We start from the raw sequence: 54,155 nt of genomic DNA on the forward strand, positions 1-54,155 counted from the left end.
ACATTTGAATCTGGCTATAAGCGGACATTAGAATCTGGCGCCAACAGCGATGCTACGCATAATCGGTCTTATGTTAAGTCGTTGGTGCGGGGCTTTAACCCCAATGCGGCCAGACGAGCTACCGCACCGGCCGCCCGTCGGCAGTCATCGTGTTCACGGTGTTCGGCACGTTCTTGCCGGCTCCCCGCCTCTCTACTCCGCGTGAATGTCCGCGCGCGCCGCCACCGCTCGCATCTCCGGCAGTTCCTTCTCGACGCGGGCCTTGATCGCCGCGCCATTGCCATAGGCCGGGGTCAAGCCCAGTTCGACCATGCGGGCCTTGGTTGAGGGCGCGTTGGCCACTTCCGCCAGCGCTTTTTCCAGCTTCTGCTGTACCGGTGCCGGCAGGCCAGCCGGTGCTATCAACGCAAACCAGGTGCCCATCTGGAAGCCGGGATAACCGCTTTCGGCCACGGTAGGCACCTGCGGCAACGCGGGCAGGCGCTGCGCCGACAGCACTGCCAGCGGCTTGATCTTGCCGCCCTTGATCAGCGGCAGGCTGGCAACCACGGTGTCCACCGCGACCTGGACCTGCCCGCCGGCCAGCGCCGTCAGGCTTGGCGCACTGCCGTTGAACGGCACGTGAACCATGCGCGTACCAGTGGCCGCCTTCAGCATCTCGCCACCAAAATGCACGGACGATCCGGCGCCGAACGAGCCATAGGAAAATTTGTCCGGATTTGCCTTTGCCTGTACCACCAGGTCTTTGAGCGAATTCACCGGGAGATCGGGGTTGGCGACCAGCACCAGGCTCATGTCGGCGACGAGCCCCAGGGGCGTAAAGCTCTTGATCGGGTCGTACGACAGGTTTTGCCGGATGGCCGGATTCAGCGTCAACGTGGTACTGGCGGCAAGAAGCAGCGTATAGCCATCGGGGGCGGCCTTGGCGACCTGCGCGGCGCCGACTACCGTGCTGGCGCCGGGCTTGTTCTCCACCACGACGGGCTGGCCAAGCTTCTCGGTCAGGCCCACCGCCAGCAAGCGGCCCAGCACGTCGGTCGCACCACCGGCGGCGAAGGGCACCACCAGCCGGATTGGCCGGTTGGGATAGGCCGGGCCCTGCGCCGCGGCCGGCGCGGTAGCCAGCACCATCGCCAGGCCGGCGCATGCAAGGAAAGATTTCGTGGGCGTTGCGGTCATCGGTTCAACTCCTGCCTGCGGCTTTTGGGGAAACGAGGGGAAGACGAAGCCATTCGGACGGCGGCTTGCCGCGCGCGGATCAACTCGAAGGTCCGGCGCCTACGCCAGCCAGGGGCTGCGCATGCGCGAGAAGCCACCCGCCTGGTCATAGGCATGGCCGAGCTGCAGCACCGCGGCGTCGGCCTGGGCGGGGCCGATGATCTGGATGCCGGCCGGCAGCCCCTGGCGACCGAAGCCCGCCGGCGCGGCCAGCGCGGGCAGGCCCGACATCGTCGCCGGCACCACGGCCTGCATCCAGCGGTGATACGTGTCCATGTCGCGGCCGTCGATGGCGTGCGGCCAGTCCAGTTCGGCCTGGAACGGGAAGACCTGTGCCGCCGGCATGACCAGGTAGTCGAAGCGCTCGAACAGCGCGCGCAGCGCCTGGTACCACGCACTGCGTACAGTCATGGCTTCATATACGCGCGATCCTGACAGGGCCAGCCCGCGTTCGATTTCCCAGGCGGCTTCCGGCTTGAGCTGTGCGCGCTTGACAGGGTCGCGGTAGAGCGCGCCATTGGCACCCGCGACGGCAAAGCTGCGCAGGTCGATCCATGCCTGCCACAAGCGCTCCAGGTCGAAGTCCGGCAGCGCGGCGTCGATCGTGCAGCCGAGCGTGCGCAGATGACCGAGCGACATGACGCAGGTATCGAGCAGGCCGGGCTCGGTCGGCAAATGGCCACCGAGGTCGCCGAGCCACCCGATGCGCACGCCGCTCCAGTCGCGCTCGGACGGCAGCGCAAAGCTGCCCGGTGCCTCGGCACGGCGTGTCAGCGGCAGGCGCGGGTCAAACCCGGCCTGTACCGACAACAACAGCGCCAGGTCCGGCACATTGCGCGCCATTGGCCCGGCCACGCTGAACTGCTGGAAGAAGACCTCCTCGGTCGGCCCGTGCGGCACGCAGCCAAACGAGGTGCGCAGGCCATACACATGGTTGAACGCGGCCGGCGTGCGCAGGGATCCCATCATGTCTGAGCCGTCGGCCACCGGCAGCATGCGCAGCGCCACCGCCACGGCCGCCCCGCCGCTGCTGCCGCCGGCCGAGCGTGACGGGTCCCAGGCGTTGCGGGTGGTGCCATAGACCGGGTTGTAGGTGTGCCCGCCCAGGCCGAACTCGGGCGAGTTGGTGCGGCCGACGAACAGTGCGCCGCCGGCGCGCATGCGCTCGAAGATCACGGCATCGGTCTGGCTGACCTGCCCGGCGAAGATCGGCGAGCCCTTGGTGGTCACCATGCCAGCCGCCGGCATGATGTCCTTGGGCGCCTGCGGGAACCCATGCAGCACGCCGCGGCTCGCGCCCCGGGCGAGTTCGCCGTCGAGGCCGGCGGCGTCCCGGCGCAGACGGTCACGGTCCACCGGCGCCACGATGGCATTGACGCGCGGATTGTGGCGGTCGATCTGTGCCAGACAGGCGTCGAGCACCTCCACGCACGACACCTCGCGCGCATGGATGGCCCGTGACAAGGCGACGGCGTCGAGCTCGAGGATGGAATCGGTCGGGTTGGCGGCTGGGGTGGCGGGGTTGCCCGTTGGCGCGTTCATGGAAGCCTGTCTCCTCTGCGTCCTGTCGTTGTCAGGAAAGAGCATAGGGGCGGCGTGGGTTTCCCACAATCGATGATTTTTTCAAATACCCTTTCCTAAAACGCAAACCTAAACCCCAACCACACGGAGCCCGAACCGATGCTGTCGCACCGCCTGCAGGACACCTCGCTGCGCCATTTCCTGGAAGTCGTCCGGACCGGGTCGCTGACCGAGGCGGCGCAGCGGCTCAATGTCACGGTGTCCGCGGTCAGCCGCCAGGTGGCGGCGCTGGAGGCCTTGCTGGGCGTGCCGCTGTTCGACCGCCGGCCGCGCGGCATGGTGGCCAGCGCCGCGGGCGAGCTGCTGGCCGCCTACGCCCTGCGTAATGCGCTGGAGGCGGATCGCGTGGTGACGGAGATCGCCGCGCTGCAGGGGCTGCGGCGCGGGCGCGTGCGGGTGGCCAGTTCGGCCGGTTTTGCCATCGAGTTCCTGCCGCGCGCCATTGCCGAATTCCGCGAACGCTACCCGGGGCTTCACTTCCACTTGCGCGTGGCGCCGCCGGCCGAGGTCACGGGCATCGTGCTGCATGGCGACGCCGATATCGGCATTACGTACAGCCGGGCTGCCGAGCAAGGCATTCGCGTCGAACACCGCCAGGCGGCGCCCGTGATCGCCATCATGCGGCCCGATCATCCGCTGGCGCGGTTTCGCAGCATCACGCTGGCCCAGATGCAGCCGTATGCGCTGGCGCTGCCGGAGGGCGACAACACCGTGCGGCAGCTTTTCGACATTGCGTGCGGCGAACGCGGCATCGCGTTCGAGCCGGTGCTGGTCAGCAACCAGTTCGAGACCCTGACCAGCTTCGTGCTGCACGGCGGCGGGCTGTCGATCTCGGGCGCGGTCACGGTCGGCGACCGCCTGCGCCGCGGCGAGCTGCATGCCGCGACGATCCGCGAACGCGGCATGAAAAGCCGCGCCATCGAGCTGCAGACCCTTGCCGGACGTACCCTGCCCGACGGCGTGCGCACCTTCCTCAGCTTCTTGCGCGACCAGTTGGTGGCCGAAGCCGGGGTCGCGTCCTGAGGGCGTCCGCCCCGCTCCCCTACTTCGCGAACAGCGAGGACATGTCGGAAAACGCCTTCAGTTCCAGCGCATTGCCCGACGGGTCCAGGAAGAACATGGTGGCCTGCTCGCCCACCTCGCCCTTGAAGCGGATGTGCGGCTCGATGACGAATTCCACGCCGGCCGCGCGCAGCCGGTCGGCCGCGGCTTGCCAGGCCTCCATCGACAGCACCGCGCCGAAGTGGCGCACGGGCACGGCATGGCCGTCAACGGCGCTGGTGCCATGGTGGCCGCACTCATCGGGCGCCAGGTGCGCCACGATCTGGTGGCCGTAGAAGTTGAAATCGATCCATGCATCCGAACTGCGACCTTCGGGGCAGCCGAGCAGCTCGCCATAGAACTCGCGCGCGCTGGCAAGGTTATGGACCGGGAAGGCCAGGTGGAACGGGGGCAGGACGGCGGCGTGTGCGCTCATGGCTTGGGGCTCTCGAGAATTGGAGGGATGTCGGGCGGCGCAGGCAGTGCCTGGGACCAGCCTTCACACGGGCCAAGTCTATGCATGACGAATCATGATGAAAAGCGATATATTTTCAGGCTGAGCAACATGAAATTCGATCAATCGGCATGCTGCGAGAGCTACGCACCTTTATCGCCGTCGCCCGCCACGGCACTTTTGCAGGGGCTGGCGCGCGGATTGGCCTGACCCAGTCAGCGGTCAGCGCGCAGATCCACCGGCTCGAAGAGGAGCTGGGTTTTCCGCTGTTCGACCGCACCGGGCGCTCGGCCCGGCTCAACGCGGCTGGTCAGGACACGCTGGCGCTGGCCGAGGAGCTGGTCGCGCTGTATGAACGGATCGGCCACCAGGGTCCCGACGCACAAGGCGGCATGGTGCGCATTGGCGCCATCGCATCGGCGCAGGTCACTTTCCTGCCCGATGCCATTGCCCGCTTCCGCGCCGAACTGCCGGGCTGCCGCGTGCGCATGGTGCCGGGCGTATCGCTGAGCCTGCTGGGCCAGGTCGATGCCGGGGACATCGATATCGCGGTGCTGATCCGCCCGCCCTACGCGCTGCCTGCCGAACTGGACTGGCGCCCGCTGCTGCGCGAGCCGTTCGAATTGCTGGTGCCGGCCGCGATGGCAGGCTGCTGCCACTGGCGCGAGGCCATCGAGTCGGCGCCGTTCATCCGCTATGACCGCGGCTCGTTCGGTGGCCGGCTGGTCGACCAGTTCCTGCGCCAGCATCGCGTGGTGGTGCAGGAAGCGATCGAACTCGATGAACTGGAAGGTATCGTGCAGCTCGTGGCGCGCGGGCTGGGTGTCGGGCTGTCCCCGCGCACGTTTGCAGCGGGCAAATGCGGGAAAGGGCCGCCGGGCGTCGTGGCGCTGCCGCTGGGCGCGGACACGTTCTACCGCGAAGTCGGCCTGGTCGAGCGTGCGCCCCACAGCCGCCAGCCCGTTGCCAGCCGGCTGGCGGAGCGCATTGCCGAAGCCGCTACTGCGCTGGCCGGATAGCGCTACGGTGCCAGGGCAGCCCGCTGCTGCGCTTGAGCTGGAATGCCACTGACATGAGAGAAATCCCGACCCAAGCCTGTCCCGTCGGCCAACCTTGCGGAACATCGTTGCCCTCCAATGAAGGACAATGTGCAAACGCCCCGCGAGAGCCTGCTCCGCCGGGGCCAGGCAACGCAACAGAACGAAAAGGACCCAGCCATGACCACCCAATCCGAAATCGCAATCCTGGCCGGCGGCTGTTTCTGGGGCATGCAGGACCTGCTGCGGCGGTATCCGGGCGTGCTGACCACGCGCGTGGGCTACACGGGCGGCGATGTGCCCAACGCCACCTACCGCAACCACGGTACCCATGCGGAAGCGATCGAGATCGTCTTCGACCCACAGCAGATCAGCTATCGCCAGATCCTGGAGTTCTTCTTCCAGATCCACGACCCGACCACAAGAAACCGCCAGGGTAACGACGTCGGCACCAGCTACCGTTCGGCCATTTTCTATCGGGATGATGCCCAGAAGCAGGCAGCGGAAGACACAATTGCCGATGTCGAGCACTCAGGCCTGTGGCCCGGCAAGGTCGTGACGGAGGTCGTACCCGCGGGCCCGTTCTGGGAAGCCGAGCCGGAACACCAGGATTACCTGGAACGCTACCCTAACGGCTACACCTGCCATTTCATCCGGCCGGGCTGGAAACTGCCGAAGCGCGGTTGATGGCGCCACGATCGCGTTCTGCGGATGCGCAGCAGCGGGAACCCATCGGACACATCGAGCCGCCGGGCCACCTCGCCGCTGGCGGCAATGGCCGTGGATTCGCAAACCAGCTCCAATGGCATGACACATCTCCCGCCACGCGGCGCGAGATGTGCCGTGATCTCGATGGCTCGCGGCGCCAGCCACCTAATCAATCGCACGGAACTGCGCGCATAGCCCGAACACGTCTTCCGACAGCGCAATCTGCTTCGCCTTGGCGTAGCGGGTTGCGAGCTTCATCAGCTCCTTGATGTCGCGCGCGCTCGCCTTCGGGTAGGTAGCGGTCAGCGCATTGACCAACTCCCCGGACAGCGATGTACCGCACTGTTCGGCCTGGAGGCGCCAGAGACGCTCCACGTGGCGAATGCGCAAGACCGGCCACGGCAGCAACACGCCATCGCGACTGCGCTGGTACAGCCAGCCGTCAATGGCATCGCTCGACAGATAGGCGATCAGCCCCGCCACCAGCATCTCGAGGCCGGGGATGGTCCGTGCCTGCGGTGCGAGATAGGGTCATGTGGTGATATGTAATATATCACTATGTTCCGCGCATGGCGATCTCTGGCAGGTCAGGCCGCCGCGAGCCTCAATGCGTGAGGTCCTGCTGGTAGACGACGCGTTGCCCGTCGGCGTTGGCCGCAGCCACGGCCTCGATGGCCGCGCTTTCAGGGAGCGGCCCGGTCAGGCTCAGTTCGATTTGGTCGCCAGACATCGGGCGTGCGATCAGGAGTCGCTTGTCATGTTGGCAGTACAGCGCAAAGCTGATGCCACGCCGAACCGCATGGGTTGCACCCGCACAGAACCGGCTGATGCAGATCGGGCAATCCCAGTGCCAGGCCTCTGGGGCGGACTCCGGTGCATGGGCGTAGCACTGGATGAATTGTGATGGTGTCGCCATGAATACCCCGTGCTCTCGGGTCGGATCCCCACCAGCGTAGAACATCGGCGCCGGTGGCGTGGCGATTTTCTCGGGATCGTTTGACCGGACACCACCCCATGTCCGCCCGGGCGCCACACGGCTGGCGCGGGACCGCCTGCCACGTCACTGCGTTCGGCCAAGCCGGCATGCCCGGTCAAGGAAATCGCTGGCGTGGCCGGTGCTCCCCGACGCGGCATCCACCGGCTGATCCACGACCAGGAATCCGGACCGGCCGTCCTGGCGCGACACGTAGGTAACAAACACACCGCGGTCCGTGACCCGCCCCGTTTGCGGAAGACTTGTCCGGACGGCGTCGAACGCATTGAAGCGCAATGTGTCGTCGGAAGACGGGATCAGCACCGCGCGCACCGGCTTGCCCTGGAATCGGAACTCGGCCCAGCCCTCGCTTGCCTGGCCGGCGTGATCGGCAATGAACGCGCGCGCGGCCTCGCTGATGCAGTCGAGGTGGATATGAAGCTGGTCCTGGCTGCGCGATGCACGGGAGTTCACCGCCAGGCCGACCAGATTGTCGGGCACGCGCTTGCCGATGGCCTTGCTGACGATGTCGCGCGCCTCCCAGCCGAACGCCCACTGGTTCCCGGTTCCACTTTCCCACAGCGCAGGATCGTCTACGCCGGTCACTTTATGGTCGGGGATCACGAGGTAATGGCTGGGGCCGAGGGCGTCCTTGTACAGCACCAGGCCGCGTTCGCGGTCGACGACCGCACAATCCGCATGGCGCTCCCGTTCCGGGACCAGGCAGCGCTCCTGCACGTGCTGCCACAGGCTGTCGCGCGTCATGCCCGGCAGCCACAGATCGTCCTGGCGGCATTGCGCGGTCAGCGCCAGCGTCGAAAGCGCAAGCAGTGCAGCCCCCAGCATGCCGCGGCGCAGCCACGGGCGGCGGGATTCGGTCTTCCGGTCGGGAGGGAAGGCAGGCATGGCGGCAATGGTCGCATGGCAACGGCAAGCAACCTGAATAACACCATGCCGTGACGCCGCCATGACTGGCGAAGATGCACCCGCCATGCGAACTCGAAGTCATGGATCGCCGCGTGGCGCGCCAGGGTCGACGCCCGGCTTGAACCATTGTCCCCAGTAGGCTTCGACCTGTTCGACCAGCGCCGGCGGGAGCCCACGTAGTGTTCGACGGCCGCGTCGGCCTGCCCTTCGCGCCGGTCAGGCGCACCTGCCCCGCGCCAACGCCGTCGAGATTGACCACCGGCACCACGCCCCCCCACGACCAGCGGGAATTGCGCCAGGCCTGCGGCCTGCAATTAGAACCGCACGATATCGAACACACGGATACGGACCATGGCGGGACCTCCGCTTATTGTTCGTGTTTGAGCGTCCGCGGTCATGCCGTTGCAAAGGACACACCGACCGCACCGTCCCGCCTGCGGCCGGCTGGCAATGTTCCGGCGCAATGGGGGTGGGGATGCGTATTTGACTAGAAGATTGTATGCGCTGGATGCGCCGACGGACGTGCAATCCGCACGCGTGGCATGCGAAAGCGCGATGGTCTTGTGGCCATCGTCGTTCCGGATCGGTCTTCTGCGCACTGCAGCGGTGCGCAGCTGGCAATGCAGTGGACTAGTACCGACCGTACCGGCCGCCGTAGAAAGAGCCGCTGCGCGGATTGGAAATGATGAATGCGCGGCTTCGCGCCCAGGTTTGCGCCGCGAGGAAGACTTCGGGCTCGCGCTGGCTCCAGTCGCTCACCATCAGCGGGGCTGCCCCGTCTTCCGACGTTGGGTAAACAGCCGCCCTGTGAAGGGCGGCCCGTCCGGGAGTGCCCGGTACGGTGATCATACGAATCGTCACGCGCATCAGCGATTGCATAGAAGCCGGATTGAGGATGATTCTGGAAAGCGATTATGACGGTTGCGTGACGAAATTCAACTACGCGTTTTCCCCTTCCACGGCTCGCCGCAAGCGCTGCAATCGTCATCGTTCTGTCACGGGTTGCCGCGAGAATGCGTTCGTCATTCAAGCAAGGGAATCGAGATGATGCATGCCATCGAAGTGCGCGGCCTGACCAAGTCGTTCCGCGCAGACCGCAAGGCGCTTGACGATGTCACGCTGCACGTCGCGCCCGGTGAAATGGTTGCCCTGCTGGGCGCCTCGGGCTCCGGCAAGTCAACGCTGCTGCGCCACATTGCCGGCTTCGTTACCGGCGATGCCCACGCCGGCGAAATCCTCGTGAACGGCCGTGCCGTCCAGCGCAACGGACGCCTCGCGGGCGACGTGCGCAGCGTGCGCTCGGAGATCGGCTTCGTGTTCCAGCAGTTCAACCTGGTCGGGCGCTTGCCGGTCATGACCAACGTGCTGGCCGGCATGCTGTCGCGGCTGCCGAAATGGCGCAGCCTGTTGCGCCTGTTCCGGGCCGACGAGATCCAGGCAGGACTCGATGCCCTCGCCCAGGTTGGTATAGACGACTATGCGTTCCAGCGTGCCTCGACGCTGTCGGGCGGCCAGCAGCAGCGCGCCGCCATCGCCCGCACGCTGGTGCAGAACGCGCGCGTGATCCTGGCAGACGAGCCGATTGCCTCGCTGGACCCGGAATCGTCGCGCCGCGTGATGTCCTTGCTGGCGCAGATCAACCGCACGCGCCAGGTCGCCGTGGTGGTGTCGCTGCACCAGGTGGACGTGGCGATGCGTTACTGCCCGCGCGTGGTCGCGCTGCGCCATGGCAAGGTCGTCTACGACGGCCCGTCCGCGGCGCTCACGCCCGACATGCTCCGCGACCTGTACGGCACCGAGGCGGAAGAACTGCTGCACGACACGCTCGCCACTGAGCCGCAAGGCGTGCCCGTTCCCGCCCTGGCAACCATGAAGCTTGCGACGGCCTGACGGCTGTCGCGCCACGCGTTCCGTTCTTTTTCCAGACGTTCCCCAACTCGAATTCCAACCGGAGTCACCCATGCTTCGCAGAACCTTTCTCGCCGTGGTTGCATCGGGCGTAGTCGCCCTGCCCGCTTTTGCGCAGGACGCCAAGAGCCTGAACATCGGCTTCATCTCGACGGAATCGTCGTCGAACCTGAAATCGGCCTGGCAGCCGGTGATCGATGACCTCAGCAAAACGCTCGGCGTTACCGTCAAGCCGTTCTTTGCGTCGGACTACGCTGGCATCATCGAAGGCATGCGCTTCAACAAGGTCCAGATCGCCTGGTTCGGCAACAAGTCGGCCATGGAAGCCGTGGACCGCGCCAACGGCGAGGTGTTCGCCTCCGTGATCGACAAGGACGGCAACCCGGGCTACTGGTCGCTGCTGATCGTCAGCAAGGACAGCGACATCAAGAGCGTGGAAGACGTCATCAAGCACGGCAAGGAACTGAGCTATGGTGCCGGCGACCCGAACTCCACCTCCGGCACCGCTGTGCCGGGCTATTACCTGTGGGCCGCCCACAAGGTCGAGCCGAAGACCCTGTTCAAGGCCGTGCGTATCAGCAACCACGAGACCAACCTGCTCTCCGTGCTGAACAAGCAGGTGGACGTGGCCGTGAACAACACCGAGAACTTCGAGCGCTATCGTATCAACACGGGCAAGAACCCGTATGACATGGTCCGCGTGCTGTGGAAGTCCCCGCTGATCCCGGCAGACCCGCTGGTCTACCGCAAGGACCTGCCGGCCGACCTGAAAAAGAAGATCCAGACCTTCTTCGTCAACTACGGCAAAGGCGCCGACGCCGCGCGCGAGAAGCAGGTGCTGGCCACGCTGACCTACCAGGGCTTCCGTCCGTCCACCGACGCGCAGCTCGTCCCGATCCGCCAGATTGAACTGGCCAAGGAAAAGGCGCGCATCGAAACCGATACCACGCTGGCCGCAGCGGACAAGCAGAAGCAGCTTGCCGACGTGTCGCGCCGCCTGGCCGAGCTCGACAAGGCTGTCAGCACCCAGTAACCGCGCTCAACCTCCCGCTTGCGGCTGGCGCACGCCTGTGCTGCCAGCCGCCGCCATGCCTCCCGCCTTTTCTCGCCTTTTCTCGCCACACCGGATTGTCCCCCATGACCGTCACCACCAGGCACGCCCTGCCGCTCTCCCCGAACAGCCAGGCCCGGCCGCCGCGCACTCCGCTTTCCGTGATGCTGGTCTGGGCAATCGTGCTGGCCATGCTTGCCCTGTCGTGGAACGGCGCCGACATGCGCCCGCTGGACCTGCTGCGCGACTCCGGCAACATGGCGCGGTTTGCCGCGGACTTCTTCCCGCCCGATTTCCGCGACTGGCGCCACTATCTCGAAGAAATGGTCGTGACCGTGCAGATCGCGGTATGGGGTACGGCCATGGCCGTCTTCATGGCGGTGCCGCTCGGCCTGCTGTGCTCGGCCAATATCGTGCCGGCGTGGGTCTACCAGCCGGCGCGCCGCGTCATGGATGCATGCCGCGCCATCAACGAGATGGTCTTCGCCATGCTGTTCATCGTGGCGGTCGGGCTGGGTCCCTTTGCCGGCGTGCTGGCCCTTTGGATCCACACCACGGGCGTGCTGGCCAAGCTCTTCGCCGAGGCCGTCGAAGCCATCGACCCGGGTCCCGTCGAAGGCGTGCGCGCCACCGGTGCGGGCCCGCTGGAAGAGATCGTCTACGGCGTCATTCCGCAGGTGCTGCCGCTGTGGCTGTCGTTCGCGCTGTACCGCTTCGAGTCGAATGTGCGCTCGGCTTCGGTGGTGGGGATCGTCGGCGCGGGCGGTATCGGCACCGTGCTGTGGGAGATCATCCGCAGCTTCCAGTACGGCCAGACCTGCGCCGTGATGATCATCATCATCGTGTTTGTGACGGCGATTGACGTCGTATCGGCACAGATCCGCAAGGTACTGGTCTGACCGACACTAACCCCAAGCGCACCCATTGCAGAATTCCATGCTGACCCTGCCCCGCATCGAATCCCTGTTCACCAGCCACGGCACCGCCTACTACGGCGGCGAGGCGATCAGCCAGACCGCGCATGCGCTCCAGTGCGCGCAACTGGCCGAGCAGGCCAGCGAACCCGAGCCGCTGATCATTGCAGCGTTGCTGCATGATGTCGGCCACCTGATGCTGGCCGAAAGCAGCACCACCGACATGCGCCACCAGGAAGCCGCCGCGGATGCACTGGCGGCGCTCTTCGGCCCGGACGTGACTGAGCCCGTCCGCCTGCACGTGGCCGCCAAGCGCTACCTGTGCGCGGTGGATGCCGGCTATTTCGGCACGCTGTCCGAGGCCTCGGTCCACAGCCTTGCGCTGCAGGGCGGACCCTACGATGCCTCCCAGGCGAGCGCATTCGCGGCGGCCCCGTACGCCGACGCCGCCGTACGCCTGCGCCGCTACGATGACCTGGCGAAAGTCGTGGATCTGCCCACGCCGCCGCTCGCGCACTACCTGGACATGGCCGCGCGCTGCGCGCGTCCCGCGGCATGAGCGATCCGGTGCCGAGCTTGCGCGAGGTGCAAGGCAGCGACGAGGAGCTTCGGCAGCTCGCCGCCCTGCTCGCGACCATGGACGACGAGCCGGAGCTTGCGCTGGCCACCATGCGCGAACGCTATGCGACGATGCAGCGCTTCCCGTTCTACCGCTGCTACCTGATGGTCGATGCGGAGGATCGCCCGCTTGGCACGTTCAGCCTGATGCTGTTCCCGACCATGGTCCACGACGGACGCCCGGAAGCGATTGTCGAAGGCGTTGTGGTCGCGCCCGCCGCGCGCGGCACGGGCGTCGGCAAGGCCATGATGCACGAAGCCATGCGGATCGCGCGCGAGGCCGGCGCGTGCAAGCTGGCCCTTTCTTCCAACGCGCGGCGCCTGCGCACGCACGATTTCTATCGGAGCCTGGGGTTCACCGAGCACGGCATCAGCTTCAGCACGGCGCTGTAGGCGCCGGGCCGGCTGCTCGTCGCTGCCCTGCCAAGCGCCTGTGTGCGGAGTGCGAGCGGCGTGCGTGCGGCTACTCCAGCACCACGCCGCTGGCCTTGATCACCGTCGCCCACTTGCGCACTTCCGCGTCGATGAAGCCCGCGAAGCCAGCGCTGTCCACCGGCTCGGGCTGCAATCCCAGCGCCGCCAGCTTGTTGCGCAGATCCGCGCCGGACAGCACGGCGCTGGCATCCTGGTTGATCTGTCGCACGATGGCGGCGGGCGTGCCGGCCGGCGCCATCAGGCCGAACCAGCCGTAGCCGATCACGCCGGGATAGCCCTGCTCGACGAAGGTGGGCGCATCGGGATAGACCGGCGTGCGCTGCTCCGAAGCGACCGCCAGCACCCGCAGCTTGCCTGCCTTGATAAATGGCAGCGCCGTCGTGATGGCGGTCAGCGTGGCATCCACGCGGCCGGCCAGCAGTTCGGTGTAGGCGGTGGCATCGCCGCGGTAGTGCACGTTCAGCACCTTGAACTTCGCCTGCGCGCCAAGCAGTTCCGCCGTCAGGTGCGGCCCGGACCCGGCGCCGGGCGACGCAAAGGTGACGCCTTGCGCCCTGGCACGGGCCAGCTTCACGAAATCCGCGACCGAGCGCGCCGGCGAGTCTGCCTTGACGATCAGGAACACCGGGCCGACCACGCGCGGCCCGACCGCGACGAAATCCCTGTGGATGTCGTATTGCTGTGGCAGCCCGGCCGCCGTATTGATGGCAAACGGCGCGGCGGCCCACAGCAGCGTGTAGCCGTCGGGAGTGGCGCGCGCCAGCGTTTCGTTGGCCACCCGGGTGCCGGCGCCGGGCTTGTTCTCGACCACGAACTGCTGCCCGTACTTGCGGCTCAGCGCTTCGGCCAGCAGCCGTGCCGAGGTGTCGTTGGACCCGCCGGGACCATAGGGGGAAATCAGCCGCACCGTGCGCGCCGGATACGCTTGCGCCCGTGCTGCCAGCGGCGCCAGCGCGGGCGCCGCACCCAGCAGCATCAGGCCACGCAGGCGTGCCAGCATGGCCCTGCGCGATATCGTGTCAGCAGTCATCGTCATGCCTCCGTGGCCTGGATGCCCGGATACGGGAAGGTCTTGCCGAGGTGCGCCTCGCCCGGCACGTAGAGCCGCAGGGCCACGTAGAAGGGCCCCGCCGGCGCCGGCAGCCAGTTGCCGTGGCGTGCCGCGTCGCGCGGCGCGGCGGCACCCAGGTGCAAGCGCAGGCTGCCGTCCGGCTCATAGCGCAGGCTGGGCGAGCGGTCGCCCAGTGAATAGCGGCCGATCGGGTTTTCCACCAGCATGCAGTCGCCCTTGTCGTACATGGTCAGCGACCAGAACGCGCCCACCTGCGGCAGCTGGCCAGCGCGAAACACCAGCTCGTGCGCTTCGTTGCCGTCGAGCGGGCGGCCGTGTGCGTCGCAGTCAGCGATGATGTACATGGCCTCGTCCATGCCCAGCGCGCCGATGTAGTTGCGCGCCACCTGGGCGCGCTCGGCATAGCGCGTGCCGAACGACTCGCCGATCTCGACCGGCAGGCTCCAGCCGCCGCCAAGCGCGGATGGCACCGGCCGGGCCAGCTCGTCCAGCACCTGCTCCATGGCAGCGGCCAGCAGCGCCACCTGTTTATCGTCCAGCGGCATGCCCTCGCAGGCGGTACCGAGGCCAACCGCCGCGAAGGATTTCACGGTCGTCGCCTCGTCCGCTGGCGGCGGGTTCTCGCGCAGCGCGCGGTTCACCACTTCGGCATAGCGCCGCACCTGTTGCGCCGACGCGCCGAGGTGTTCGCTGGGCAGCATGCCGACGTCGTACGCGCGCACCGCGTCGCCGCCGTCCGGCAGCGTCAGCCGGAAGCGGTCCTGCAGCGCATGCACCGCGGGCAGGTCGTCAGGGCCGTCCACCAGCAGCCTGCCCAGCAGCCACAACGCATCGGTCGGACAGGCGATGGCGGTGGCGCCAGCCGGCGCTTCGCCCTGCCAGCCGGGACCGTGCAGCAGGAAGCGCCCGGCCTGCGTGCCGGTGGTGCGGCTGCCGATGTAGGCAAACGGGTTGGTATAGAAATCGAGCAGCCCGAGCACGTAGTAGCGTCCGGCGCTGTCCGGCACTTCCAGCAGCAGCGGCCCCTGCGACAGGTCGAGCCAGGCGTTGCTGTACAGCGTGTCGTTGTTGGGCGTGACCACCTGCCGGTGCTGCGGGCCCAGCAGCTGGCGCGTGTGGAAGAACTGGTTGACCCAGCGCAGCGTGCCGTCGGGGCGCTCGTCGGCAAAGGCGCCTTCACGGCGGCGGCGCGGGCAGGTGGCGGCGCGCATGCGCGCCATTTCGTAGAGCGGCAGCGTGTACAGCACGGCCTCGCGGACCAGCGCGGGCGTATGGAAATCGGCGGATGGCATCATGGAATCTCGCTCCTCAGGCAATCCGGCGCACCGGCGGAATGCGGTACTCGCCCGCGATAAAGGCCGGCGCGGGATGGTACAGGCGCAGGATCAGGTAGAACGGGCCCGCGGGAGCGGGCAGCCAGTTGCCGGCCTGTTCGGCCTGTTCGGGGCGCCGGTGCGAGATCGGGATGACCAGGCTGCCGTCTGCCTCCATGCGCAGGCCCGGCGTGCGGTCGCCCAGGGCATAGCGGCCGATCTCGTTGGCGCTGAAGAAACGGTCCTCGCCGTATAAGGACACCGACCAGAACGCCTGCGCCGGCGGCAGCATGCCGGGCGGGAAGCGCAGTTCATACGCGTGCGCGCCATGCAGCGGCTCGCTGTCGGCATCGAAATCGGCCATCGCATAGATGGCCTCGTCGGCGCGCAGCGCACCGAGGCCCTTCATCGCGGTGCAGGCGCGCTGCAGCCAGTCATCGCCATAGACGCCCAGCTTCAGGCTGTAGCCCCAGCTCTTGCGGCCCTGGCTGCGCGTATGCGCCTCGATCAGCTGCATGGCCTGGCGATACGCATTCTCCAGGCCGGCGCGGACCTCCGCGCGCAATGCCGTGACGTCGATCTCGCCCTCCAGCTTGAGGCCGGCCTTGCGCAGCAGCGTGAACGCGCCCAGTTCGCGCTCGCTGGGCGGATACTCCCGCAGTGCGTTGAACAGGTTCTGGAAGAAGTCGAGCGCCTCGTTGCCGGTATCGCACCATGCGCGTACGCATTGCGGCATCGTCTTGTCCGGCGCGTCGAGCGCAAAGCCGCTTTCGAACGCATGGGCCGCGGCCAGGTCGTCGGCGCCCTGTACCAGCACGCGCCCCAGCAGCCACACCAGCGAGGTCGGGCAGGCCACGACATGCTCGCCTTCGGCGTGCTGGCCGGGACCGACCAGCGTCACGGTTCCACCTTCGGCCGGCACGTTGCGCGGACCCAGGTTCTCGAAGTTGTTGGTCCAGGCATCCAGCAGCTCCACCACGTAGTACCGGTCGCGCTGTGGGTCACACTTCGGCAGCGGCGGCACGCGCAGCGTGACCGGTCCGTCGGCCAGGTTGGCCCAACCGCAGAAGTACAACAGGTCATTGGCAGGCGTGACGACATCGCGGTCTTCATGCGTCCACTGGCGCTCGCTCGCCGACAGCGTGTTGACCGGGGCGCGGCCATAGGCGGTGGCCTGGCTGACCGCGGTCTGCACCTTGCAAGTACGGATCGTTTCGACCAGCGGATAGCCATAAATCACCAGCGGTATGGCGGCGGCGGCCGCCAGCGCTTCCTGGCTGGAGCTGTAGACGGGTGCGGCGAACAACTGTGGTGCGGGATGGTTCATGAGGGCTCCGAAAATGGGCGGACAAAGTGGGGACCGTGGCAGCTCATTCCTGGGCCGCACCGCTTGACTTGACCAGCGCGGCCCAGGCGGACACATCGCTGCGCATCTGCGCAGCGAAGGCGCTGCGTGGCTGGGGGGCGTAGCGCATGCCGAGCGTGTCGGCCTGCGCTTTGACGGCAGGATCTTGCATGACCGCGACCGTGGCGCGTTCGAGCTTGTCGACGATCTCGACCGGCGTGCGCGCGGGGGCGAACAGCGCGAACCAGCTGTCGACGCCGAACGCCACGCCCGCTTCGGTAAAGGTCGGCACATGGGGCAGCGCGGGCGAGCGCTCGGAGCCAGTGACCGCCAGCGCCCTCACCTTGCCGCTGCGGATCAGCGGCAGCGTGCCAGCGAGGTCCGACATGGCCACGGGCAGCGTGCCGCCCATTACGTCGGTCAGCATCGGGCTCACGCCCTTGTAGGGGATATGGCGCAGGTGGATGCCGCCTAGCACGTTGAGGCTTTCGCCCGCAAGATGGCCGCCGGAGCCGTTGCCCCATGAACCGTAGGTCAGGTCGGCACCGGGGCGCCTGGCCGTGGCGATCAGCTCGGGCAGGTCGCGGCCGGTAAAGCCGGGGCCGGCGATCAGCACGTTGCCGCCATAGAAAAGCCGGCTGACGGGCACGAAGTCGCGCAGCGGATCATAGGTCAGCCTGGGGAAGATCGCTGGCGCGATCGCATGCGTGGCGGAGATGCCCAGCACCAGCGTGTAGCCGTCAGGCGCGGCGCGCGCGACCTGGGCCGAGCCAATGGTGCCGGTGGCACCCGCCACGTTCTCCACCACCACGGTCTTGCCGAGTTCCCTGGACAGTCCCGCCGCGAGCAGCCGGCCGACCACGTCGGTGCCGCCGCCCGGCGGGAACGGTACGACCAGCCGGATCGGCTTGTCGGGATAGGCGCCGGCGTGCGCAGGGGAAGCTACCCCGCACAGTGCCACGGCGAGCGCGCCCAGTCCGTGCAGCGCCATGCGCCGCGCCGGCAAGTGCGTGTGCATCTGCATGATTGTCTCCTGTCTTGTTTGAGGTACTGCGTCTTGTCGCGACAGCGGCGCCCGTCTGCGCGGGCATCCTGTCCATCGCGTTGCGCGCCGTCGCTATGAAGCGCTGCGACTGTCCGGGCGAAGCGTGACCACCGCGTCAGCGGCGACCAGCCCCTGCGCGGTAACGATAAAAGGATTGATCTCGAGCGTGTCCAGGCGCTCGCCCAGCTCGGCGGCCAGTTGCGACACCGTGGCCAGCACCTGCGCGGCGGCATCGAGATCCACTGCGGGGTTGCCGCGATGCCCTTCGCACAACGCGGCGGCGCGGCAGTCGCGCAGCATCGCGCGCGCTTGTGCGCGTGACAGCGGCGCCAGCCCGCAGGCAGTCTGGCGGAAGATCTCGACGGCAGTGCCGCCGATGCCCGCCAGCGCCACCAGCCCGAACACCGGGTCGCGCCGCACGCCGACCATCACCTCGCCCCAGCCTCGCACCATGCGCGCTACCAGCACGCCTTCGAATGGCACCGGCGCGCCGCTTTCGGTGCGCACCAGGGCGACCGCTTGCGCCATGCGGTCGAAGGCATCGCGCACCGCCTGCGCATCGGCGAGGTTGAGTGCCACGCCGCCGACATCGCTCTTGTGCAGGATTTCGCGCGAGCACAGCTTCACCACCACGGGATACCCAAGGCCCTCGGCAATGCGCACCGCCTCGTCCGCATCGTGCGCAAGCCCGTGCGGAGCTACCGGCACGCCGGCGTCGGCGAGCAGGCGCATGGCCTCGTGCTCGGACAGCGCCGTGGCTCCACGCGGCAGCTCGCGCAGTCGCGCACCGGTCCGCGGCCCGGTCTCTGACGACGTACCCCGGGCGGACTCCAGCTCCGCCGCCTGCGCCAGCGTGGCGACGGCTTCCACGGCGTGACCAGGTTCGCGAAACACCAGGCAGCCGCGTGCTTCCAGCCATTCGCGCTTGTCGTCGTCGACGATGCCGGCCAGCAGCAGCGGTGCGGCATCTGCGTCTTCGCTTAACGCACCGATGGTCTGCTGCAGCGCTGGCCACAGCCGCGGCGCATTGGCGCCACCGGCGAGAAAGGCCGCCACGCAGCCGTAGGCGCCGCTGCGCGCCACGCCTGTGATGGCGTCCATGAACACGCGCGGTTGCGCCACCACCTGCCCCGTCACGTCGATCGGATTGGCGGTGCTGGCGAACGGGATCGCGGTGCGCAGCGCCTCGGCCGCGTCGTCCGGCATCGGCGGCAGCGGCAATCCCAGCTGTTCGGCACGATCGGCCATCATGATGCCCACGCCGCCCGACACGGTGACGATCGCCAGCGGCGTGGCGGCGCCGGTGCGCCCCGCTTCCCGGCGCTGCCAGGCCGCCGGCCGCCGGCCGCGGGACAGCACATAGCCGAGCCGGAAGAACTCTTCGAGCGTATGGGCCCGGTGCACGCCGTAGGCATCGAACACCGCCTGGTACACCGCATCCTCACCAGTCAGGCTGGCCGTGTGCGACTGCGCCGAGCGCGCGCCTGCCGCCGTGGTGCCGACCTTGGTGACCACCACCGGCTTGCCCGCCGCACGCGCCGCGGCCAGCGCCTGGCGCAGGCGCGCGCCGTCGCGGCAGCCTTCGATGTAGGCAAGGATCACGCGGGTGTTCGGGTCGTTGGCCAGCCACGCGATCACGTCGGCAACCTGCAGCCCGGCCTCGTTGCCGGTGGTGACCCAGTGGCTCAGGCCCAGCCCCGCTTCGCGCGCCAGCGCGTACGCATAGGCGCCGAAGGCTCCGCTCTGGCTGACCAGCCCGACTTCACCGACCAGCGGCACGCCGCCAAGCGGGATCGGCGAGAAGGTGGCGAACATGCGCTCGCGCAGGTTCATCGCGCCCAGGCAGTTGGGGCCCAGCAGCGTCACGCCGGCATCGCGTGCGCCGCGGGCCAGCATGTCCTGCATGCGCACGCCGCCCTCCCCGGCTTCCGCGAAGCCTGAGGTGAAGACCACCGCGGCCCGCGTGCCGTTGCCGGCCAGCTGCGCCATCACGTCCTGGCTGGCGCTGGCCGGCACCGCCACGATCGCCAGGTCGACGGGTTCGCCGATCTCCGCCAGCGAGCCATAGGCACGCAGGCCCTGCACCTCGGCAGCGGACGGGTTGACCGGATAGAGGCGCCCCGCATAGCCCAGTTCGCGCAGCAGCCGGATCGGCATGCCCCCCACCTTGTCCGGCTGGGTGGAAGCACCGACCACCGCGATCGAACGCGGGTACAGCAGGGAATTCAGGTCAACCATGTGGCTGTCTCCAGGTCTTGTTTTATGGTTAGTTTCGGCCGGGCCTGGCCGGCTAATAGCGCAGGCCGGTGGCGGCCTCTATGGAGCGCACCATCTCCATCAGCAGCGGCGCCACCTTCTTTTCCATCATCCCGCGCTTCACCTGCGAGCCAGGCACGGCGCAGTTGAACAGCAGCGGGCGGTTCAGGTACTTGATGCGCGAATAAACGCCCACGCCGTACACGCCGACCCCGGCGTCACCCTCGTTGAGCGCGAAGCCGCGCTTGGGGTAGTGCGCGACGTTGTGGCACAGCGTGTCGTAGAACGCGGCGTACTCCTCGGGTCGCTCCTCGCGGGCGGCCACCATCAGGCTTTCGAACTGCGCCTTCGACAAGGTGCACAGGTAGGCCCGGCCCATGGCCGTGCTCAACACCGAGCGCACGGCGCCGGTTCCCGGCCGGGCCGGAGTGCCCTCGTTGTGGGTGCAGGACTGCAAGTAGGTCACGTCGAGCCGGTGCGCCACGCCCATCGACGCGGCACCCTCGATGCGGTCCGCCAGCGCCTGCATCAGTGGCCGGGCCACGTGGCGCACCTGCAGCCCGGCCAGGTACGGGTAGCCCAGCGCCAGCACCTGAGCGCTGACGAAGTACTTGTCGAGCTTGGGATCCCAGTCGAGGTAGCCCAGCTCGAACAGCGTGCGGCAAATGCGCGAGACGGTGGCGCGCGGCAGTTGCAACCGCTGCGACAGCTCGCCGTTGCCGAGCGGGCGCGGCTCGTCGATAAAGCAGCGCAGCAGGGCGAAGCCCTTGGCCAGCAGGCCGCCGAAGGATGGATCGTCGCGGCGGCGTTCGGCAATGAATTGTTCGACTGGCAGGTTCATGGCGTTTTCCTCTTTACCCAGTCTGGACAGCGAGCCATCCAGTGTCAAAAAGCGGAATCAATTTCCAAATATTGGAAATATAGGCTGTCTTATTGACCCATGAGGCGTGCCGCCCATAAGGTTCTCCGGCATCGGGCACAGATTCGAAAAGGAGACAAGAACATGAATAACCGCACCCTGGCACGCCGGCGGCGAGCCTTGCTGATCACAGCCGCGGCCTTGTGCCTGCTGCCGCCTGGCGCAGGCGCCGAGGATGCCTACCCGACCAGGCCGGTGCGGCTGGTGGTGGCGTACCCGGCAGGCGGACTGACCGACACGCTGGCGCGCGCGCTTGCGGATGGCCTCGGCAAGCGGCTTGGCCAGACCATCGTGGTTGAAAACAAGGGCGGTGCGGGCGGCATCATCGGCACAGACCAGGCGGCCAAGGCAGCGCCCGACGGCTACACCCTGCTGCTGACCATCCCTGGCCCGATCACGTCGAACCTGGCGCTATACAAGAAGCTGCCCTACGATCCGCGCACCGACCTGCGCCCGATTTCCGACATCGCCACCGCGCGCACCGTGCTGGCGGTCAATGCCGCCGTGCCGGTCAAGACCGTGGCCGAACTGATCGACTACGCCAAAAAGGAACCGGGCAAGCTGCGCATGGGTTCCTGGGGGCCGGGCACCCAGCCGCATACCATCCAGACCTACATGGCCAGGAAGTACGGCGTCGACATCCTGCACGTGCCCTACCGCGGCGAGGGGCCGATGGTGACCGACCTGCTCGCCGGCCAGGTCAATGTGACCGTCGGCTCGGTCACCGCGTTGCAGCAACACTTCGCCGGCGGCAAGTTGCGGCCGATCGCAGTGACCGGACCGCGGCGCGCCAGGTCTCTGCCCGACGTGCCCACCTTTGCAGAGGCAGGCTTTCCCGACGACGCCTACCGGCTGACCGGCCCGATCACGCTGATGGCCCCGGCCAATACGCCCCAGCCTGTCGTCGACCGCCTCGGCCGCGAGGTCAGCGCGCTGGTGAAAAGCCCGGCCTTCGCCAAGCGTGTCGAAGACATGGGGGCAGAACCGATCGGCAACACCCCGTCCGAGGCAGCCAGTGCCTACACGGCTTACCTGCCGGTGGTGCTGAAGCTGACGGCCGATACCGGGGTCACGCTGGACTGACGCCCAGCCGGAGCGCCTGCCGCAACGAGCGCGTCCGGCCGCCGGTCAGAGGCCGACCAGCCGGGCGAATGCCTGGGTCGAATCTTCCAGCGCGCCGCTGTTGTCGATCTCGACCACGCGGCATTGCGCCGGCACGGCAAAGGACGCATCCGCGCGCGCGAGACGCTGCACGATCGCCTCTTCGGATTCACGGCCGCGCTGGCGCAGGCGCGCGCCCAGCACTTCCGGCTTCACGCGGACATGCACGGCGCAAAGCTTCGGGTAGCGTGCCACCGCATGCGGCAGGTGCTCGCGCGAGCCATTGACGATGACCTTCAGGCCGCGCGCCAGCCACGGCTCGATCTCCAGGCCGATGCCATAGTGCAGGCCATGGCTGCGCCAGTGCAAGGCCATGCAGCCAAGCGCGGCGCGGCGCTCGAACTCGCCAGCGGAAAGGGAGACGGAAGCCTCGTTGGCATCCGCGTCCCGCGTGATGTAGCGATGGGCCACAACCACGCGGTCGCGCGGCCCCAGGCGCGAATGCAGCGCGCGCAGCAGCGAGTCCTTGCCACTGCCCGATGGCCCCATGACATAGAACAGGCCGGTGCCGTCGATATTCATGGGCTGGCTCATGCTTCCAGATAGGCGGTGCCGGCTCCGTCCACCACGCTGCCGTCGAAGCGGTAGTGCCTGCCGACGACGAAATCTTCACCGGCCTCCGGCTGGACGAATACGCTGATGCCGTCCACATGCAGCGGCGTTTGCAGCAGCTCCTGGCAATCGGCGGATAGTCTTGCCAGCGCGGCAACGGCATCCACGGCCGCAAGCATGCCCGTCAGCGTGATATGGAACTTGAAGGTGTCGAAGACATAGGGATAGCCCCAGGCTTCCAGCATCTGGCGCTGCGCGGCCGTGAGCTGATGCGGACGGCGGCGGGCGACTTCCTCGGCGGTCGCGGGCGCGCGGAACGGCTCGAATGCCTGCACGCAGGCATCGGCCAGTGCGTGTGTTGCGCGTGCACCGGCCGTGTTCTCGTCCAGGCACCAGGCCACGAAGCCACGCAGCTCACGCAGGACCAGCGGTGCATCGATCGCGTTGTGTTCCCTGGCAAACGACCGGGCAGCCGCGTCGAGCATGGGCGCGCTGGCGCCCGTCGCCAGCCTGAACGGCGGCTTCAGGGTGGCATGCAGGCCATAGTGCGCGGGCGCGTCGATCCATGCCCGCGGCCGGTCCGGATGAGGCAGCGCGGCGCCGGTGTCGGCGTCGCGGCCGAGCCACTGGCTGCCGAACGTACGGAACGGCTCTCCGGGGGCGAGGTAGATGGCGTAGCGATGGGCTTGCATGATCACGCTGCCTTGCTGTCGTTGCCGGCCAGGCCCGCGCCGGAAATATCGGTCATGGGCAGCGGCATGGCGGCATGCTTCAGATGGCCGCCAACGATCGTCGCGACCACGCGCGGCAGGCCGGGCTGGCGGTCATCGACCACGATCGCGTCGGCGCGCAGGCCGGGGACCAGGGTGCCGCGGTCACGCAGGCCCGCGGCGCGCGCCGGATTGCGCGATACCAGCTTCCAGGCTCCGGGAAGGTCCACCACGCCAAGCTGCACCAGCTTGAACGCGGCCTGTAGCGGGGCCGGATAGTAGTAGTCGGACGCCAGCACCGTGCACAGCCCCGCCGATACCATTTCGGTGGCATTGGGCGCACCGGTATGGCTGGTGCCGCGTACCACATTGGGCGCGCCGAACACGACGTCATCGCCGAGCTGGCGGGCCAGGCGCGCGGTCTCGACCGACAGCGGAAATTCCGCGATGCTGCAACCCTGCCCGTGGTAGCGCTGCCGCGTGGCAAGGTCCGGGTCGTCGTGCGATGCCACGGGCAGGCCCGCGCCGCACGCCGCGGCAATCAGGCGGGACATGGCGGCCGGTACGTCTTGTTCGTGGCGGCTGGCCGCGCGCAGACGGTTGCGGAAGGTTTCCATGTCGCACTCGGCGCGCTCCGCGTATTGCAGGACCTTGCGGTCGTCGCCGATGCGGCGGACCATGGTCGGCAGGTGGTCGTTGATGGCCAGCAGCCCGACGCGCCCGGCTTCCATCCAGGCAAGTGCCGTCTCCACGCCGTCGAGATGGTAGGCCTCGAAGCGCAGGTGGACCTTGTGCGAGGCGCCGAGCACCGATCCGAGCTGGGCCAGTGCTTCAAACATGCGCAGTGCGTAGGCCTCGCCGCGCAGCCCGCCTTCCCATGACAGCGTCACGCCGTGGAACTCGGTGGTGATGCCATGCGCGAGCAGCTGGCGGTCCACATCGAGCAGCGCGCCCGCGTACGGGAAGCTCACGCCGGGGCGCGGCATCACGGCGCGCTCGAAGGCATCGCCATGGAGATCGACGATGCCCGGCAGCACGAGCAGGTCGCCGGCGTCGAGACACGGCCCCGCCTGCGGCATCTGCTGCGCCACGCAGCCGTCATGGAACCCCAGCGTGGCCGGGACGATGGCGCCCGTGCCCAGCACGCGGCGGCCTGTGATCCCCGCGAGCGGGGCCGTGGTAGCTTGGCTAGTGATATGCATAGGCGATACGTTAGTTCTGGTACATGACAGCCGGATGTCTAGACCAATGCGACAAGGCGCCGTCGTTCCCGGCGGTCACGGAATGCTTCAGGATCGCCGGCATGCTACTCGCTGTCGGAAACCGTGAGCTGCACCCAGTCTCCGGCAAAGCGGGTCATGCTGTACTGCAGCGGCGCACCGTCGATATCGACGTTCAGCGCCTCCACCTGCAGCACCGGGCGTGTCTTGGGCTGGTTCAGCAGCCGCGCGACCGGCTCGCTCGGCATCGACGCCGTGATGCGCGACCATTTGCGCGTGTAGTCGGCAATGCCAAAGTGTGCGAGCGCGCGCGAAATCGACAGCTTTTCGCGCAGCTGCTCGGCCAGGCCGGGAAAGCGCTTGTTGTCGAAATAGTGCTCGGCGACGTCGATGGTGCGGTCTTCGGCCTTGCCGATCATCTGCACGTGCAGGATGTCCGCGGTGCGCGGCAGGCCCAGGTGCCTGGCGATGTCGGGCGCGCGCAATACCCGGCTGTCCAGCATCTCGACGTGCCCGCGCATGCCCTGCGCGGCGAGGTTCTGCGAAAAGCGCGTGCGGCGCCCGATCGCATAGTCGATCGCGTGTTCCTGCACGAAGGTGCCACGGCCCTGCTCGATCCGCACGAGGCCGCTCAGTTCCAGCTCGCCCATGGCGCGGCGGATGGTGTGGCGGTTGACGGCGAAGCGGCTGGCCAGCTCCGGTTCCGGCGGCAGTTGTTCACCGGGGCCATAGAGCTTGTTGCGGATGTCCGCTGCCAGCGCCTCGCCAATCTGGCGCCATACCGCGACGCCGGAACCCCGTTCCACTTCTCGATCAGACATTGTCTTGCCTTGCCCTTTGTCATCAAGCATTCATCGGAGCGGATTTCACTACCGGCTCCGGTCCGTACCCGTGATTGTGCCTCAGCCCCGCCTTCGCACGGTCGAGTCCGAGCATCGGCCGGGTCCGTCACGAAAGCTTCATACCAGTATGTTCTAGTGTCGCCGTGCTGATACTGCTAACATCTAAACGTATAGACGTATAGGGGTGACGATGCAAGACGATACCACGGCGGACGCCAACGCAGCCCGTGCTGCGTGGCTGCGCATCCTGGCGCTGGCGCCGCCGGATGCGCTCGATGCGGCCTACGCGCAACTTTCCGGTCCAGGCGGCCTGCCCGCCCACCGCCTGCTGCGCAAGCCGGAAGCCGGCATGGCCATGGTGCGCGGCCGTGCCGGCGGCACTGGCGCCCAGTTCAACCTTGGCGAAGTCACGGTGACGCGCTGCGCCGTCGTGCTCGAAGGCGGAACCGCGGGCGGCACGGCGGGCGTCGCCTACGTTCAGGGCCGCGGCACGCGCCACGCCGAGCAGGCGGCCGTGCTGGACGCCCTCCTTCAGCGCGCCGACTGGCACCAGCGCGTGCAGGAAACGGTGCTCGGGCCGCTCGCACGGGCCCAGGCCGAACGGGCCGCAAGCCGCGCGGGCGCTGCCGCACAGACGCGCGTGGAGTTTTTCACCATGGTTCGCGGAGAAGACTGACATGCAACCGCTCCAACCCACCACCGCCGCGGCGAGCGCCTCGCTGTTGCCCGGCTTCGGCAATCCGGTCGAAGATGCCCAGCAGGTGTTTCGCGCCACGCTCGATGCCATGGCCCGGCCCGGCACCGTGCAGCCGCTGCCCGCGACAAGCGGCGTGCCGGAAGGCCTCTCGCCGGCCCAGGCCGCGCTGCTCCTGACGCTGGCCGACGCCGATACCCCGGTCTGGCTGCCGGCAGGCGTGCCCGCTGCGGTGCGGGCCTTCCTGCGCTTTCACTGCGGCTGCCCGCTGGTGGACGACGTCGGCGCTGCCACCTTTGTCTGCGTTCCCGCCGACCATGCGCAGCCACCCCTGGCCGCTTGTGCGCAGGGCGAGCCAGCCTACCCGGACCGGTCGGCGACGCTCATCGCGGAAGTCGCGTCTCTTGCCGACGGCGAATCGCTGACACTGCGCGGCCCCGGCATCGAGACCACGCAGCGTCTGCATGTCAACGGCCTGCCCGACGGCTTCCGCGCAAGCTGGCGCGCCAACCACGCCGCGTTCCCGCTAGGCGTGGACCTGCTGCTGACCAGCGGCGACCAATTCTGCGCGCTTGCGCGCACCACGCAACTGGAGGACTGACATGTACGTAGCCGTCAAGGGAGGCGAGCGTGCCATCCTCAATTCCTACCAGAGGCTCGATGCCTACCGCCGCGGCGATACCGCGGTGCCCGAGCTGACGCTGGCGCAGATACGCGAACAGATGCCGCTGGCGGTCTCGCGCGTGATGGCCGAGGGCTCGCTGTACGACCCGCACCTGGCGGCGCTGGCGCTCAAGCAGGCCGCGGGTGACCAGATCGAAGCCATCTTCCTGCTGCGCGCCTACCGCACCACGCTGCCGCGCTTTGGCTACACCCAGCCGGTCGACACGGGCAAGATGCGGCTTGAGCGCCGGATCTCGTCGACCTTCAAGGATGTCCCCGGCGGACAGGTGCTCGGCCCGACCTACGACTACACGCAGCGCCTGCTGGACTTCTCGCTCGAAGCCGGGCGCGACCCGGAGCCGCTGGCACCGTCGCCCGAGCCGCTGGCGTCCGACATGCCGCGCGTGACCGCACTGCTGGAGGCCGACGAGCTGGTCGAGGCCGATGCCATCCCTCCGGGCGACCCCGCCCCGCCCGACTTGACCCGCGAACCGCTGACGCTGCCCGCCGGCCGCGCCGCGCGCCTGCAGAACCTGGCGCGCGCGGACGAGGGCTTCCTGCTGTCGATGGGCTACTCGACGCAGCGCGGCTACGGCAACTCGCACCCGTTCGCAGCCGAGATCCGCTACGGCACGGCCGAAGTCGAGCTGTTCGTCGAAGAGCTGGGCTTTGCCGTGACCATCGGCCAGGTCGATCTGACCGAATGCCAGATGGTCAGCCAGTTCACGGGCAACGCCAGCGAGGCGCCGCGCTTCACGCGCGGCTACGGCCTGGTGTTCGGCTACGGCGAACGCAAGGCCATGTCGATGGCGCTGGCCGACCGTGCCATGCGCGCCGCCGAGCTTGGCGAAGCCGCCGATGCGCCGGCCAATGACGTGGAATTCATGCTCTACCACAGCGACAACGTCGAGGCCTCCGGCTTCGTGCAGCACCTGAAGCTGCCCCATTACGTGGACTTCCAGGCCAACCTGGAACTGCTGCGCCGCCTGCGCGCGGAGCAGGAATCGGCGCGGCCCGACGCCGCGCCGTCAGTTGCCGCACCCGCTACCCAGCCCCAGGAGGAGACGCTGGCATGAGTCAGACCCACGCTACCGCCGCGCCGGCCGCCGTGGCCCGCGACGACCACTACAACTTCGGCTACCTCGACGAGTCGACCAAGCGCATGCTGCGCCGCGCGCTGCTCAAGGCCGTGGCGATCCCCGGCTACCAGGTGCCGTTCGGCAGCCGCGAAATGCCGCTGCCCTATGGCTGGGGCACGGGCGGCATCCAGGTCACGGCCGCCATCATCGGCACGCAGGACGTGCTGAAGGTCATCGATCAGGGTTCGGACGACACCTCCAACGCCATCAATATCCGCCGCTTCTTCGGCCGCGTGACGGGCGTGAAGACGACCGAACGCACGGCCGAGGCCAGCATCATCCAGACCCGCCACCGCATCCCCGAATCGCCGCTGCGCGCGGGCCAGGTGATGGTGTTCCAGGTGCCGATTCCCGAGCCGCTGCGCTGGCTGGAGCCGAGCGAACGCGAGACCCGCACCATGCATGCGCTCGCCGAGTATGGCTCGATGCACGTCAAGCTCTACGAGGACATCGCCCATCACGGGCATATCGCCACCACCTACGACTATCCCGTGATCGTCAACCAGCGCTACATGATGCGGCCCTCGCCGATCCCGAAGTTCGACAACCCGAAGCTCGACCGCAGCCCCGCGCTGATGCTGTTCGGCGCCGGGCGCGAGAAGCGCGTCTATGCGGTGCCACCGTACACCTCGGTCAAGAGCCTGGATTTCGCCGACCACCCGTTCACCGTCGAGAAATGGAGCCACCGCTGCGCCCAGTGCGGCGCGACCGACAGCTTCCTCGACGAGATCATTACCGACGACGCCGGCGCGCGCATGTTCGTGTGCTCGGACACGGAGTACTGCAGCGACCGCGTCGCCGCGCAGCAGGCCGAAGGAGCCGCACAATGAGCGCCACCCCGCTGCTTTCCGTCCGCCATCTCACGCGCACCTGGGACGGCGTGCACGGCTGCCATGACGTGAGCTTCGACCTCTACCCCGGCGAAGTGCTGTGCGTGGTGGGCGAATCGGGCTCGGGCAAGAGCACGCTGTTGCAGGCCTTGTCGATGCAGGCACCGCCGCAGCGCGGCAGCGTCAGCTACGACATGCGCGAGAGCGGCTTGACCGACCTGTCCACGCTTTCAAGCGCGCGCATGCGCCTGCTGGCGCGCACCGACTGGGGCTTCGTGCGCCAGCACGCCCGCGACGGCCTGCGCATGCAGGTCAGCGCCGGCGCCAATATCGCCGAACGGCTGATGGCTGTCGGCGAGCGCCACTACGGCGACTTGCGCGAGATCGCGGGCGCCTGGCTCGAAAAGATGGAAATCGACCTGGCGCGCCTTGATGACGTGCCCACCACGTTCTCGGGCGGCATGCAGCAGCGCCTGCAGATCGCGCGCAACCTGGTCACCCACCCCCGCCTGGTCTTCATGGACGAGCCGACCGCGTCGCTCGATGTCTCGGTGCAGGCGCGCCTGCTTGACCTGCTGCGCCGCCTGGTGACCGACCTCGACCTGGCCGCCATCCTCGTCACGCACGACCTGGCCGTGGCGCGCCTGCTGGCGCACCGCACGCTGGTCATGCAAGGCGGCCGCGTGGTGGAGCAAGGCCTGACCGACCAGATCCTCGACGACCCGCAGCATCCGTACACGCAGCTGCTGGTTTCGTCCATCCTGCAAGGCTGACCATGACGCACGCCGAACCCAAGCAAACCATGATCGAGGTCCGCGGCCTCGGCAAGATGTTCACGCTCCACAACCAGGGCGGCATCCGCCTGCCTGTGCTGCGCGCCATCGATTTCGACGCGGCTGCCGGCGAGTGCCTGGTGCTGTCGGGCCCGTCGGGCACCGGCAAGAGCACGCTGCTGCGCTGCCTGTATGGCAACTACCTGGCCACCGAAGGCACCATCCGCCTGCGCGATGCCGCCGCGCCGGACGCGCCGTGGGCCACGCTCAGCCACGCGCCCGAGCAAGTCATCCTGAGGCTGCGCCGCGACGTGATCGGCTATGTCAGCCAGTTCCTGCGCGCGATCCCGCGCGTGGCCGCGCTCGACGTGGTGGCCGATCCGCTGCAGCAGCGTGGCACCGGCCGCGACGAGGCCCGTGCCCGCGCCGCCGCGCTGCTGGAGCGCCTGAACCTGCCGCGCCGGTTGTGGGACCTGCCGCCGGCCACGTTCTCGGGCGGCGAGCAGCAGCGCGTGAACATTGCGCGCGGGCTGATCGGCGGACACCCGATCCTGCTGCTCGATGAGCCGACTGCCTCGCTGGATGCCGACAATCGCGCCGTGGTGGTGGAGCTGATCCGCGAGGCGCTGGCCGAAGGCCGCTGCCTGATCGGCATCTTCCATGACGACGCCGTGCGCGAAGCCGTCGCCACGCGCCTGCTGCCGCTGCAGCCGGCCGCCGCCATCGCCTGATTACCCTGCCAACCGATACAGGAACCGGACATGTCTTCCACCTACCTGACGCACGCCACCCTGGTACTGCCCGACCGCGTGCTGCCCGACAGCGCCCTGCTGATCGAGCATGGCCGCATTGCCGCGATCGAACCGGCAGCGCATGCCGTGCCGGCCTCCGCACAGGTCTTCGACCTGCGCGGACACACCGTGATGCCCGGCCTGATCGATGTCCATTCCGATGCCATCGAAAAGGAAGCCGAGCCGCGCGCGGGCGTGATGTTCCCGCTCGATTTCGCCGTGGCCCAGGTGGACCGCCGCAACGCCGCCGCCGGCATCACGACGCCGTACCACGCGCTGTCGTTCGCGAGCAACCAGTTCGGCGTGCGCAACAACGACACGGCTGCCACGCTCGTGCGCACCGTGGCCGCTTACCGCAGCCACAGCCTGGTCGACAACCGCATCCATTGCCGCTATGAAGTGACCGACGCCAGCGCCGTGCCGGTGCTCGAAGCACTGATGGCCGAAGGCGTGGTCGACCTGCTCTCGGTCATGGACCATTCGCCCGGGCAAGGCCAGTTCAAGACGCTGGACGCCTACCTGTCGTACATGATGGGCAACCATGGCATGAGCCGCGAGGAAGCCGCCGACGCCGCGCACAAGAAAACCGCAGAGCTCGAAGGCGCGAACGAGCGCGTGCAGCGCCTGCTGGCGGCGGCACAGGGCCTGCGGATCCCGACGGCCAGCCACGATGACGATTCCCCGCAGCGCATTGCCGCCATGCACGCGCTCGGCGTGCGCATGAGCGAGTTCCCGATCAATGTCGAAACGGCTCAGGCCGCCGCCGAGCGGGCGTTGCCGACCATCCTAGGGGCGCCCAACGTGCTGCGCGGCAAGAGCCAGAGCGGCTCGATGCGCGCGATCGACGCCATCCATGCGGGCGTCGGCCATATCCTGTGCTCGGACTACCAGCCGTCGACGCTGATCGCCGCCGCCTTCGCCGCCGCGCAACAGGCGGGGCTGCCGCTGAACCAGGCCCTGGCGCTGGTCACGGCCAATCCGGCCGATGCCTGCATGCTGGCCGACCGTGGCCGGCTGGTGCCCGGTGCGCGCGCCGACGTGATTGCGGTGGCGGGCGTAGCGGGCCAGCCGCTGGTGACGCATACCTGGTGCGCGGGCCGGCTGGTGTTCTCGGCCGGCTATCCGGCGGTGCAGCACGCGCGCGTCCACGCGCCGGTGGCGGTGCCGCAGGCGGCAGAGCGCGAGTTAGCCTGACAGGCCGGCGCCCGGCGTCGTTGCCGTCAGCCGCAGCGCCTCGCACGCGTTGTGGGCCACGACGCCATCCGGCTGCTGCCAGGCGAGGATCCGGGCGGCCTTCCGGGCCGTACTGCGGTACCAATACCGCCGGACTAGAAGCGCTCCGGCACGCGCCGGTACGGATAATCCGGCTCTTTGTAGCCTTCCGTTTTCTGCCGGGCCGGCAGTTTCGGCTTTTTACGGGGGACCGCTTCATACGGAATACGGTCCAGCATATGGCTGATGATGTTCAGCCGGGCGCGCCGCTTGTCGTCGGAGCGGGTCACGAACCAGGGCGATTCGTCAGTGTCCGTCGCCGCGAACATGGCATCGCGCGCGCGCGAATAGTCATACCAGCGCGAGTACGACTTCAGGTCCATGTCGGTCAGCTTCCAGGTCTTGCGCTGGTCGTTAATGCGATCCTGCAGCCTGCGCGTCTGCTCTGCCTCGCTGACTTCCAGCCAGTATTTCAGCAGCACCACGCCCGACTGGATGATGGCCTGCTCGACCAGTGGCACAGCACGCAGGAAGTCGTCCACCTGCTCGTCGCTGCAAAATCCCATGACCCGTTCCACGCCGGCCCGGTTGTACCAGCTGCGGTCGAAGATCACGATTTCTCCGGCGGCGGGCAGGTGGGGGATATAGCGCTGTATATACATCTGACTCTTTTCGCGCTCGGTTGGCGCCGGCAGCGCCACCACGCGGAACACGCGCGGACTCACGCGCTCGGTCATGGCCTTGATCACGCCGCCCTTGCCGGCGCCGTCGCGGCCTTCGAACAGGATGCAGACCTTGGCGCCGGTAGCCTTGACCCAGTCCTGCAGCTTGACCAGCTCGACATGCAGCCGGTACAGCTCCTCGTCGTACTGCTTGCCCGTCATTTTCCCGCCGGCAACGCCGGCATCGTGTGCTTCGCGCTCTCCCTGCTTCTTCTTGCCCATGCGCAGTCTCCGGTGGATGACCGGCCCGATCGGCCTTCTATTACTTTGGTGCGTCGAACGCCATAGGGCAAGTCTTCGTTGCGCGGGCGGGCGTCCAGGGCGGAAATCCCGCCTGCTGGTATAGCGCTACGGCGGTACGTCGCGCAGTCCGGCTTCGCTGACGGCCACGTCGACCGGTGGACGCCTTGGCGTCATGGCGGCGCCGGTTCCCTGCCGCCCTGCTCCGTGGCGGGCGCCTTGACGCTCTCCCTGGCAGCGGCGCTGCTGGATGCGAGCAGCTTGCCGTCTGCCAGCACCAGTACATCGTCCGCCACCATCGCGGCATGGGGCATGGCACGCTCGGCCATCAGCACTGTCACCGCGTCGGTACGCAGGCCGCGGATCGTGGCTGCCATGCGTGCCGCCTCCGCGGCATTGAGGCCCGCCATGATCTCGTCGAGCAGCAGCAAATGCGCGCGCGCTGCGATGGCGCATGCGAGCGCCAGGCGCTTGCTGAGTGCCGGCCGCAGACTGGCAGCGGCCTTGTCCAACTGGAACTCCAGGCCCAGCCGTCGCGCCACTTCGTCCGCCTGCGCGCGTGCGACATGGTGGCCCCGTACATGCGCTTGCGCGCCGAGCGCAATGCAATCGCGCACCGTCCGGGCGCCTGCCGCCCGTCCGGGGGGACCGACATAGCGCACCCCCAGCCGGGCCAATGCATGAGGGGACATGCCGGCAACGCTTTGCCCGTCTATCTCCACGGTGCCGCTGTACGGCGACAGCTTGCCCGCCAGGATGCCCAACAGCGCCGACTTTCCCGCGCCGGCCGGGCCCACCAGTGCCGTGACGCGTCCGCGGCCGACGGCCAGCCGGACGTTGTCCAGCACGGCACGGCCGTCAAGCCAAAGGCTCAGCGCGTCGGCGGCAATGATGACGTCCCGCTTCATGCGCGAGGCTCCGCGGCCGCGCACGGCATGGGCACCACGCACCGGACGGGCCCGCAAGGACCATGCAGCGCGGGACTCCGCAGGAACTGCGTGTAAAAGACGCCGGCCGCTGGCGCCGAAGCGGCAAGCGCGGCAATGACTGCCAGACGGCCGCGCATCCGCTCGATGCGCGGCGCCCCGGCTCCACCCCGGTTGTCGCGTCCCGCCACGCGGCGGGCCCCGTAGCGCGACAAGTACCGCCGCCACGCGCGGGGCAGTCCCGCGGCAGCAGACACAAGGATGCAGCACTGGCAGCCAGCCTTGCCGGCAAACAGGAATTCGGGAAAGCGGGAAGGCGCACGCGGCGCGTCCCCCGGGCGCCGGGCCGGATCATGAATGTTCATGCCTGCCCCGCTTGCGCCGCCACCGGCTCACCGCACACTGGCCGTGATATCGCCGGCCAGCCAGACCCACGCGGTGGCCTCGCCCACGCGCGTGAGCGCCATGCGGTAGGCATGGCAATGCGGCCGGTACAGGCCCCGAAGCCACTGGACCGGATAACCGTCAATGTCCCGCACGACCCGCACCACGGACAGCAGTGCCGCGCCCACCGGCTCTTCCAGCAGCGGCGCCGAGACCGCGTCTGCCGCGCAACTCGACAACAATTGCTCGGCGTCGCCGATGCGTATGCCGCCTTGCTCAAGCAGCGAGAGCATGGGCTGTTGTTGATCGAGGTCATGCGGCGTCAGCAACGGCGCCATATGGGCAGGCAGGTAGGTTGTGATCAGCGATGCCGGCTTGCCCTGATGGCAGCGCAGCCCCATGACCCGCAGGGCTTTCTGTCCCTCCGCCAGCGACAGGCCGGCGGCGGCATCGGCCGGGCATGGCTCCAGCCCGTACGCCAGCATGCGCACGGTGGTCTGCGCCGCCGAGGCAATCAGGCTGTCCAGCGGCCCCTGAATCGACGGCTCCATTTCCGCGCGGCTCGGGTGGTCAAGCTTGACGAAGGTGCCTTGCCCGGGCCGCCGATAGACCATGCCTTCCCTGACCAGCTCAATGATGGCGCGGCGCACCGTCACCCGCGCCACCTGGTATTGCTCCATCAGCCTGAGTTCAGGGGGCAAGCCGCATCTGTCATAGAGCCCGCTCACGATCTGGTGGCGCAGCGCCACGTAGATCTGGTGGTAGCGGGGCATCGGCGAACGGGGTGAGCTGTCCATCATCATTTTTTGGGTTATCCGGGAGCGTTGCTGCGGTCGTTATCTCGCGACGGCAATACCCGGCCACGACAGACCCGGCTTCTGGCTGCCATGCATTTCAAAGACCGGTGAATCGTCGGAATGACGATAAAGGTATATCAGTCGCTATTCCCGTCTCAATAGGACATGAAGTAGGACATCCTAGTCATTTACCCCAATGCACCCAGTTGACTACAAAATTTCGTGCTGTCAGTCTTTCCGCCACGTTATTTCATTTATCACCGAATCTACGCAACAAGATGCATGCGTCTCAGGCGCTTTGACCTGGTATCGACAAGAGCTTTTTCAAATGTCGATTTGTGAAGGGTAGATATTGTTTCAGGCCATTTTGACGGGTTTTTGATACCGAACCCTGTCGATAGGCTGTGAGTTTCCGTGCGAATGGCCAGCCACGGCGATCGGATTATCGCGTAGCGATGAAGTCATTTATTTGGGGAGATATGGCCCGGGAATACAGAACAGAAATTGCACACAATTTCTGCTGGGCGTTTTCCAGTCCGCATTTCTCCCTGGGCTTGTCGTCGCGATGGCTGCAGCGACCTCCTATACTGAAAATGCTGCAGTACAGCATTTTCAGTATCCAGGGAACCACCATTTCGGAGTCAGCTATGTCCCTATGCGCGCTCTGCCAGGCGCTGGTCGACCGCCCCGGCCATTTTCCACCCCACCCCCGACTGGTCAAGTGCGGCCAGGTGCGTACGGCCACGGGGCAGAATGCATTCGCGTACCGGTGCGAAGACTGCGGCCAGGCCATTCTGCTCACGGCTGCCCATGAGGACGCGCCCGACCGCTGGGTGCTGGCGGATGACGAATCCGGCAACGCCTGAGCGCTGCCGGTGCCCCTACTTTCCGCTGTCGCGCGCGTCGCCGCCAAGCGGATCCACGATGATCATGGTGCGGTCCAGCACGCCCCGATCGTCGAAATAGGCGCTGAAGTGAGCCGGCTGGTAGCCGGCGACGTACAGGCGGTACGACCACGCTTCCCGCTTCATCAGCGGGTAATACTGCACCGGTTCACGCGGCATGCCGAAGCGCTCGGCCACATCGCGCTTGGTCCAGACACCGGGGCGCGCGGTGTAGATCTCCTCCTCCGTCAGCATCTGGCGAAAGTTCGTCAGCTTGCCGCCCGCATCGAAATCCGCGGCGTAGACCATGAAGCCCAGCGGCTGCTTTGAGTAGATCCAGCGGCTGGTGCCGTCGCTGAGCGGGTAGGTCTCCGTGGGCTTGCCAAAGGCGCCGCGCACGCTGGCCTCGGAACTGCCGATCATCTTCTGGCCGGTCTCGACCGGCTGCAGCGTTGCGCAGGCGCTCAGCACGAGAGCGGCGGCTGCCAGCCAGCTGCCATTTCGGAATTGCATAACCTTTCTCCAGTGCGGGCCCGCGCCGTGGCACCCGCGGCCCACGAACTCAGCATAGTCGCCCGCCGCACAATCTGCCCGGCGGCTCCAGGGGTAAACGCTTGGCGATGCCAAAATAATTCCGGCCGGGCGGCGTGACATCGGGAATTTGGCCTCGCCTGCCAAATGTGACCGGTTTGACACCCGATTTTCGCACCAAATTTGGGCGTGCCGGCAATTTCCGCGCAAGAAATGCGGTGGAAGTCAGCCGCCTGAAAGCAAAGTCAGGCAAAATTCTGTGTTTGCCGGGGGCCGAATGGTCCGGTCCCCGGCGCGTGGTTCTATTCTTTGACATCCCCCCGATCCAGAGGCAAGCAATGAGTACGCAGCAACCCACCATCATCTACACCCTGACTGACGAAGCCCCCCTGCTGGCGACCAGTGCTTTCCTACCCATCATCCGCACGTTCACCAAGCCGGCCGGTGTTGAAGTCGCGACCAGCGACATCTCGGTAGCCGCCCGTATCCTCGGCGAGTTTCCCGAGTTCCTGGCCGAAGAACAGCGCGTTCCGGACAACCTGGCCGAACTGGGCCGCCTGACCCAGCTGGAAGACACCAACATCATCAAGCTGCCGAACATCAGCGCATCGGTGTTCCAGCTGGTCAACGCCATCAAGGAACTGCAGTCCAAGGGCTACAAGGTTCCCGACTACCCCGAGGACCCGAAGACCGAGGAAGAGAAGGCCATCCAGAAGCGCTACTCCAAGTGCCTGGGCAGCGCCGTGAACCCGGTCCTGCGCGAGGGCAACTCCGATCGCCGCGCTCCGGCCGCCGTCAAGAACTACGCGCGCAAGCACCCGCATAGCATGGGCGAGTGGAGCATGGCCTCGCGCACGCACGTGGCCCACATGAAGCACGGCGACTTCTATCACGGCGAGAAGTCGATCACGCTGGACAAGGCGCGCGAAGTCCGCATGGAGCTCCTGACCAAGAGCGGCAAGACCATCGTGCTGAAGCCGAAGGTCGCGCTGCTGGCCGGCGAGGTCATCGATAGCATGTTCATGAGCAAGAAGGCCCTCCTGGCCTTCTATGAAGACCAGATGGAAGACGCGCGCAAGACCGGCGTCATGCTGAGCCTGCACGTCAAGGCCACGATGATGAAGGTGTCGCACCCGATCGTGTTCGGCCACGCGGTCAAGGTCTTCTACAAGGACGCCTTTGCCAAGCACCAGAAGCTGTTCGACGAACTGGGCGTGAACGTCAACAACGGCCTGGTCGACCTGTACACCAAGATCGAGGCGCTGCCGGAATCGAAGCGCGAAGAAGTCATCCGCGACATGCACGCCTGCCATGAGCATCGCCCGGAACTGGCGATGGTGGACTCTGCCAAGGGCATCTCGAACCTGCACGCACCGAACGACGTGATCGTCGACGCCTCGATGCCGGCCATGATCCGTATCGGCGGCAAGATGTGGGGCGCCGATGGCCGCACCAAGGACACCAAGTGCCTGATCCCGGAATCGACCTTCGCCCGCATCTATCAGGAAATCATCAACTTCTGCAAGACCAACGGCGCCTTTGATCCGGTGACGATGGGTACCGTGCCGAACGTGGGCCTGATGGCGCAAAAGGCCGAAGAGTACGGCTCGCACGACAAGACCTTCGAGATCCCCGAAGACGGCGAAGCCCGCATCGTCGACAACGCCACCGGTGAAGTGCTGACGGCCCTGACGCAGAAGGTCGAGACGGGCGACATCTGGCGCATGTGCCAGGTCAAGGACGCGCCGATCCGCGACTGGGTCAAGCTTGCCGTCACGCGCGCGCGCAACTCGGGCATGCCGGCCGTGTTCTGGCTGGACCCGTACCGTCCGCACGAGGCCGAGCTGATCAAGAAGGTGGAAACCTACCTGAAGGATTACGACACCAAGGGCCTCGAGATCCATATCATGTCGCAGGTCCGCGCCATGCGTTACACGCTCGAGCGCGTGATCCGCGGCCTGGACACCATCTCGGTGACCGGCAACATCCTGCGCGACTACCTGACCGACCTGTTCCCGATCATGGAACTGGGCACCAGCGCCAAGATGCTGTCGATCGTCCCGCTGATGGCCGGTGGCGGCATGTACGAAACCGGTGCTGGCGGTTCGGCGCCGAAGCACGTGGCGCAGCTCGTGGAAGAAAACCACCTGCGCTGGGACTCGCTGGGTGAATTCCTGGCGCTGGCCGTGTCGCTGGAAGAGCTTGGCATCAAGTCGGGCAACGACAAGGCGAAGATCCTGGCCAAGACGCTGGACGCCGCCACCGGCAAGCTGCTGGACAACGCCAAGAGCCCGTCGCCCAAGACCGGCCAGCTCGACAACCGCGGCAGCCAGTTCTACCTGGCCATGTACTGGGCCCAGGAACTCGCCGCGCAAACCGAAGACGCCGGCCTGGCAGCGACGTTCGCGCCGCTGGCCAAGCAGCTCACCGACAACGAGAAGACCATTGTCGGCGAACTGTCCGACGTGCAGGGCAAGCCCGTGGACATCGGCGGCTACTACATGCCGGACGCTGAAAAGCTGTCCGCCGTGATGCGCCCGAGCAAGACGCTGAACGCAGCCCTGGCATCGGTCCAGGCCTGATCGGCACATCCGACCCGCGGGCACCGACGGTGCCTGCCAGGAGCCGGAGGTTGGCATTTCCTGATGCCGCCTCCGGCTTTTTTTGTTTCTTTTCGCCGCCGTGTCGACGTTCGCAGAAATTCAAAATATTTGAATAAGACATCCTGAGCAGACCCCGGAAGCATCGGGATCTCTGGCCTATAGTTGCTTACACGAACGACACACCTGAAACAGGAAGCGTTCTGAAAAATTCAACCAAGCCGGAGATCATCATGTCGAGCACTACCGTTGTCCGTACCGTTGCTTCCGCCCTTCTGCTGTCGCTCGCCGCGGCAGTCGGCGTTGCCCATGCCGCCCCGTCGACGAGCACGCACGCCGGGGATCGCTATGGCTACGAGTTCCGCGTGCGCAATGCGGATCCGTATAGCGACGGCGCCCGCTTCGTCGCCGATGCCCATGCCGGCGACCGCTACGGTTACCAGTTCCGGACAGCAGACCCCTACACCGACGGCGCCCGCACGGTAGCCGGCCTGGAGCGCAGCGGCGTTTCGGCCAGCCCGGCGCGCAGCTTCGACCCCTACAGCGACGGCGCGCACGCCTGACGCAGGCGCCCATCGCGAAACGAGCGAAACGAGACAGGAGATCCCCATGACCGTTCGTGACAACGCACTGATCCTGGCCGGGTGGGTGGTGCTTTGCCTGGGCAGCGGCGTGCTGACGAAGCTGGCGGCCCAGGTGCTCTCCTTCTGAGCCGCTTGCAGCATTCAGGCTGAACGCTTCGTTCGGTGGCGATCCTCGCGACTTGATTTACGGCAAACGAGGCACGGCATCGGCGCGCCATACTGATTGCCACATTCTCGTTACATCGGCACAGGGTCGCGTGCCTGTCACCATGGCAAAGAAATTCCCGCTGCATCCGAGCCATCCCGAGCGCATCTGCTGGGGCTGCGACAAGTATTGTCCGGTGGACGCCATGGGCTGCGGCAATGGCTCGAGCCGCACCCAGCATCCTGCGGAGTTGCTCGGCGACGACTGGCTGGAGTTTGGCGACTGGGGCATCGAGCCCGATCGTCCGAAGGCCAATTGATGCGGCCCCTGGCGTGCTGTATCGGGCCTTGAGACCATTGTCGTGCCGCAGAGCCGCCTAGCCTTCCAGGCCCGGTCACAACGCAGCTTGCCGCGTCAGGCTGGCGTGTTCCGTGCTTGAAGCCAGACACCTGACATCTTATCGGCGGGATTCCAGCCGTCGCCGGACAGTGGTGGCCCGCAAGCACCACACCGGGCTGACCCGCCAGGCTGCGCGGTGCCGATTACAATGCTTTGATCGCGCCATCCCCTACCGGCAGTCTTTTCAACGGACGAACGATCATGCTGAAGCTCCAAGACCCCACCCTGCTGCGCCAGCAGTGCTATATCGACGGACGCTGGACCGACGGCGAACGCCACATCGACGTTACCAACCCGGCCACGGGCGAGCGCGTGGCGCAAGTGCCGCAGTTCGGCGCCGCGGAGGCCCGCCAGGCGGTCGAGGCCGCCAACCGCGCGCTGCCGGCGTGGCGCGCGCGCCTGGCCAAGGAACGTTCGGCGCTGCTGCGCAAGTGGTTCGAACTGATCCTGGCCAACCAGGATGACCTGGCGCGCATCATGACCGCCGAGCAAGGCAAGCCGTTTGCCGAGGCCAAGGGCGAGATCGCCTACGCGGCGTCGTTCATCGAATGGTTTGCCGAGGAAGGCAAGCGCGTTTACGGCGAAACGATTCCCGCGCCGGTCAGCAACCAGCGCATCGTCGTGACCAAGGAGCCTGTGGGCGTCTGCGCGGCGATTACCCCCTGGAACTTCCCGGCAGCCATGATCACGCGCAAGGCCGGCCCGGCGCTGGCCGCCGGCTGCACCATGGTAGTCAAGCCAGCGTCGCAAACCCCGCTGACGGCGCTGGCACTGGCGGCGCTGGCGGAGCGGGCCGGTATCCCGGCCGGTGTCCTGTCGGTGATCACGGGCTCGGCGGGAGCCATCGGCGGCGAACTGAGCAGCAACCCGCTGGTGCGCAAGCTGACGTTCACGGGTTCCACCGAGGTAGGCCGCGTGCTGATGGCGCAGACCGCATCCACCATCAAGAAAGTGTCGATGGAACTCGGCGGCAATGCGCCCTTTATCGTGTTCGACGATGCCGACCTGGATGCCGCGGTCGAGGGCGCCATCATCTCCAAGTACCGGAACGCCGGCCAGACCTGCGTCTGCGCGAACCGGATCTATGTGCAGGACAAGGTCTACGACGCATTCGCGCAGAAGCTGGTGGCAGCAGTCGCCGCGCTGAAGGTCGGCAATGGCATGGACGAAGGCGTGCGCATCGGCCCGCTGATCGATGAGAAGGCCGTGGCCAAGGTCGAAGAGCATATCGCGGATGCGCTTGGCAAGGGCGCGCGCGTGTTGCAGGGCGGTCATCGGCACGGGCTTGGCCATACGTTCTTCGAGCCGACCATCCTGGCCGACGTCGCGCCCGGCATGCTGGTCGCGCGCGAAGAAACCTTTGGTCCGCTGGCGCCGCTGTTCCGCTTCACGACCGAGGACGATGTCGTGGCCATGGCCAATGACACGGAGTTCGGCCTGGCCAGCTACTTCTATGCGCGCGACCTCGGCCGCGTCTGGCGCGTCTCGGAGCGGCTCGAATACGGCATGGTCGGCGTGAACACGGGGCTGATCTCCAACGAGGTCGCGCCGTTTGGCGGCGTGAAGCAGTCCGGTGTCGGCCGAGAGGGCTCACACTACGGCATCGAGGACTACCTGGTGATCAAGTACACCTGCATGGCCGGCATCTGACCGGCGCCCGCCGCGCGGCGGTTAGCGCTTGGCATTGGCGCGGGCCGCGCGGCGGGCCAGGTTCGGCCACTCGCCGGCATCCGGCCGGCAGGTCTCGCGGAATCGTTCGAGCTGTTCGTGGAAGCGCCGCATCAGCTCGAACTGGTAGGCTGCGTGCTCGAAGCTGAAACGGGTACCGAACTCATAGAGCGCGCTCTCGGCAGCGTGCGAGAGGCGCTCCAGCCGCTGGGCCAGCGCCCGTCCTTCCACGCTGCGGTGCCGCCGCAAGCGCCAGCTCAGGGCCTCCTGGCCATCTTCCAGCAGGCTCTGGTCGAGGTAGCCCAGGCAGCCAGCCGCCGCGCGTGCCTCGTACATGGCGCAAAGGTAGGCACAAAGCACCGACAGGCGCCGGTTCATTTCCCCCCCGCGCAGCAACAGGTCGCGCGCGCCGGCCCGGAAGCGCTCGGCGGTGCCGTGGTCGGTCTCCGCCCCGGCCTGCTGCGCATACTCTGCCAGCGGACGAACGCCCAGCGACAGCCCCGGCGGCAACACGCTGGTGATGCGTTCCGCCAGCCCGGTCTGCAGCGCGCCGTCCAGTTCGCAGCAGCTTGCGCAGTCCGCGTCGACATAGAAATCCAGGCTGGCCCGGCGCCCCGGTCCCGTGGTGATCACCGCGTGTGCCGGCCTCTGGCCGGCACTTTCCAGTACCTCCAGGCCAACCCGCACGCATCGCTCACGCTCTTCATCGCCGCCCAGCGCGTTGACGATGTCCCGCAACCTCATGGGCGCGGTGAACTCGGTACGGGCGATCGGCAGCAACGTCGGTCCGAGCCTGTGCAAGGCGCCGGCGTGCGCCGGCGGCAGTAGCGTCTCGGGATAAACAGATCCATTGCCTGTCATGGGGCCTCCGGTGTCAGTGGCGCGGCCCGGGCAGCCGGGCGCGTATCCAGTTGCAACAATGCCCATGGCGACCGCGCTAGTACGGCCGCGCTCGTAGGGCAGGCACCCTCCCGAATGCCGGTCCGGCAACGGCCGGCAAGTCCCCCAGGATGGGCGGCGCCTGTTCGGCCACGCCGGCCGCAGGCGTGCGGCGTACGCCGCGGCGCACCCGTGACGGTGGTTCGCACAGGCTGCAGACAAACGAACGCAGCGGCTCGTGGGCATGCGTGACATAGCGGCCGCCGCAGCAATGGCACGTGGACAATTGCAGCAACCCGCCGTCCATGAAGCGCACCAGCGTCCAGAATCGCGTGAAGCTGATCAGGCATGCCTCGTTGCTGGCGCGCATGTGGTCCGCATACACGCGGTAGCTGTTCAGCACGGCGCGTATGCCTCGCAGCCCGGCCCGCTGCTGCATGAACTCATGGACGCTCAGCAGATAGGAAGCATGCGCGTTGGGCCGCCAGGTCACGAACCAGTCCGCGGAGAATGGCAGCATGCCTTTTGGCGGCGATCCCCCGGTCAGCTCGCGATACAAGCGGTACACGCGGCTGCGCGACAGCGCCACTTCGGCCTCCACGACCTGCGGGCGCGCCCCCAGCCCGATCAGCTCGATGGCGAGCTGCGTGTCGCAGGCATCCTGCAAGGCACTGCGGGCCGGGGCAGGTTGCGCGGTGGTCTTCATCTTCCCTCCTCCAGGGCTTGTGCGGCCAGCACGATGGCCGTATGCATATTGCACAGCTCGTGCCGGGGCCTGATGCCCGCCAGCGATTCGAGCAATGCATCGTTATCAAGGCGGAAGCGGCACAGCACCATGCTCGAGCGCGCCAGACCAAGCAGTTGCGCCGGGGTCAACAAAGCCAGCGCCTGCCCGACCTCCTTGCGGATGCCGAGCCTTAACAGGGCCTCTGGCTCGTTCTGGCGCATCAGGCGCTGCACCAGCAGCAGATAGCCCAGGTTGACGTCCTTGATCTCACCTACCAGGTCACTGTTGTCCATTGCCAGCCTCCCAAGCGAACGGATTCATCTTCACTTCTGCATGCCTGGCACCGGCGGCGGACTGCGGCAAGGTCGGGGCCGTCCACGCCTTCGCGGGCACCAATGCTCCTGCTCCCAGTGCCTGCGCGCGCTGCGCTGCGCGCCGGCTGCCTGGCCCAGGGGGTACCGCGGAGATCGCCGGACGGGCAGCGATGGCGCGCAGCCCCGCCTTGTCGACCAGCGCCACGCTGCGGTGCTTGACCCGGATCAGACCGCATTCCGCGAGCCGGGAAAACTGCCGGCTGACGGTTTCCAGCGTCAGGCCGATATAGCTGCCGATCTCCTCGCGGCTCATACGCAGGATGAATTCGCTGGACGAGAAGCCGCGCGCGGACAGTCCTTCGGAAATCCACAGCAGGAACGTGACCAGGCGCTCTTCAGCCGTCATCAGCGCCAGCAGGGTCTGCAACCCCCGCGTGCGCTGGGCCTGGCGGTCCAGCGCAAGGAATACGCGGCTGGCGAGTGCCGGCGTGGACGCGGCCAGTGCGCGCAAGGCATCCATGGGCATCATGCAAACCTTGGTGTCTTCCAGCGCGGTCGCGTACGAGGCGTACCGGCGGCGGCCGATGCTGTCCAGGCCCACCATCTCGCCCGGGAAGTGAAAGCCGACCACCTGTGTGCGGCCATCTTCCGTGGCGACATGCGTCTTGACCGTGCCTACGCGGATCGCGAACAGGGCGGTGACCGGATCACCGAGCAGATAGAGCGGCTCGCCCTTGCGCAGACGGACCACACGGTGTGCCAGCTCGCCTTGCTTGATGGTGTCGGGCACCCGTTCGCCTAACAGGCAAAAGCGCGCCATGGAGCATCCGGCGCAGCACGGAATCGATTCGAGCGATGGCGGGCAGCTTGTCATGATCATGTGCGCCTCGATAGAAGGGTCTCGGTGAAAGGTTCCCGTGATTCTTCTAAGGTGATTGCCAGTCAATTGGATTGACTAAAAGAATCAAATCACGAAAACATTAAATTCGATTCTATTGCCCCGTATCGTTGGAACAATCCGTAGTTTCTGATTATGTGTTGGGAGTTTTCCGACCGTAGTGCGGCGATGTCCTGCGCAACGCTCGGAAAGCGTCCCGGAGCCCCGGCACGCCCGCATTGTTGGCATCGATCAAGGAAGCTGGGGAAATCCCTTCCTATCATCGCGGCGTTTTCTTATTGATTGCTGCTGCGCCAGATGCGATTTTTTATTATTGCGACGTGATCAAAAAGTGCATTGGAATTCTTTCAGCGCATTCGCAGCATTAAATCGGCATCAGGAAATTGCCGGCCCAATCCTGGAATGCTCCCATGCAAGACCCTCTCCCAACCTTGTCCGCCATGCCGATGCCCGGTCCCCGCGATGCCGAGGTACTGCACATCGGGCGCCAGCCCATCGTGGATGCCGCCGGCAACGCGCAGGCCTATGAACTGCTGTACCGGGAAGGCAGCGGAAACTGGGCGCACGTCCTCGACGACACCGCGGCTACCGCCCACGTCATCGCGCGCACGCTGGGCGGCATTGGGCTGGAGCGGGCCCTGTGCAAGGAGGCCGGCTTCGTCAACCTGGGGCGGCAATTGCTGCTCGACGATCTGCTGTTGCTGGTCCCGCCTGGAGACTTTGTGCTTGAAGTGCTCGAAAGCGTGCCGATGGATACCTCCGTCCTGCACCGCCTGGCGTGGCTGCGGGAGGCCGGCTACCGCATCGCGCTGGACGACGTGGCGGCGCTGACCGCCGATGTCCTCAAGGCGCTGTCCGCGGTCGACTTCGTGAAGATCGACTTCAGGCTTGCCCACCGCGCGGATCTCCCGCGCGTGGCCGATGCCGTGCTGCGCGCGGACCGCCTTCTGATTGCCGAGAAGATCGAGACCGCCGACGATCTCGCGCTCGCGCAACGGCTCGGCTGCCACCTGTTCCAGGGCTTCCATTTCGCGCGGCCTGAACCGCTGACGGCGCCGCTGCCGCACCTGGACCGTGGTGCACTGGCGCGGCTGCACGCGCTGCTGACGCACAGCGCGCATGCCGATGCGGTACTCGCCGAACTGCATGCCAACCCGGGCCTGGTGGCCCAGTTGCTGCGGCTCGCCGTGGCAAGCGGCGTGCAGCCTGGCGGCGGCTTTGCGAGCGTGCGCGCGCTGCTTGTAGCGCTGGGCGCCGACAGCCTGCTGCGCTGGGTGCGGCTGCTGCAGATGTCCGACGGTTTGCGCCTGCCCGCCGAGCCCAGCCTGCGCAGCCAGGCGGCTTGCCGTCGCGCCGGCTTCATGGAGCAGGCCGCACGCCATGTCCGGCCGCAGGATACCGCCTTCGCCGAAGCGGCTTACCTGACCGGCGTGCTGTCGCTGGCCCCCCTGCCGCCGGACGGCACGCGGCGTGACATCCAGGACTCATTTCCCGTGACCCGGACGATCCGCGACGCGGTCCTCCATGGTCATGGCGAGCTGGGGGCGCTGCTTCATGCGGCCGAGGTTTTCGAGCGCGGCGGCAATTCGCTGGCCATGCTGGCGACGCCGGGCATGCCCGCCGCCTGACAGCCGGGCGCCGCGGCGGCGCTGACGCCACGCCTGCTGGCCCGCCGCAAAGCCGGCCTTTGCCAATTCGAAACCCGCACACCCACGCGCTGCGACACACTGCCGCTTTCCATCGTCAAAACATGACAGGGGAGACCGCGATGAAAGGCTGGTTCAGGCATGCGGCCGCAGGGCTGCTGATTTCGCTGGCGGCAGCCGGCAGCGCGCACGCGGCATATCCGGACAAGCCGGTAAGGCTGGTGGTGCCATTCCCGCCGGGCGGCGCCACTGACCTCCTCGCGCGCGAGGTCGGCAATGCGCTTTCGGTGCGGCTGGGGCAACCGGTCGTGATCGACAACCGCCCGGGCGCAGGCGGCAATATTGCCGCGATCGCCGTGGCGCGCGCTCCCGCCGATGGGTACACGCTGTTGTTTGGCACGTTCGGCTCGCTGGCGGTCAACAAGAGCCTCTACGACAAGCCCGGCTACGATCCGCTCAAGGATTTCGCGCCGGTGGCGTCCGTCGCCTACCTGCCCAACGTACTGGTCGTGCATCCGGCGGTGCCGGCGCGGACCGTGCCGGAATTGCTGGCGCTTGCACGCAAGTCACCCGGCAAGCTGACCTATGGCTCGTTCGGCAATGGCTCGTCTTCGCACCTGGCCGGTGAACTGTTCACGCATCTGGCGGGGGTCGACATCACGCATATCCCGTACAAGGGCAGCGCCGCGTCCATGACGGACCTGATCGGCGGGCGCCTGACCATGATGTTCGACAGCGTGTCGACGGCGTTGCCCTACATCCGCGACGGCCGCGTGCGCGCACTGGCGGTCACCACGCAGAAGCCGTCGGAACAGTTGCCTGGCGTGCCGACCCTGGCCACGGCCGGCGTACCGGGCTATGAACTGACTGCCTGGTTCGGTGTCGTGGCTCCGGCCGGCACGCCCAAGGCCGTGGTCGACCGGCTCAACGCCGAGATCGTGGCTTCGCTGAAGCAAGCGGAAATGGCCGGCAAGCTGGCGAGCCAGGGCACGGTGCCGTTCCCGGCAACGCCCGCGCAGTTTGGCAGCTATATCCGCGCGCAGTATGAGAAGTGGGATGCGCTGATCAAGTCAGCCAATATCCGCGTCGAGCAATAAGCCGCTCAAGCGGATACCTGCATGGCGCCGAATCGCCACGAAAGCCGGTGCGCCGCCTGGCGTACCAGTTCGGCGGTGGCCCCCTGCGTGCCGCTGTCGAAACTACCGGTCGATCCCATCACCGCCACCACCAGCGCCAGGCTGCCCGTGTGATCGAACACGGGGGCTGCGAGCGTATCGATGCCGGGCACCGGCCGGCTCAGCGCGTTGTCGACCTGCTCGCGGCGCACACGCGCCAGCCGGCTGGCATAGTCCGGCGCAAGCTTCCCGTCGTCGCCGAGCACTTCGGTGCGTGCAGCGCCAGCCATGCGCAAGTCGTCGCGCGCGAGCAGGCCGGCCAGCACGTTTTCCGGCAGGTACGCCGCCATGGTGCGGCCGATCGCGGTATTGACGAGCGAAAGCACCGTGCCGACCCGCAGGCTCACATGCTGCGGGCGCGCCGATTCCTCCAGCCGCACCACGGTCGGCCCCAGCGGCCCGAGCACCGCCATGGCCACGCTCAGGCCCGTAGCGCCCGCGAGCTCGATGATCTCCGGCTCGGCCTCGCGCGTGGGCGACAAACGCTGCAGGGCAATCAGCCCCAGTTCCAGGCTCAGCGGACCGCACAGGAAATTGCCCGCGGCATCGCGCGCGAGCAGGCCGGTCTTCTGCAGGCTTACCAGGTGGGGAAACGCCTTGGCCGGCGCCATGCCGGCCGCCTGCGCCAGGTCGCGCAGCGGCAGCGGCCGGCCTGCCGCTACCAGCGCCCCCAGCAGCTGTCCAGTACTGTCCAGCGACTGGATGCCGCGCTGGGGCTTGCCGCCGTCGGCGCTCCGGTCGTCGTTCGGGGCCGCTTGTGTCATCTTGCCGGTGCAAGGTTCGCGCCGATGGCGCGTGCGGTGGCTTGCAGGGCCAGGGCCACCGGTCCCTGCCAGTCCACGTCGATGGTGCCGGTGGAGCCCACCACGGTCAGCACCAGGCGCAACGCGCCGTCCGCATCGAGCACGGGCACGCTCAGGCTGCTGATGGCCGGGCTCGGCGCGTCGATGCTGCGCTCCATGCCGCGCGCGCGAATGGCTTCGAGCGCGGCGTCGAACGCTGCGCGGTCCGCAGCGCCGGCATGCGGCTGCTGCTGCCGCCAGATCGCTTCCCAGCCGGCGCGCGGCTGGAACGCGCAATAGACGCGCCCCGTTGCCGTCGCCGCCAGCGCCATCACGGTGCCCACGTGCAGGTTCACATGCAGTGGCGCCGCGGCCGGCACATAGCGCACGATGGCCGGCCCCTGCGGGCCGGCAATGCTGATAGCCACGCTGAAGCCCGTGGTCTCGGCCAGTTCGTCGACGCGCGGCACCGCGGCCCGGTAGGCCGGGTCTGAGTCCAGGTGCATCATGCCAAGCTGCAGCGACAGCGGGCCTGGTTCGTAGCGCCCGGACAGGTGGTCGCGCTTGATCAGCCCGAGCCTTGTCAGGCTGACCAGGTAAGCATGGGCCTGCGCGGCTGCCAGTTGTGCCGCGTCCGCCAGTTCGGCCAGCGTCATTGGCGCACGCGCGGCCGCGAGCGCGCCAAGGAAGCGGCCGGCGACTTCCACGCTCTGGATGCCGCGCTGCACCTTCTCCTCGCTCTCCGCCTGCGCCGTCTTGCGCCCCGCTGTCGCCATCGTCCTCTCCGGAAAGCCCAGATATTAATCGAACGTCACCGGGACCCGCCTGGCCGATCGGTGTTTACCCTTTGATTTTTGTCTTCGATCTAAGAATTAACCATAGACTAATGCATTAGCCATTGATTAATTTCCATTGGTTTCCTAAGATGACAGTACCCGTCGCGCAGCGCGCCCTACGTGCTGCGACCAGATCAAATTCAACGAACGGGGCGAGACAGCCGCGCAATGCCGCGCCAGCCATACACGTGCCGCTGTCCCGCCCGCCCCCAAGAAGAGGACAGACACATGAGCAAGGCATTCGCATCCCAGGCCGACCTGGAAGCCAAGCAGATCACCTTCACCCAGTTGTCCGAGAACGCCTATGCCTACACGGCCGAAGGCGACCCCAACTCCGGCGTGATCATTGGCGACGATGGCGTGATGATCATCGACACGACCGCCACGCCGGCCATGGCGCAGGACCTGATCGCCAGGATCCGCTCGATCACCGACAAGCCGATCAAGTACGTGGTGCTGTCGCACTACCACGCGGTGCGCGTGCTGGGCGCTTCGGCGTACTTTGCCGAAGGCGCGCAGCAGATCATCGCCAGCCGCGGCACCTACGAAATGATCGTCGAGCGCGGCGAGGCCGACATGAAGTCGGAAATCGAACGCTTCCCGCGCCTGTTCGCCGGCGTCGAGACCGTGCCGGGCCTGACCTGGCCGACGCTGGTGTTCGAGAAGGAAATCACGCTGTTCCTGGGCAAACTGGAAGTCCGCATTGCCCACCTGGGTTCGGGCCATACCAAGGGCGACACCGTGGTCTGGCTGCCGTCGCAGAAGGTGCTGTTCTCGGGCGACCTGGTCGAATATGACGCGGCCTGCTACTGCGGCGACGCGCAGCTTGCCGAGTGGCCCGCGACGCTCGATGCGCTGGCCGCGCTGCAGCCTGAAAAGCTCGTTCCCGGCCGCGGTCCGGCGCTGACTACGCCTGAAGAGGTCGGCAAGGGCATCGCCTACACCAAGGATTTCGTCACCACGCTGTTCCAGGCCGGCAAGGAAGCCGTGGCCGACAAGCTCGACCTGAAAGCCGCGATGGCCCACACGCGCCGCGCGATGGACCCCAAATTCGGCCAGGTCTTCATCTACGAACACTGCCTGCCGTTCGATGTCTCGCGCGCCTACGACGAAGCGAGCGGCATCGCCCATCCGCGCATCTGGACTGCCCAGCGCGACAAGGACATGTGGGCCGCGCTGCAGAACTGACGCGCGCACGTAAGACGCAACAAAAGACTGAACGAGAGTGGACGGAGACAAAGGCATGACCATCGATTACCAGCGCCTGTCATTCGAGTACCAGCCCTGCGCGGAACAGCGCGGCGGGCAAGCGGGCGGCACGGTCCATCCCGTTGTCGTGGTGGGTGCCGGGCCGATCGGCCTGGCCACCGCAATCGACCTGGCCCAGCGCGGCGTGCGCGTGGTGCTGGTCGACGACGATTGCACGCTGTCCACAGGATCGCGCGCCATCTGCTTCGCGAAGCGGACACTGGACATCTTTGATCGCCTGGGCTGCGGGCAGCGCATGGTCGATACCGGCGTGAGCTGGAACGTGGGCCGCGTATTCCTGCGCGACCAGCAGGTCTACAGCTTTGACCTGCTGCCCGAGGCCGGCCACCACCGCCCGGCCTTCATCAACCTGCAGCAGTATTACGTGGAAGGCTACCTGCTCGAGCGTGCGCAGGAGTTGCCCAATATCGAGATCCGCTGGCGCAACAAGGTGGTGGGGCTCGAACAGCGCCAGGCCGGCACGGCCGACGAGAACATCGCCCTGACCATCGAGACGCCGGACGGCCATTACACGCTGGCCGCCCGCTACGTGGTGGCGGCCGACGGCTCGCACAGCCCGGTGCGCAAGCTCCTGGGCCTGGACAGCAAGGGCCGGACCTTCAAGGACCGCTTCCTGATCGCCGACGTGAAGATGGAAGCGGCGTTCCCCGCCGAACGCTGGTTCTGGTTCGACCCGCCCTTCCACCCGAACCAGTCGGTACTGCTGCATCGCCAGCCCGACAATGTCTGGCGCATCGATTTCCAGCTCGGCTGGGATGCCGATCCTGTCCTGGAGAAGGCGCCCGAACACGTGATCCCGCGCGTGCAGGCGCTGCTGGGCCCGGATGCGAAGTTCACGCTGGAGTGGGTCAGCGTCTATACCTTCTCGTGCGAACGCATGGACAGTTTCCGGCACGGCAACGTGCTGTTCGCCGGCGACGCCGCGCACCGTGTTTCGCCGTTTGGCGCACGTGGCGCCAACAGTGGCGTGCAGGATGCCGAGAACCTGGCCTGGAAGCTCGCCTACGTGCTGCAGGGCCGAGCGGCCGACAGTCTGCTCGATACCTATGCCAGCGAACGCGAGTACGCCGCAGACGAGAACATCCTTAACTCCACCCGCGCGACTGACTTCATCACGCCCAAGAGCGCGGTCAGCCGCCTGTTCCGCGATGCCGTGCTGAACCTGTCCCGCCGGCACGCCTTTGCGCGGGCCCTGGTCAACAGCGGGCGCCTGTCGGTGCCAGCGGTGCTGCACGGCTCGCCCCTCAATACGCCCGACGCCGACGGCCTCGGTGGCACCATGGTGCCGGGTGCGCCTTGCGTCGACGCCCCGGTCTCGGACGCGCATGGCGCGGGCTGGCTGCTCCAGCATCTCGGCGGCGAATTCACGGGGCTGGTGTTCGGCACGCCCGACAGCCTCGACAGCGAGAGCCAGCTTGCGCTCGCACAACTGCAGCAGGCGCGCCTGCCGATTCGCCTCGTGTTCATCGCCACGCCGGCACAGCCCGCGTCCGGCCCCGCTGTCTTGCGCGACGACCAGGGACTTGCGGCGCAACGCTACAGCGCGGCACCGGGCACCTTCTACCTGATCCGGCCGGACCAGCATGTCTGCGCACGCTGGCGCCGCATCGATGCGCAAGGCATCGGCGCAGCGCTGGCGCGCGCGACCGGCGCGCACCTGCCCGCCGGCAACGCGCGGCACGCGGCCGCCATGGCGGCATAAGGCCTGGCAAACGACAGGCCGCCCCCTACAGAATCCGGAGACAACGCCATGCCCAGCCAAGCCCAGGCTCACACCCTCAATACCCAACCCAACCTGGCCCGCCCTGACGACTTCTACGAAGCGCTGATCGACATGCACCGCGACCTGGACGATGCGCAGAGCCAGGCCGTCAACGCCCGGCTCATCCTGCTGCTCGCCAACCACATCGGCGACCACGAAGTACTGCTCGCCGCCTTGCACGCCGCACGCGAAGGTATCGCTGCCGACACCGCCGCCGCGAACTGACCCTGCGGGCACGCGCACGCGTGCCCCACCCCATCCCGCCCGACCCGTAGCGAAGACCTGTCAAAGGCCGGCGCGGGCGGCGCTCACACCGGAGACAAAGCAATGAGCAATCTGGCCTCAGGGGCGATTGCGGCCCCCGCCTACGCCGCGCACGAAGAAAACGCGCTGTATCGCAAGATCTGGCTGCGCCTGATCCCGTTCCTGTTCGTGTGCTACGTGGTCTCGTTCCTGGACCGCATCAACATCGGTTTCGCGCAGTTGCAGATGAAGCAGGACCTGGGATTCAGCGACGCCATGTACGGACTGGGCGCCGCCGTGTTCTATGTCGGCTACGTGCTGTGCGAGGTGCCCAGCAACATGCTGCTGGCACGCTTCGGCGCGCGCCGCACGTTCACGCGCATCATGCTGCTGTGGGGCGCCGCCTCGGTCGGCATGATGGCGGTGTCGTCGCCGGAGCAGTTCTATATGCTGCGCTTCCTGCTTGGCGTGTTCGAGGCAGGATTCTTTCCCGGCATCGTGCTCTACCTGACCTACTGGTTCCCGGCGAAACGCCGTGCCGCGGTGATGGCCATCTTCTTTGCCGGCGTCGCCGTTGCCGGCGTGCTGGGCGGGCTGGTGTCGGGCTGGATCATGCGCGACATGGCCGGCGTGCTCGGCATGCAGGGCTGGAAATGGATGTTCGCGATCGAAGGGGCGCCGGCCATCTTGCTGGGCGTGATCGCGGCGTTCTTCCTGGTCGATGAACCGCGCCAGGCAAGCTGGCTCACCGACGGCGAGAAGGCATTCCTCACGCGAGCGCGCATGGAAGAACACGGCGTCAAGCCGCACTCCCTGCAAGCGCTGCTGCAGGTGCTGCGCAACCCGCGCGTCTACCTGTTCGCCTTCATCTACTTCTCGCTGACCTGTGGCTCGCTCGCGCTGAGCTTCTGGATGCCGCTGATGATCCGCGACTTCGGCATCACCGATGTCGTCTCGATCAGTCTCTACTCGGTCGTGCCCAATGCGGTCGGCGCAGTCGGCCTGATCCTGATCGCGCGGCATTCCGATCGCAGCGGCGAGCGCCACCGGCATTTCCTGCTGTGCACCGCCGGCGGTGCCCTGGCGCTGGCCGCGCTCACCTTGCACCTGCATAGCCTGGCCGCGATGCTCGCCATCCTGTCCGCCGCCGCGGTACTGATCTTTGCCGCGCTGCCGGTATTCTGGTCGCTGCCGCCGAGCCATCTGCCCGCCAGCGGCGCAGCCGCCGGCATTGCGTTCATCAGCAGCGTGGGCATCACCAGCGGCATTGTCAGCCCGTGGGTGATCGGGCAGATCAAGGTGCAGACGGGAAGTCTCGACAATGCACTGTACCTGCTGGCCGCCTTGCTGCTGGCCAGCGGCCTGTCGATGTGGCTGGGCGTGCCACGCCAGCCAGATCAGTCCTGACGGCCCTCTCGCGGCGCCAGGGGGCGCGCCCGCCGGGAAGCCGCCGGGCGCGTCTGCAATTTCAGTGGGGGTGACCGCACGGAATCACCGCGGCGATTTCCTCGCGAATGACTTCCACCACATCGTCGATCTCAAGGCCTTCGGCGGTGACCAGTACTTCCTGGCCACGGCTGATGGCATAGACCACGCCGCGCCACCGTCCGGGCGCTACGACTTCACAGAGGCGGACATCGAAAGCGGTGTCCTGGTCCTGACTGTAGACCGTCACCAGGTCCCCGAGCTGGGGCATCCAGTCGACATCGCCATCGAAAGCGCGGGCCTCCACGATCACCGGAGACTGTGTCAGTCCCCGCGCAAACCTTGCACGCATGGCTTCCTCCTTTGCAGGCGATCCTTGTCCAGCTTAGAAGAGCAAGCCTAAATGACCAGAAATTTTCGCCGGAAAGTCGCCTTTGCGGCGCCTGCCGTGTCAGAGGGTGACCGATAGACACCGACGAGAATCGCGCGAAAATGGATTGGCCGAGTCAAGCATCGGCACCTCAGGAGACACAGATGGGCAGTGACCTACACGTCGTACCGTATGACCATGGCTGGGATGTCATTTACGAAGGCGCGCGCTACGCGGAATCCCACCACGCCACGCAGGCTGCGGCGATCCATGCCGCCATTGGCCTGGCACGACGCAAGAAGGTGGAACTGGTGGTCTACGCGCGCGACGGAAGCATCCGCACGCGCAGCAGCTACGCTGGACCGGACCTCAGTGCCATTGCCGGCTAGGCAACGGGCCAATTGAAACGGATGGCGTCTTGCGCCGCGCGCGCAAGGCCGCCGCCCCGCCGATAAAACGTCCGGTCAGCGTGACGAACCTTGTCGTCCTGGCCCGCCACGACTCACGCGCAGCCGGTTCAGCAGATCGCGCACGCCAAAGACGTCAT

Annotated in this window: 56 protein-coding genes (1 of these 56 running past the window's edge); 28 read left to right on the forward strand and 28 right to left on the reverse strand. The window is 67.1% G+C overall.

All coding sequences use genetic code 11. The annotated features are described in order from the left end of the window. Window positions 1-192: 192 nt before the first annotated feature. Complete coding sequence (locus AC3FNH_RS22470) at window positions 193-1,179, reverse strand: Bug family tripartite tricarboxylate transporter substrate binding protein (protein WP_488721607.1); 987 nt, start codon at window positions 1,177-1,179, stop codon at window positions 193-195. A 99-nt stretch (window positions 1,180-1,278) separates the two neighbouring features. Continuing rightward, window positions 1,279-2,760: an amidase gene (locus AC3FNH_RS22475; protein ID WP_488721608.1), complete on the reverse strand. Its 1,482-nt coding sequence runs from the start codon at window positions 2,758-2,760 to the stop codon at window positions 1,279-1,281. Between the two features lie 138 nt (window positions 2,761-2,898). On the opposite strand from AC3FNH_RS22475, the gene AC3FNH_RS22480 reads away from it, so the two are divergent. Further along, window positions 2,899-3,822 carry a LysR family transcriptional regulator gene (locus tag AC3FNH_RS22480; protein ID WP_488721609.1) on the forward strand — a complete coding sequence of 308 codons (924 nt, stop codon included), beginning with the start codon at window positions 2,899-2,901 and terminating at the stop codon, window positions 3,820-3,822. A gap of 19 nt (window positions 3,823-3,841) precedes the next feature. Here the strand turns inward: AC3FNH_RS22480 and AC3FNH_RS22485 are convergent, their stop codons facing one another. Continuing rightward, on the reverse strand, window positions 3,842-4,276 hold the full coding sequence (locus tag AC3FNH_RS22485; RefSeq protein ID WP_488721610.1) for a VOC family protein: 435 nt from the start codon (window positions 4,274-4,276) through the stop codon (window positions 3,842-3,844). A 149-nt stretch (window positions 4,277-4,425) separates the two neighbouring features. Here AC3FNH_RS22485 and AC3FNH_RS22490 point away from each other — a divergent pair, with 149 nt between their 5' ends. Further along, window positions 4,426-5,313: a LysR family transcriptional regulator gene (locus tag AC3FNH_RS22490; RefSeq protein ID WP_488721611.1), complete on the forward strand. Its 888-nt coding sequence runs from the start codon at window positions 4,426-4,428 to the stop codon at window positions 5,311-5,313. Between the two features lie 198 nt (window positions 5,314-5,511). Further along, on the forward strand, window positions 5,512-6,018 hold the full coding sequence (gene msrA / locus AC3FNH_RS22495) for a peptide-methionine (S)-S-oxide reductase MsrA (RefSeq protein WP_276101529.1): 507 nt from the start codon (window positions 5,512-5,514) through the stop codon (window positions 6,016-6,018). Window positions 6,019-6,204: 186 nt separating this feature from the next. Here the strand turns inward: msrA and AC3FNH_RS22500 are convergent, their stop codons facing one another. The 3 genes from AC3FNH_RS22500 to AC3FNH_RS22510 all read right to left on the reverse strand — a co-directional run bounded on the left by AC3FNH_RS22500 (window position 6,205) and on the right by AC3FNH_RS22510 (window position 7,918). Then, window positions 6,205-6,522: a hypothetical protein gene (locus AC3FNH_RS22500; RefSeq protein WP_488721612.1), complete on the reverse strand. Its 318-nt coding sequence runs from the start codon at window positions 6,520-6,522 to the stop codon at window positions 6,205-6,207. A 121-nt stretch (window positions 6,523-6,643) separates the two neighbouring features. Further along, window positions 6,644-6,769, reverse strand: a complete 126-nt coding sequence (locus AC3FNH_RS22505; protein ID WP_276101531.1) for a hypothetical protein — start codon at window positions 6,767-6,769, stop codon at window positions 6,644-6,646. Between the two features lie 330 nt (window positions 6,770-7,099). Beyond that, window positions 7,100-7,918 (reverse strand): CDP-diacylglycerol diphosphatase, encoded by an 819-nt coding sequence (locus tag AC3FNH_RS22510; protein ID WP_488721613.1) that lies wholly within the window; start codon window positions 7,916-7,918, stop codon window positions 7,100-7,102. 1,065 nt (window positions 7,919-8,983) lie between these two features. Here AC3FNH_RS22510 and phnC point away from each other — a divergent pair. From phnC to AC3FNH_RS22535, 5 genes are all read left to right on the forward strand, one after another. Further along, on the forward strand, window positions 8,984-9,829 hold the full coding sequence (phnC, locus tag AC3FNH_RS22515; protein WP_488721614.1) for a phosphonate ABC transporter ATP-binding protein: 846 nt from the start codon (window positions 8,984-8,986) through the stop codon (window positions 9,827-9,829). A gap of 70 nt (window positions 9,830-9,899) precedes the next feature. Then, window positions 9,900-10,880, forward strand: a complete 981-nt coding sequence (gene phnD / locus AC3FNH_RS22520) for a phosphonate ABC transporter substrate-binding protein (protein WP_488721615.1) — start codon at window positions 9,900-9,902, stop codon at window positions 10,878-10,880. A gap of 104 nt (window positions 10,881-10,984) precedes the next feature. Continuing rightward, window positions 10,985-11,797 (forward strand): phosphonate ABC transporter, permease protein PhnE, encoded by an 813-nt coding sequence (gene phnE, locus AC3FNH_RS22525; RefSeq protein ID WP_488721616.1) that lies wholly within the window; start codon window positions 10,985-10,987, stop codon window positions 11,795-11,797. A 37-nt stretch (window positions 11,798-11,834) separates the two neighbouring features. Continuing rightward, the gene (locus tag AC3FNH_RS22530; protein WP_488721617.1) at window positions 11,835-12,371 is read left to right on the forward strand and encodes a phosphonate degradation HD-domain oxygenase; all 537 of its coding nucleotides are present in this window, start codon (window positions 11,835-11,837) and stop codon (window positions 12,369-12,371) included. Continuing rightward, complete coding sequence (locus AC3FNH_RS22535) at window positions 12,368-12,823, forward strand: GNAT family N-acetyltransferase (protein ID WP_488721618.1); 456 nt, start codon at window positions 12,368-12,370, stop codon at window positions 12,821-12,823. Before AC3FNH_RS22530 ends, AC3FNH_RS22535 begins: the two co-directional genes overlap by 4 nt. Window positions 12,824-12,893: 70 nt before the next feature. Here the strand turns inward: AC3FNH_RS22535 and AC3FNH_RS22540 are convergent, their stop codons facing one another. From AC3FNH_RS22540 to AC3FNH_RS22565, 6 genes are all read right to left on the reverse strand, one after another. Then, window positions 12,894-13,895 (reverse strand): tripartite tricarboxylate transporter substrate binding protein, encoded by a 1,002-nt coding sequence (locus AC3FNH_RS22540; RefSeq protein WP_488721619.1) that lies wholly within the window; start codon window positions 13,893-13,895, stop codon window positions 12,894-12,896. A 2-nt stretch (window positions 13,896-13,897) separates the two neighbouring features. Continuing rightward, a complete protein-coding gene (locus AC3FNH_RS22545; protein ID WP_488721665.1) occupies window positions 13,898-15,229 on the reverse strand; it encodes a DUF1254 domain-containing protein in 1,332 nt (443 codons plus the stop codon). Between the two features lie 16 nt (window positions 15,230-15,245). Next, the gene (locus tag AC3FNH_RS22550) at window positions 15,246-16,577 is read right to left on the reverse strand and encodes a DUF1254 domain-containing protein (protein ID WP_488721620.1); all 1,332 of its coding nucleotides are present in this window, start codon (window positions 16,575-16,577) and stop codon (window positions 15,246-15,248) included. A gap of 43 nt (window positions 16,578-16,620) precedes the next feature. Then, window positions 16,621-17,619, reverse strand: a complete 999-nt coding sequence (locus AC3FNH_RS22555; RefSeq protein WP_488721621.1) for a Bug family tripartite tricarboxylate transporter substrate binding protein — start codon at window positions 17,617-17,619, stop codon at window positions 16,621-16,623. 93 nt (window positions 17,620-17,712) lie between these two features. Further along, on the reverse strand, window positions 17,713-19,878 hold the full coding sequence (locus AC3FNH_RS22560) for an acetate--CoA ligase family protein (RefSeq protein ID WP_488721622.1): 2,166 nt from the start codon (window positions 19,876-19,878) through the stop codon (window positions 17,713-17,715). 52 nt (window positions 19,879-19,930) lie between these two features. Next, window positions 19,931-20,737: an IclR family transcriptional regulator gene (locus tag AC3FNH_RS22565; RefSeq protein WP_488721623.1), complete on the reverse strand. Its 807-nt coding sequence runs from the start codon at window positions 20,735-20,737 to the stop codon at window positions 19,931-19,933. Window positions 20,738-20,899: 162 nt separating this feature from the next. Between AC3FNH_RS22565 and AC3FNH_RS22570 the strand changes: the two genes are divergently transcribed. Continuing rightward, window positions 20,900-21,898: a Bug family tripartite tricarboxylate transporter substrate binding protein gene (locus AC3FNH_RS22570; RefSeq protein WP_488721624.1), complete on the forward strand. Its 999-nt coding sequence runs from the start codon at window positions 20,900-20,902 to the stop codon at window positions 21,896-21,898. A gap of 45 nt (window positions 21,899-21,943) precedes the next feature. On the opposite strand, the gene phnN is transcribed toward AC3FNH_RS22570, so the two are convergent. The 4 genes from phnN to phnF all read right to left on the reverse strand — a co-directional run bounded on the left by phnN (window position 21,944) and on the right by phnF (window position 25,279). Beyond that, window positions 21,944-22,510, reverse strand: a complete 567-nt coding sequence (gene phnN, locus AC3FNH_RS22575; RefSeq protein ID WP_488721625.1) for a phosphonate metabolism protein/1,5-bisphosphokinase (PRPP-forming) PhnN — start codon at window positions 22,508-22,510, stop codon at window positions 21,944-21,946. Next, a complete protein-coding gene (locus tag AC3FNH_RS22580) occupies window positions 22,507-23,226 on the reverse strand; it encodes a DUF1045 domain-containing protein (RefSeq protein ID WP_276101546.1) in 720 nt (239 codons plus the stop codon). The genes phnN and AC3FNH_RS22580 overlap by 4 nt, the downstream gene beginning before the upstream one ends. Continuing rightward, window positions 23,223-24,440: an alpha-D-ribose 1-methylphosphonate 5-triphosphate diphosphatase gene (locus AC3FNH_RS22585; RefSeq protein WP_488721626.1), complete on the reverse strand. Its 1,218-nt coding sequence runs from the start codon at window positions 24,438-24,440 to the stop codon at window positions 23,223-23,225. The genes AC3FNH_RS22580 and AC3FNH_RS22585 overlap by 4 nt, the downstream gene beginning before the upstream one ends. 104 nt (window positions 24,441-24,544) lie before the next feature. Further along, window positions 24,545-25,279, reverse strand: coding sequence for a phosphonate metabolism transcriptional regulator PhnF (gene phnF / locus AC3FNH_RS22590; protein WP_488721627.1), 735 nt, complete (start codon window positions 25,277-25,279; stop codon window positions 24,545-24,547). A 211-nt stretch (window positions 25,280-25,490) separates the two neighbouring features. Here phnF and phnG point away from each other — a divergent pair, with 211 nt between their 5' ends. The 7 genes from phnG to AC3FNH_RS22625 are packed head-to-tail and all read left to right on the forward strand — an operon-like array spanning window position 25,491 to window position 31,384. Beyond that, window positions 25,491-25,976 (forward strand): phosphonate C-P lyase system protein PhnG, encoded by a 486-nt coding sequence (phnG, locus tag AC3FNH_RS22595; RefSeq protein WP_488721628.1) that lies wholly within the window; start codon window positions 25,491-25,493, stop codon window positions 25,974-25,976. 1 nt (window position 25,977) lies between these two features. Next, complete coding sequence (gene phnH / locus AC3FNH_RS22600) at window positions 25,978-26,595, forward strand: phosphonate C-P lyase system protein PhnH (RefSeq protein ID WP_488721629.1); 618 nt, start codon at window positions 25,978-25,980, stop codon at window positions 26,593-26,595. Between the two features lies 1 nt (window position 26,596). Continuing rightward, window positions 26,597-27,733 (forward strand): carbon-phosphorus lyase complex subunit, encoded by a 1,137-nt coding sequence (locus AC3FNH_RS22605; protein ID WP_488721630.1) that lies wholly within the window; start codon window positions 26,597-26,599, stop codon window positions 27,731-27,733. Next, window positions 27,730-28,626, forward strand: a complete 897-nt coding sequence (locus AC3FNH_RS22610; protein WP_488721631.1) for an alpha-D-ribose 1-methylphosphonate 5-phosphate C-P-lyase PhnJ — start codon at window positions 27,730-27,732, stop codon at window positions 28,624-28,626. The genes AC3FNH_RS22605 and AC3FNH_RS22610 overlap by 4 nt, the downstream gene beginning before the upstream one ends. Continuing rightward, entirely contained in the window at window positions 28,623-29,399 is a 777-nt protein-coding gene (gene phnK / locus AC3FNH_RS22615) for a phosphonate C-P lyase system protein PhnK (protein ID WP_276101553.1), read from the forward strand. The genes AC3FNH_RS22610 and phnK overlap by 4 nt, the downstream gene beginning before the upstream one ends. Before the next feature lie 2 nt (window positions 29,400-29,401). Then, window positions 29,402-30,130: a phosphonate C-P lyase system protein PhnL gene (gene phnL / locus AC3FNH_RS22620; RefSeq protein ID WP_488721632.1), complete on the forward strand. Its 729-nt coding sequence runs from the start codon at window positions 29,402-29,404 to the stop codon at window positions 30,128-30,130. Window positions 30,131-30,160: 30 nt separating this feature from the next. Next, window positions 30,161-31,384: an alpha-D-ribose 1-methylphosphonate 5-triphosphate diphosphatase gene (locus tag AC3FNH_RS22625; protein ID WP_488721633.1), complete on the forward strand. Its 1,224-nt coding sequence runs from the start codon at window positions 30,161-30,163 to the stop codon at window positions 31,382-31,384. Window positions 31,385-31,518: 134 nt separating this feature from the next. Here AC3FNH_RS22625 and ppk2 read toward each other — a convergent pair whose 3' ends face one another. From ppk2 to AC3FNH_RS22640, 3 genes are all read right to left on the reverse strand, one after another. Further along, window positions 31,519-32,346 (reverse strand): polyphosphate kinase 2, encoded by an 828-nt coding sequence (gene ppk2, locus AC3FNH_RS22630; RefSeq protein ID WP_488721634.1) that lies wholly within the window; start codon window positions 32,344-32,346, stop codon window positions 31,519-31,521. A 191-nt stretch (window positions 32,347-32,537) separates the two neighbouring features. Next, on the reverse strand, window positions 32,538-33,272 hold the full coding sequence (locus tag AC3FNH_RS22635; RefSeq protein WP_488721635.1) for an ATP-binding cassette domain-containing protein: 735 nt from the start codon (window positions 33,270-33,272) through the stop codon (window positions 32,538-32,540). Window positions 33,273-33,682: 410 nt separating this feature from the next. Then, on the reverse strand, window positions 33,683-34,477 hold the full coding sequence (locus AC3FNH_RS22640) for a GntR family transcriptional regulator (RefSeq protein WP_276101558.1): 795 nt from the start codon (window positions 34,475-34,477) through the stop codon (window positions 33,683-33,685). A 641-nt stretch (window positions 34,478-35,118) separates the two neighbouring features. On the opposite strand from AC3FNH_RS22640, the gene AC3FNH_RS22645 reads away from it, so the two are divergent. After that, entirely contained in the window at window positions 35,119-35,337 is a 219-nt protein-coding gene (locus tag AC3FNH_RS22645; protein ID WP_276101559.1) for a hypothetical protein, read from the forward strand. A 15-nt stretch (window positions 35,338-35,352) separates the two neighbouring features. Here the strand turns inward: AC3FNH_RS22645 and AC3FNH_RS22650 are convergent, their stop codons facing one another. Next, a complete protein-coding gene (locus AC3FNH_RS22650; RefSeq protein WP_488721636.1) occupies window positions 35,353-35,868 on the reverse strand; it encodes a hypothetical protein in 516 nt (171 codons plus the stop codon). Window positions 35,869-36,224: 356 nt separating this feature from the next. Between AC3FNH_RS22650 and AC3FNH_RS22655 the strand changes: the two genes are divergently transcribed. From AC3FNH_RS22655 to gabD, 4 genes are all read left to right on the forward strand, one after another. After that, a complete protein-coding gene (locus tag AC3FNH_RS22655) occupies window positions 36,225-38,468 on the forward strand; it encodes an NADP-dependent isocitrate dehydrogenase (protein WP_276101561.1) in 2,244 nt (747 codons plus the stop codon). A 251-nt stretch (window positions 38,469-38,719) separates the two neighbouring features. Further along, window positions 38,720-39,049, forward strand: a complete 330-nt coding sequence (locus AC3FNH_RS22660; RefSeq protein WP_276101562.1) for a hypothetical protein — start codon at window positions 38,720-38,722, stop codon at window positions 39,047-39,049. A 290-nt stretch (window positions 39,050-39,339) separates the two neighbouring features. Continuing rightward, window positions 39,340-39,534: a DUF3079 domain-containing protein gene (locus tag AC3FNH_RS22665; RefSeq protein WP_276101563.1), complete on the forward strand. Its 195-nt coding sequence runs from the start codon at window positions 39,340-39,342 to the stop codon at window positions 39,532-39,534. 281 nt (window positions 39,535-39,815) lie between these two features. Then, window positions 39,816-41,264 carry an NADP-dependent succinate-semialdehyde dehydrogenase gene (gabD, locus tag AC3FNH_RS22670; RefSeq protein WP_276101564.1) on the forward strand — a complete coding sequence of 483 codons (1,449 nt, stop codon included), beginning with the start codon at window positions 39,816-39,818 and terminating at the stop codon, window positions 41,262-41,264. Window positions 41,265-41,285: 21 nt separating this feature from the next. On the opposite strand, the gene AC3FNH_RS22675 is transcribed toward gabD, so the two are convergent. The 4 genes from AC3FNH_RS22675 to AC3FNH_RS22690 all read right to left on the reverse strand — a co-directional run bounded on the left by AC3FNH_RS22675 (window position 41,286) and on the right by AC3FNH_RS22690 (window position 43,992). Next, the gene (locus tag AC3FNH_RS22675; protein ID WP_488721637.1) at window positions 41,286-42,143 is read right to left on the reverse strand and encodes a hypothetical protein; all 858 of its coding nucleotides are present in this window, start codon (window positions 42,141-42,143) and stop codon (window positions 41,286-41,288) included. Window positions 42,144-42,219: 76 nt separating this feature from the next. Next, window positions 42,220-42,867, reverse strand: coding sequence for a flagellar transcriptional regulator FlhC (gene flhC, locus AC3FNH_RS22680; RefSeq protein ID WP_488721638.1), 648 nt, complete (start codon window positions 42,865-42,867; stop codon window positions 42,220-42,222). Further along, complete coding sequence (gene flhD / locus AC3FNH_RS22685) at window positions 42,864-43,181, reverse strand: flagellar transcriptional regulator FlhD (protein WP_276101567.1); 318 nt, start codon at window positions 43,179-43,181, stop codon at window positions 42,864-42,866. Before flhD ends, flhC begins: the two co-directional genes overlap by 4 nt. Beyond that, complete coding sequence (locus AC3FNH_RS22690; RefSeq protein ID WP_488721639.1) at window positions 43,168-43,992, reverse strand: cyclic nucleotide-binding domain-containing protein; 825 nt, start codon at window positions 43,990-43,992, stop codon at window positions 43,168-43,170. Before AC3FNH_RS22690 ends, flhD begins: the two co-directional genes overlap by 14 nt. A 518-nt stretch (window positions 43,993-44,510) precedes the next feature. On the opposite strand from AC3FNH_RS22690, the gene AC3FNH_RS22695 reads away from it, so the two are divergent. Continuing rightward, window positions 44,511-45,728: an EAL and HDOD domain-containing protein gene (locus AC3FNH_RS22695; RefSeq protein WP_488721640.1), complete on the forward strand. Its 1,218-nt coding sequence runs from the start codon at window positions 44,511-44,513 to the stop codon at window positions 45,726-45,728. Window positions 45,729-45,868: 140 nt separating this feature from the next. Beyond that, window positions 45,869-46,843: a Bug family tripartite tricarboxylate transporter substrate binding protein gene (locus tag AC3FNH_RS22700; RefSeq protein WP_488721641.1), complete on the forward strand. Its 975-nt coding sequence runs from the start codon at window positions 45,869-45,871 to the stop codon at window positions 46,841-46,843. 5 nt (window positions 46,844-46,848) lie between these two features. Here AC3FNH_RS22700 and AC3FNH_RS22705 read toward each other — a convergent pair whose 3' ends face one another. Further along, the gene (locus AC3FNH_RS22705) at window positions 46,849-47,685 is read right to left on the reverse strand and encodes an IclR family transcriptional regulator (protein WP_488721642.1); all 837 of its coding nucleotides are present in this window, start codon (window positions 47,683-47,685) and stop codon (window positions 46,849-46,851) included. Beyond that, the gene (locus AC3FNH_RS22710) at window positions 47,682-48,479 is read right to left on the reverse strand and encodes an IclR family transcriptional regulator (RefSeq protein WP_488721643.1); all 798 of its coding nucleotides are present in this window, start codon (window positions 48,477-48,479) and stop codon (window positions 47,682-47,684) included. Before AC3FNH_RS22710 ends, AC3FNH_RS22705 begins: the two co-directional genes overlap by 4 nt. A 288-nt stretch (window positions 48,480-48,767) precedes the next feature. Here AC3FNH_RS22710 and AC3FNH_RS22715 point away from each other — a divergent pair, with 288 nt between their 5' ends. The 4 genes from AC3FNH_RS22715 to AC3FNH_RS22730 all read left to right on the forward strand — a co-directional run bounded on the left by AC3FNH_RS22715 (window position 48,768) and on the right by AC3FNH_RS22730 (window position 53,220). Continuing rightward, entirely contained in the window at window positions 48,768-49,727 is a 960-nt protein-coding gene (locus AC3FNH_RS22715) for an MBL fold metallo-hydrolase (RefSeq protein ID WP_488721644.1), read from the forward strand. A gap of 55 nt (window positions 49,728-49,782) precedes the next feature. Further along, on the forward strand, window positions 49,783-51,510 hold the full coding sequence (locus AC3FNH_RS22720; protein ID WP_488721645.1) for an FAD-dependent oxidoreductase: 1,728 nt from the start codon (window positions 49,783-49,785) through the stop codon (window positions 51,508-51,510). Between the two features lie 48 nt (window positions 51,511-51,558). After that, on the forward strand, window positions 51,559-51,795 hold the full coding sequence (locus AC3FNH_RS22725; protein WP_276101574.1) for a DUF2783 domain-containing protein: 237 nt from the start codon (window positions 51,559-51,561) through the stop codon (window positions 51,793-51,795). Window positions 51,796-51,897: 102 nt separating this feature from the next. After that, entirely contained in the window at window positions 51,898-53,220 is a 1,323-nt protein-coding gene (locus tag AC3FNH_RS22730) for an MFS transporter (RefSeq protein ID WP_276101575.1), read from the forward strand. A gap of 61 nt (window positions 53,221-53,281) precedes the next feature. On the opposite strand, the gene AC3FNH_RS22735 is transcribed toward AC3FNH_RS22730, so the two are convergent. After that, window positions 53,282-53,590, reverse strand: coding sequence for a hypothetical protein (locus AC3FNH_RS22735; protein ID WP_276101576.1), 309 nt, complete (start codon window positions 53,588-53,590; stop codon window positions 53,282-53,284). Between the two features lie 182 nt (window positions 53,591-53,772). Here AC3FNH_RS22735 and AC3FNH_RS22740 point away from each other — a divergent pair, with 182 nt between their 5' ends. Beyond that, window positions 53,773-53,997: a DUF2188 domain-containing protein gene (locus AC3FNH_RS22740; protein WP_276101577.1), complete on the forward strand. Its 225-nt coding sequence runs from the start codon at window positions 53,773-53,775 to the stop codon at window positions 53,995-53,997. A gap of 75 nt (window positions 53,998-54,072) precedes the next feature. On the opposite strand, the gene AC3FNH_RS22745 is transcribed toward AC3FNH_RS22740, so the two are convergent. Beyond that, on the reverse strand, window positions 54,073-54,155 hold the 3' end of the coding sequence (locus tag AC3FNH_RS22745; RefSeq protein ID WP_488721646.1) for a BON domain-containing protein. The gene runs 469 nt beyond the window's last position; only the last 83 of its 552 coding nucleotides appear in the window; its start codon lies off the right edge, out of view — the gene reads right to left on this strand; its stop codon occupies window positions 54,073-54,075.

It is taken from the genome of Cupriavidus sp. 22TCCZM01-5 (assembly GCF_057798915.1).

What these genes read in the sequence shown, in the direction of transcription:
- AC3FNH_RS22645 (WP_276101559.1), top strand. Translation starts at nt 35,119, where the DNA reads ATGTCCCTATGCGCGCTCTGCCAGGCGCTGGTCGACCGCCCCGGCCAT.
- AC3FNH_RS22585 (WP_488721626.1), bottom strand. Translation starts at nt 24,440, where the DNA reads ATGCATATCACTAGCCAAGCTACCACGGCCCCGCTCGCGGGGATCACA.
- phnN (WP_488721625.1), bottom strand. Translation starts at nt 22,510, where the DNA reads ATGAGCCAGCCCATGAATATCGACGGCACCGGCCTGTTCTATGTCATG.
- AC3FNH_RS22675 (WP_488721637.1), bottom strand. Translation starts at nt 42,143, where the DNA reads ATGACAGGCAATGGATCTGTTTATCCCGAGACGCTACTGCCGCCGGCG.
- AC3FNH_RS22720 (WP_488721645.1), top strand. Translation starts at nt 49,783, where the DNA reads ATGACCATCGATTACCAGCGCCTGTCATTCGAGTACCAGCCCTGCGCG.
- phnL (WP_488721632.1), top strand. Translation starts at nt 29,402, where the DNA reads ATGACGCACGCCGAACCCAAGCAAACCATGATCGAGGTCCGCGGCCTC.
- AC3FNH_RS22550 (WP_488721620.1), bottom strand. Translation starts at nt 16,577, where the DNA reads ATGAACCATCCCGCACCACAGTTGTTCGCCGCACCCGTCTACAGCTCC.
- AC3FNH_RS22565 (WP_488721623.1), bottom strand. Translation starts at nt 20,737, where the DNA reads ATGAACCTGCCAGTCGAACAATTCATTGCCGAACGCCGCCGCGACGAT.
- AC3FNH_RS22540 (WP_488721619.1), bottom strand. Translation starts at nt 13,895, where the DNA reads ATGACTGCTGACACGATATCGCGCAGGGCCATGCTGGCACGCCTGCGT.
- AC3FNH_RS22470 (WP_488721607.1), bottom strand. Translation starts at nt 1,179, where the DNA reads ATGACCGCAACGCCCACGAAATCTTTCCTTGCATGCGCCGGCCTGGCG.
- phnG (WP_488721628.1), top strand. Translation starts at nt 25,491, where the DNA reads ATGCAAGACGATACCACGGCGGACGCCAACGCAGCCCGTGCTGCGTGG.
- AC3FNH_RS22740 (WP_276101577.1), top strand. Translation starts at nt 53,773, where the DNA reads ATGGGCAGTGACCTACACGTCGTACCGTATGACCATGGCTGGGATGTC.
- AC3FNH_RS22735 (WP_276101576.1), bottom strand. Translation starts at nt 53,590, where the DNA reads ATGCGTGCAAGGTTTGCGCGGGGACTGACACAGTCTCCGGTGATCGTG.
- AC3FNH_RS22715 (WP_488721644.1), top strand. Translation starts at nt 48,768, where the DNA reads ATGAGCAAGGCATTCGCATCCCAGGCCGACCTGGAAGCCAAGCAGATC.
- flhC (WP_488721638.1), bottom strand. Translation starts at nt 42,867, where the DNA reads ATGAAGACCACCGCGCAACCTGCCCCGGCCCGCAGTGCCTTGCAGGAT.
- AC3FNH_RS22570 (WP_488721624.1), top strand. Translation starts at nt 20,900, where the DNA reads ATGAATAACCGCACCCTGGCACGCCGGCGGCGAGCCTTGCTGATCACA.
- phnK (WP_276101553.1), top strand. Translation starts at nt 28,623, where the DNA reads ATGAGCGCCACCCCGCTGCTTTCCGTCCGCCATCTCACGCGCACCTGG.
- AC3FNH_RS22555 (WP_488721621.1), bottom strand. Translation starts at nt 17,619, where the DNA reads ATGCAGATGCACACGCACTTGCCGGCGCGGCGCATGGCGCTGCACGGA.
- AC3FNH_RS22610 (WP_488721631.1), top strand. Translation starts at nt 27,730, where the DNA reads ATGAGTCAGACCCACGCTACCGCCGCGCCGGCCGCCGTGGCCCGCGAC.
- AC3FNH_RS22530 (WP_488721617.1), top strand. Translation starts at nt 11,835, where the DNA reads ATGCTGACCCTGCCCCGCATCGAATCCCTGTTCACCAGCCACGGCACC.
- AC3FNH_RS22710 (WP_488721643.1), bottom strand. Translation starts at nt 48,479, where the DNA reads ATGGCGACAGCGGGGCGCAAGACGGCGCAGGCGGAGAGCGAGGAGAAG.
- flhD (WP_276101567.1), bottom strand. Translation starts at nt 43,181, where the DNA reads ATGGACAACAGTGACCTGGTAGGTGAGATCAAGGACGTCAACCTGGGC.
- phnD (WP_488721615.1), top strand. Translation starts at nt 9,900, where the DNA reads ATGCTTCGCAGAACCTTTCTCGCCGTGGTTGCATCGGGCGTAGTCGCC.
- AC3FNH_RS22490 (WP_488721611.1), top strand. Translation starts at nt 4,426, where the DNA reads ATGCTGCGAGAGCTACGCACCTTTATCGCCGTCGCCCGCCACGGCACT.
- gabD (WP_276101564.1), top strand. Translation starts at nt 39,816, where the DNA reads ATGCTGAAGCTCCAAGACCCCACCCTGCTGCGCCAGCAGTGCTATATC.
- ppk2 (WP_488721634.1), bottom strand. Translation starts at nt 32,346, where the DNA reads ATGGGCAAGAAGAAGCAGGGAGAGCGCGAAGCACACGATGCCGGCGTT.
- AC3FNH_RS22535 (WP_488721618.1), top strand. Translation starts at nt 12,368, where the DNA reads ATGAGCGATCCGGTGCCGAGCTTGCGCGAGGTGCAAGGCAGCGACGAG.
- phnH (WP_488721629.1), top strand. Translation starts at nt 25,978, where the DNA reads ATGCAACCGCTCCAACCCACCACCGCCGCGGCGAGCGCCTCGCTGTTG.
- AC3FNH_RS22475 (WP_488721608.1), bottom strand. Translation starts at nt 2,760, where the DNA reads ATGAACGCGCCAACGGGCAACCCCGCCACCCCAGCCGCCAACCCGACC.
- AC3FNH_RS22640 (WP_276101558.1), bottom strand. Translation starts at nt 34,477, where the DNA reads ATGATGATGGACAGCTCACCCCGTTCGCCGATGCCCCGCTACCACCAG.
- AC3FNH_RS22695 (WP_488721640.1), top strand. Translation starts at nt 44,511, where the DNA reads ATGCAAGACCCTCTCCCAACCTTGTCCGCCATGCCGATGCCCGGTCCC.
- AC3FNH_RS22655 (WP_276101561.1), top strand. Translation starts at nt 36,225, where the DNA reads ATGAGTACGCAGCAACCCACCATCATCTACACCCTGACTGACGAAGCC.
- AC3FNH_RS22700 (WP_488721641.1), top strand. Translation starts at nt 45,869, where the DNA reads ATGAAAGGCTGGTTCAGGCATGCGGCCGCAGGGCTGCTGATTTCGCTG.
- msrA (WP_276101529.1), top strand. Translation starts at nt 5,512, where the DNA reads ATGACCACCCAATCCGAAATCGCAATCCTGGCCGGCGGCTGTTTCTGG.
- AC3FNH_RS22505 (WP_276101531.1), bottom strand. Translation starts at nt 6,769, where the DNA reads ATGTCTGGCGACCAAATCGAACTGAGCCTGACCGGGCCGCTCCCTGAA.
- AC3FNH_RS22705 (WP_488721642.1), bottom strand. Translation starts at nt 47,685, where the DNA reads ATGACACAAGCGGCCCCGAACGACGACCGGAGCGCCGACGGCGGCAAG.
- AC3FNH_RS22730 (WP_276101575.1), top strand. Translation starts at nt 51,898, where the DNA reads ATGAGCAATCTGGCCTCAGGGGCGATTGCGGCCCCCGCCTACGCCGCG.
- AC3FNH_RS22510 (WP_488721613.1), bottom strand. Translation starts at nt 7,918, where the DNA reads ATGCCTGCCTTCCCTCCCGACCGGAAGACCGAATCCCGCCGCCCGTGG.
- AC3FNH_RS22665 (WP_276101563.1), top strand. Translation starts at nt 39,340, where the DNA reads ATGGCAAAGAAATTCCCGCTGCATCCGAGCCATCCCGAGCGCATCTGC.
- AC3FNH_RS22545 (WP_488721665.1), bottom strand. Translation starts at nt 15,229, where the DNA reads ATGCCATCCGCCGATTTCCATACGCCCGCGCTGGTCCGCGAGGCCGTG.
- phnF (WP_488721627.1), bottom strand. Translation starts at nt 25,279, where the DNA reads ATGTCTGATCGAGAAGTGGAACGGGGTTCCGGCGTCGCGGTATGGCGC.
- phnC (WP_488721614.1), top strand. Translation starts at nt 8,984, where the DNA reads ATGATGCATGCCATCGAAGTGCGCGGCCTGACCAAGTCGTTCCGCGCA.
- AC3FNH_RS22725 (WP_276101574.1), top strand. Translation starts at nt 51,559, where the DNA reads ATGCCCAGCCAAGCCCAGGCTCACACCCTCAATACCCAACCCAACCTG.
- AC3FNH_RS22650 (WP_488721636.1), bottom strand. Translation starts at nt 35,868, where the DNA reads ATGCAATTCCGAAATGGCAGCTGGCTGGCAGCCGCCGCTCTCGTGCTG.
- AC3FNH_RS22635 (WP_488721635.1), bottom strand. Translation starts at nt 33,272, where the DNA reads ATGAAGCGGGACGTCATCATTGCCGCCGACGCGCTGAGCCTTTGGCTT.
- AC3FNH_RS22480 (WP_488721609.1), top strand. Translation starts at nt 2,899, where the DNA reads ATGCTGTCGCACCGCCTGCAGGACACCTCGCTGCGCCATTTCCTGGAA.
- AC3FNH_RS22605 (WP_488721630.1), top strand. Translation starts at nt 26,597, where the DNA reads ATGTACGTAGCCGTCAAGGGAGGCGAGCGTGCCATCCTCAATTCCTAC.
- AC3FNH_RS22625 (WP_488721633.1), top strand. Translation starts at nt 30,161, where the DNA reads ATGTCTTCCACCTACCTGACGCACGCCACCCTGGTACTGCCCGACCGC.
- AC3FNH_RS22560 (WP_488721622.1), bottom strand. Translation starts at nt 19,878, where the DNA reads ATGGTTGACCTGAATTCCCTGCTGTACCCGCGTTCGATCGCGGTGGTC.
- AC3FNH_RS22485 (WP_488721610.1), bottom strand. Translation starts at nt 4,276, where the DNA reads ATGAGCGCACACGCCGCCGTCCTGCCCCCGTTCCACCTGGCCTTCCCG.
- phnE (WP_488721616.1), top strand. Translation starts at nt 10,985, where the DNA reads ATGACCGTCACCACCAGGCACGCCCTGCCGCTCTCCCCGAACAGCCAG.
- AC3FNH_RS22660 (WP_276101562.1), top strand. Translation starts at nt 38,720, where the DNA reads ATGTCGAGCACTACCGTTGTCCGTACCGTTGCTTCCGCCCTTCTGCTG.